Origin of the sequence: Kyrpidia sp. (assembly GCF_023512215.1) — a bacterium.
In the GTDB taxonomy this organism is placed as follows: domain Bacteria; phylum Bacillota; class Bacilli; order Kyrpidiales; family Kyrpidiaceae; genus Kyrpidia; species Kyrpidia spormannii.
In genome coordinates this window covers 1-44535 of the sequence record NZ_JAILZZ010000022.1, presented here as the reverse complement: position 1 = coordinate 44535, position 44535 = coordinate 1, and the positions used below count along the sequence as shown (strand labels likewise).

At 60.2% G+C, this 44535-nt stretch carries 44 protein-coding genes; 31 read left to right on the top strand and 13 right to left on the bottom strand.

Features of this window, described 5'->3' with window-relative positions; genetic code table 11:
- The 3 genes from K6T64_RS09495 to K6T64_RS09485 all read right to left on the bottom strand — a co-directional run.
- Positions 1-1088: DUF1156 domain-containing protein (locus tag K6T64_RS09495; protein WP_288009856.1), on the bottom strand; the 1088-nt coding region annotated here is incomplete at its 3' end.
- 21 nt (positions 1089-1109) lie between these two features.
- Positions 1110-1721 (bottom strand): DUF7680 family protein, encoded by a 612-nt coding sequence (locus K6T64_RS09490; protein ID WP_288009854.1) that lies wholly within the window; start codon positions 1719-1721, stop codon positions 1110-1112.
- Between the two features lie 14 nt (positions 1722-1735).
- A complete protein-coding gene (locus K6T64_RS09485; RefSeq protein WP_288009852.1) occupies positions 1736-4960 on the bottom strand; it encodes an ATP-binding protein in 3225 nt (1074 codons plus the stop codon).
- Positions 4961-5350: 390 nt separating this feature from the next.
- On the opposite strand from K6T64_RS09485, the gene K6T64_RS09480 reads away from it, so the two are divergent.
- Together K6T64_RS09480 and K6T64_RS09475 are read left to right on the top strand one after the other, a co-directional pair.
- On the top strand, positions 5351-5761 hold the full coding sequence (locus tag K6T64_RS09480; RefSeq protein ID WP_288009851.1) for a hypothetical protein: 411 nt from the start codon (positions 5351-5353) through the stop codon (positions 5759-5761).
- A gap of 157 nt (positions 5762-5918) precedes the next feature.
- Positions 5919-8234 carry a GGDEF domain-containing protein gene (locus tag K6T64_RS09475; RefSeq protein WP_288009849.1) on the top strand — a complete coding sequence of 772 codons (2316 nt, stop codon included), beginning with the start codon at positions 5919-5921 and terminating at the stop codon, positions 8232-8234.
- Positions 8235-8250: 16 nt separating this feature from the next.
- Here the strand turns inward: K6T64_RS09475 and pstB are convergent, their stop codons facing one another.
- The 4 genes from pstB to pstS all read right to left on the bottom strand — a co-directional run bounded on the left by pstB (position 8251) and on the right by pstS (position 12015).
- Positions 8251-9039: a phosphate ABC transporter ATP-binding protein PstB gene (pstB, locus tag K6T64_RS09470; protein ID WP_288009846.1), complete on the bottom strand. Its 789-nt coding sequence runs from the start codon at positions 9037-9039 to the stop codon at positions 8251-8253.
- Positions 9040-9046: 7 nt separating this feature from the next.
- Positions 9047-9949: a phosphate ABC transporter permease PstA gene (gene pstA, locus K6T64_RS09465; RefSeq protein ID WP_288009844.1), complete on the bottom strand. Its 903-nt coding sequence runs from the start codon at positions 9947-9949 to the stop codon at positions 9047-9049.
- Positions 9937-10824 (bottom strand): phosphate ABC transporter permease subunit PstC, encoded by an 888-nt coding sequence (gene pstC / locus K6T64_RS09460; RefSeq protein WP_288009859.1) that lies wholly within the window; start codon positions 10822-10824, stop codon positions 9937-9939. The genes pstA and pstC overlap by 13 nt, the downstream gene beginning before the upstream one ends.
- Before the next feature lie 84 nt (positions 10825-10908).
- Positions 10909-12015, bottom strand: a complete 1107-nt coding sequence (gene pstS / locus K6T64_RS09455) for a phosphate ABC transporter substrate-binding protein PstS (RefSeq protein ID WP_288009842.1) — start codon at positions 12013-12015, stop codon at positions 10909-10911.
- Positions 12016-12337: 322 nt separating this feature from the next.
- Here pstS and K6T64_RS09450 point away from each other — a divergent pair, with 322 nt between their 5' ends.
- The 24 genes from K6T64_RS09450 (at position 12338) to K6T64_RS09335 (ending at position 35838) form a co-directional block, all read left to right on the top strand.
- The gene (locus K6T64_RS09450; protein ID WP_288009840.1) at positions 12338-13519 is read left to right on the top strand and encodes a phosphoglycerate kinase; all 1182 of its coding nucleotides are present in this window, start codon (positions 12338-12340) and stop codon (positions 13517-13519) included.
- Between the two features lie 13 nt (positions 13520-13532).
- Positions 13533-14420: a LysR substrate-binding domain-containing protein gene (locus tag K6T64_RS09445; RefSeq protein WP_100668707.1), complete on the top strand. Its 888-nt coding sequence runs from the start codon at positions 13533-13535 to the stop codon at positions 14418-14420.
- A 293-nt stretch (positions 14421-14713) separates the two neighbouring features.
- A complete protein-coding gene (gene fba, locus K6T64_RS09440; protein ID WP_100668708.1) occupies positions 14714-15577 on the top strand; it encodes a class II fructose-1,6-bisphosphate aldolase in 864 nt (287 codons plus the stop codon).
- Between the two features lie 70 nt (positions 15578-15647).
- A complete protein-coding gene (locus K6T64_RS09435) occupies positions 15648-16577 on the top strand; it encodes a phosphoribulokinase (protein ID WP_100668709.1) in 930 nt (309 codons plus the stop codon).
- A 41-nt stretch (positions 16578-16618) separates the two neighbouring features.
- Positions 16619-17653: a type I glyceraldehyde-3-phosphate dehydrogenase gene (gene gap, locus K6T64_RS09430; RefSeq protein WP_288009836.1), complete on the top strand. Its 1035-nt coding sequence runs from the start codon at positions 16619-16621 to the stop codon at positions 17651-17653.
- Positions 17650-18723 (top strand): class II fructose-bisphosphatase, encoded by a 1074-nt coding sequence (gene glpX / locus K6T64_RS09425; RefSeq protein ID WP_288009834.1) that lies wholly within the window; start codon positions 17650-17652, stop codon positions 18721-18723. The genes gap and glpX overlap by 4 nt, the downstream gene beginning before the upstream one ends.
- Before the next feature lie 132 nt (positions 18724-18855).
- Entirely contained in the window at positions 18856-20307 is a 1452-nt protein-coding gene (locus K6T64_RS09420; protein ID WP_288009832.1) for a form I ribulose bisphosphate carboxylase large subunit, read from the top strand.
- A gap of 52 nt (positions 20308-20359) precedes the next feature.
- Positions 20360-20791: a ribulose bisphosphate carboxylase small subunit gene (locus K6T64_RS09415; protein ID WP_288009831.1), complete on the top strand. Its 432-nt coding sequence runs from the start codon at positions 20360-20362 to the stop codon at positions 20789-20791.
- 25 nt (positions 20792-20816) lie between these two features.
- A complete protein-coding gene (gene cbbX / locus K6T64_RS09410; RefSeq protein WP_288009830.1) occupies positions 20817-21713 on the top strand; it encodes a CbbX protein in 897 nt (298 codons plus the stop codon).
- A gap of 25 nt (positions 21714-21738) precedes the next feature.
- A complete protein-coding gene (locus K6T64_RS09405) occupies positions 21739-22776 on the top strand; it encodes an NAD(P)/FAD-dependent oxidoreductase (RefSeq protein WP_288009829.1) in 1038 nt (345 codons plus the stop codon).
- 101 nt (positions 22777-22877) lie between these two features.
- Positions 22878-24902: a transketolase gene (gene tkt, locus K6T64_RS09400; protein WP_288009828.1), complete on the top strand. Its 2025-nt coding sequence runs from the start codon at positions 22878-22880 to the stop codon at positions 24900-24902.
- Between the two features lie 5 nt (positions 24903-24907).
- Positions 24908-26422, top strand: a complete 1515-nt coding sequence (locus K6T64_RS09395; protein ID WP_288009826.1) for a complex I subunit 4 family protein — start codon at positions 24908-24910, stop codon at positions 26420-26422.
- Between the two features lie 76 nt (positions 26423-26498).
- Positions 26499-26963: a ribose 5-phosphate isomerase B gene (gene rpiB, locus K6T64_RS09390; RefSeq protein ID WP_100668716.1), complete on the top strand. Its 465-nt coding sequence runs from the start codon at positions 26499-26501 to the stop codon at positions 26961-26963.
- Positions 26964-27040: 77 nt separating this feature from the next.
- Positions 27041-27409 carry an NADH-quinone oxidoreductase subunit A gene (gene ndhC / locus K6T64_RS09385; protein WP_013076796.1) on the top strand — a complete coding sequence of 123 codons (369 nt, stop codon included), beginning with the start codon at positions 27041-27043 and terminating at the stop codon, positions 27407-27409.
- Positions 27400-27933 carry a NuoB/complex I 20 kDa subunit family protein gene (locus K6T64_RS09380; RefSeq protein ID WP_100668717.1) on the top strand — a complete coding sequence of 178 codons (534 nt, stop codon included), beginning with the start codon at positions 27400-27402 and terminating at the stop codon, positions 27931-27933. Before ndhC ends, K6T64_RS09380 begins: the two co-directional genes overlap by 10 nt.
- Positions 27923-28426 (top strand): NADH-quinone oxidoreductase subunit C, encoded by a 504-nt coding sequence (locus K6T64_RS09375; RefSeq protein WP_288009824.1) that lies wholly within the window; start codon positions 27923-27925, stop codon positions 28424-28426. The genes K6T64_RS09380 and K6T64_RS09375 overlap by 11 nt, the downstream gene beginning before the upstream one ends.
- Positions 28423-29526 carry an NADH-quinone oxidoreductase subunit D gene (locus K6T64_RS09370; RefSeq protein WP_288009822.1) on the top strand — a complete coding sequence of 368 codons (1104 nt, stop codon included), beginning with the start codon at positions 28423-28425 and terminating at the stop codon, positions 29524-29526. Before K6T64_RS09375 ends, K6T64_RS09370 begins: the two co-directional genes overlap by 4 nt.
- 2 nt (positions 29527-29528) lie before the next feature.
- Positions 29529-30533: an NADH-quinone oxidoreductase subunit NuoH gene (gene nuoH / locus K6T64_RS09365; RefSeq protein WP_100668720.1), complete on the top strand. Its 1005-nt coding sequence runs from the start codon at positions 29529-29531 to the stop codon at positions 30531-30533.
- Between the two features lie 69 nt (positions 30534-30602).
- A complete protein-coding gene (nuoI, locus tag K6T64_RS09360) occupies positions 30603-31040 on the top strand; it encodes an NADH-quinone oxidoreductase subunit NuoI (RefSeq protein ID WP_100668721.1) in 438 nt (145 codons plus the stop codon).
- The gene (locus K6T64_RS09355; RefSeq protein WP_288009819.1) at positions 31025-31543 is read left to right on the top strand and encodes an NADH-quinone oxidoreductase subunit J family protein; all 519 of its coding nucleotides are present in this window, start codon (positions 31025-31027) and stop codon (positions 31541-31543) included. Before nuoI ends, K6T64_RS09355 begins: the two co-directional genes overlap by 16 nt.
- Positions 31540-31884 carry an NADH-quinone oxidoreductase subunit NuoK gene (gene nuoK, locus K6T64_RS09350; RefSeq protein WP_100668722.1) on the top strand — a complete coding sequence of 115 codons (345 nt, stop codon included), beginning with the start codon at positions 31540-31542 and terminating at the stop codon, positions 31882-31884. Before K6T64_RS09355 ends, nuoK begins: the two co-directional genes overlap by 4 nt.
- A gap of 18 nt (positions 31885-31902) precedes the next feature.
- Positions 31903-33801, top strand: coding sequence for an NADH-quinone oxidoreductase subunit L (nuoL, locus tag K6T64_RS09345; RefSeq protein ID WP_288009817.1), 1899 nt, complete (start codon positions 31903-31905; stop codon positions 33799-33801).
- A gap of 62 nt (positions 33802-33863) precedes the next feature.
- On the top strand, positions 33864-35345 hold the full coding sequence (locus K6T64_RS09340; protein WP_288009815.1) for an NADH-quinone oxidoreductase subunit N: 1482 nt from the start codon (positions 33864-33866) through the stop codon (positions 35343-35345).
- 169 nt (positions 35346-35514) lie between these two features.
- Entirely contained in the window at positions 35515-35838 is a 324-nt protein-coding gene (locus K6T64_RS09335; RefSeq protein ID WP_288009813.1) for a hypothetical protein, read from the top strand.
- Between the two features lie 192 nt (positions 35839-36030).
- Here K6T64_RS09335 and K6T64_RS09330 read toward each other — a convergent pair whose 3' ends face one another.
- Positions 36031-36210 (bottom strand): hypothetical protein, encoded by a 180-nt coding sequence (locus K6T64_RS09330; protein WP_288009811.1) that lies wholly within the window; start codon positions 36208-36210, stop codon positions 36031-36033.
- Between the two features lie 910 nt (positions 36211-37120).
- Between K6T64_RS09330 and K6T64_RS09325 the strand changes: the two genes are divergently transcribed.
- The 5 genes from K6T64_RS09325 (at position 37121) to K6T64_RS09305 (ending at position 42461) form a co-directional block, all read left to right on the top strand.
- The gene (locus K6T64_RS09325; protein WP_288009809.1) at positions 37121-38575 is read left to right on the top strand and encodes a sigma-54 interaction domain-containing protein; all 1455 of its coding nucleotides are present in this window, start codon (positions 37121-37123) and stop codon (positions 38573-38575) included.
- Positions 38576-38765: 190 nt separating this feature from the next.
- Positions 38766-40055 carry a histidinol dehydrogenase gene (gene hisD / locus K6T64_RS09320; protein WP_288009807.1) on the top strand — a complete coding sequence of 430 codons (1290 nt, stop codon included), beginning with the start codon at positions 38766-38768 and terminating at the stop codon, positions 40053-40055.
- A 36-nt stretch (positions 40056-40091) separates the two neighbouring features.
- The gene (locus K6T64_RS09315; protein WP_288009805.1) at positions 40092-40931 is read left to right on the top strand and encodes a substrate-binding periplasmic protein; all 840 of its coding nucleotides are present in this window, start codon (positions 40092-40094) and stop codon (positions 40929-40931) included.
- Between the two features lie 98 nt (positions 40932-41029).
- Entirely contained in the window at positions 41030-41728 is a 699-nt protein-coding gene (locus K6T64_RS09310) for an amino acid ABC transporter permease (RefSeq protein WP_288009803.1), read from the top strand.
- 4 nt (positions 41729-41732) lie between these two features.
- Positions 41733-42461 carry an amino acid ABC transporter ATP-binding protein gene (locus K6T64_RS09305; protein WP_288009857.1) on the top strand — a complete coding sequence of 243 codons (729 nt, stop codon included), beginning with the start codon at positions 41733-41735 and terminating at the stop codon, positions 42459-42461.
- 260 nt (positions 42462-42721) lie between these two features.
- On the opposite strand, the gene K6T64_RS09300 is transcribed toward K6T64_RS09305, so the two are convergent.
- The 5 genes from K6T64_RS09300 to K6T64_RS09280 all read right to left on the bottom strand — a co-directional run.
- Positions 42722-42949 carry a hypothetical protein gene (locus K6T64_RS09300; RefSeq protein ID WP_288009802.1) on the bottom strand — a complete coding sequence of 76 codons (228 nt, stop codon included), beginning with the start codon at positions 42947-42949 and terminating at the stop codon, positions 42722-42724.
- Positions 42950-42976: 27 nt separating this feature from the next.
- Positions 42977-43375: a type II toxin-antitoxin system HicB family antitoxin gene (locus K6T64_RS09295; RefSeq protein WP_288009799.1), complete on the bottom strand. Its 399-nt coding sequence runs from the start codon at positions 43373-43375 to the stop codon at positions 42977-42979.
- 144 nt (positions 43376-43519) lie between these two features.
- Positions 43520-43915 (bottom strand): hypothetical protein, encoded by a 396-nt coding sequence (locus K6T64_RS09290; RefSeq protein WP_288009796.1) that lies wholly within the window; start codon positions 43913-43915, stop codon positions 43520-43522.
- Entirely contained in the window at positions 43912-44172 is a 261-nt protein-coding gene (locus K6T64_RS09285; protein ID WP_288009795.1) for an RsfS/YbeB/iojap family protein, read from the bottom strand. Before K6T64_RS09285 ends, K6T64_RS09290 begins: the two co-directional genes overlap by 4 nt.
- Positions 44169-44535, bottom strand: a 367-nt coding sequence (locus K6T64_RS09280) for a LytR C-terminal domain-containing protein (RefSeq protein ID WP_288009794.1), incomplete at its 5' end; no start/stop codon positions are given. The genes K6T64_RS09285 and K6T64_RS09280, both read right to left, overlap by 4 nt.

Sequence of the window (44535 nt, the reverse complement as noted above, 5' to 3'; positions counted from 1 at the left end):
TTCTCGCCCTCCTTCGACAGCCAGCAGGTGTTGAGCAGCGGTGCCTCCCCGCCGCAATGCGGGCAGGTTACTTGGCGGCAATACAAGTAATCGACAACCTCGTCTCTATCAAATTCCCACTGTTGCTCCACAGACCCTTTAAGGTGGTTCTGCAATAGCATCCGCTCGTACTCGGGTAAGGGCGAATGATCAGGAAAGACCCGCCCTAGTTTGTCGTCGAGTGTCCTGACCAGGAGATTTCCCCATTTTTCTACATCGGTTGCAAGGTCTGGGCCGTATCGGACAGGATAATCAAGAGTTGCGTTAAGAATAACACAAGCCACCGGATTTAGGTCATTTACAATTACCTTGGTCCCGAGCCTTAATGCTTCAAAAGGAATCGACCCTCCCCCAGCTGTCGGATCAAAGACTGTTAAACCTTCCTGCACAGGCACTGGATGAGAACCATAAGCCCGTTCATATCCATAGAGATCTTCTTTATCCCAGCTAAAATCTGGACCAAGGACTTTTCTGACTCGGTCTGACTTTCGAAACTCTATACGCTCGTTAACATGAGCAGGATCAGCCGCCACTCGCCTCACGGGCAGGCGCCCGCCCAGAAGCCAAGGTTTTGGCAGAGGCTGAGATTCTCTCTCCCAGCGAAGGACAACAGGGTGATTGGCAAGCTGTGGGTCAGCGGAGGAAAGTTTCTGGATTACTCGCCGATTCTTCTCCCGCCGCTTTTCCTCCGCCTCAAGAGCTTTCATGACTTTATCGTCTATGACCAACCATTCCTCCAAACCCTCGCGCTGTACCTGCTCCCGCAATGGTCCCGTGAGCGTCCACGGCTCCCCGTTGACCATCGCCTGCACCTTCTCGATCCCGAGCTGGCGCAAGAACCAGTCCGGATCGGTGCCCGCCGGCAACAAAGACGCCAGAATCGCCGCCCGGCTCGGAGTGAGGGGCCGCCTCGCCCACCAGACGTGGAGTCGGTGGGTGGGCGGTGCTTTCCCTGTATCGCGCTCCCTCTGGGTCTCCGCCCCCACCTGATGGCACGGAAAACCCGCTTCGATCAATCGCCGATCCGTACCCGTCACAACCTTCGCCACAACCGATAACCTCTCTTTGCCTCATCTTCGCAGTTGCTGCAACATGGACTGGATACCTTTATCCCCCGGCTGTCCCCCGAGCATGATGCGCATACCCGCCAAGGCCCACCTGTTCGGCCCTTCACCGAACTGGGTGGCCCGGGTGAGCCAGTACGCCGCCTCCTCACGGGTGAACCGCTCCACCCGCCAGGCGATCAACTCCACCCGGTCCATATCCGACACCCGCTCCTGCAGTTTAAAAATGAGAGCTAATTTTTCCCCGGCTTCGGAATCGAGGGGAAGATTTCCCCGAAACCAAATCCGCCCATTCCCGAGATACCGGTGCAATTCCAGGGGAATCCCCGAGGCGTCACACACCTTGACGAGGATCTCCCGAACAACCGGAAGGATGCGGCGAAGCGGCTGGCCGTAGATCAACCCCCGCTCTTTCAGCACATAGTGATAGGTGGCCGAAGCCCCATCTTGCCCACCGCTCCACACCCGCACCCTCTCTTTGACCACCAGGACGGGCACGGGCTTGTCCTTGTGCTCCGTCACCCGCAGCACCCAGGGTGACTGAGGCACGAGGGGGAGCACCCGGCCGGTATAATCCGCCTGCACCGCAGTCTTGTCGTCAGATTTTCGAGATGACATCGACTCGCCTCTCATCATGAACGCTTCAGCTCTTGCAAAAAGGGACACTCCTCGTCCGGCCGCCGCACCTTCAGGTACACCGCCGTGCCCGCACCGTCGTTCGCGACACCGGCCAACACCTCAAACAACTCGCCCAGTTCCCGCATGTCTTCGGGACCGGCGTTCGTCAACTCTAAACGCAGGCGGCCTCCGTGGGGCAACTCCAAACCTGTGATGTCAAGCTCATCCAAAGTGGTTTTGGCCCCTTTATTGAACAAACTGCCCAGCCGTCTCAACAATGGGAGAAACCGGTCCGCCCCTTCCCTCCCGTCCAGCGTAAACTCCTGGGGTGGGGTTTCAATCAGCCCCCGCCGTAACACTTCAGACCTGGAGACCAGCTCGTCGGATGGCTGGAGTTCATAATAGATCGCTCGTTCCGGGGGGATCACTTCCGCTTTTCCGCCCGGCACCGGGGAGACGTGAACAATGAACACCGCTCTCTCTCGGACAAGATCCGCGAGGACCTGGGGAAAATCACCGTGCGAAAGGATGTCCGTCTGATCTCCGTGGCGGTTTTGGAGGTCGGCCACCGTAACGGAACCCTGGTCTTCCACCAGTTTGCGAACTTCCCGGCGCAAATCCACAGGGTCGATCGGCCTCTCACCTTTCCAGCCCCGTTGTCTGGCCCCCTGCAACGTCACAAGCGCATAGCCCGGCTCCCGGAGGTCCAGCCCCAAGGGCATATCCACATCCTGATCATAGAACTCTTCCGGCCGCTCGGCCTCCTGCGCCCCCATCCGGTACAGACACCACTGGCCAGTCTGAACCCCCAGACGGACGATCTGATCCACCATCCCGGAGTTTTCAAGAATTGGCCACCCCCGCAAACACTGGAAGTTGCGCCGCAGATCAGAGACGGACACTGTGTCGCCATGCTCGAAAAATAAAGGGCGAAACTGAGGCAACAAGTCTGTCGAGTCCAACCTGTCCTCAGTGATGAGCTTCATTGCGTCCACCAGGATCTTCCGAATCTCTTCAAGGAAGGGGAAGCCCTTTTCTCCCCCCGCCGTCTTAATGTCGTGACAAATGATCTTCCCAGTAAGGGTATCGCTGTAATACAGGCGGGTATATGCGCCCGACACCGCCGCTTGTAGAGCTTGTTCCCGTTCTGCGCGACGCTTTTTAAAATCGGACTCATCGAGGCGCCTGGGATTGACGCCGTAACTCTGGGGCTTGTCCGCCAGAATCTGCATCGCCTTCAGTTGCCGGGCCAGGGTCTCAAGGTGTTGACGCGTCTCCGCACCCCGGGTGGGAAACAGATTCTGTTGCTCGCTTTCATGGAGCACAGCTACCGTTTCAGGTACCAACAAAAAGATGAGATTCTGTTGTTCCCGGGGCCGGTGCGCTCCTGCCGTGGTCACCATGGCAAGAAGGTCCACGCTCTCCGCCGTCAGGGACACCACCCCGAGCATCGGCCGGCCTTTGCCGTCCGGCAGGTCCTCTGGCAGGGACACATCGTGCTGAATTTGGAACAAGGGCGAATGACCGCCGATGATCTTTCGCACTGTGTCGTGGAGCAGATCCTCCACCTGTCTGGCCTGTACCGTCCGCCGAATCCGCGCCAGGACGCTGTTGATCGTCGGCTCCTCGCTGGCATAATACCGTCCCTGCTCAAAGCGGAGATAAAAGGCGCTTTCTTGGATCTCTTCCAGCGCCGTCCGCACCTGAGGAGGAGTCAGCCCCGGAAACGACACGTCAAACAGGGCCTCGGGCTCTGTGATTCCGAAGATCCTGGAATTCAGGCCCTCGTTTCGACCCACCAGGCTGTGCAGGAACACCGTTTTCCAAGTGTATTCGTACAGTGGATAGCCCTCCGGATGCGGGTTGCGCCGGTCGGCCAATTGGGCGTTGCTCATCCCGCCTTCTAACGACTGGGTGTCCACGCTGCCGACATCGGTATTAAGGATGTAGAGGAGGTCCGAACTGCCGGTACGCCCAAGAATTTCGTTGACCACCCGATCGGAGCGCATGTCCAAGTGACATGTGTGGATCATTGGTACCGCTTGGTGATTCATCCACAAACTGCGCACCACGAGAGACAATACCCGCAACACGCCCCGGGTTCCTTGGAAATGCTCGGCACTGGCGAGTTTCTTGTTCAAGAAGTCCACCAGGGTGGGGTGAAAAGGGTAATGGGCCACCATCCTGGCGCGAAACCCGTCGTGAATGGCCTCGTCCGGGAGGTAGCTCGAGTTTCGCCGATACATGTGCATATACTCGTCCGCCACCGACTCCGCCGCCTGGCGGTCGATGGACACAAAAAGCCGCTTGGCAAACACCGAGGAGATCTCCGCAGCCATCACCGGGGTGATCTGCACGGCATCCCGGGCCACGACGCTGGCGACTCCCCGAACCGCCTGCTCCCCCAGGCTCAGGGCATCGTCCTCACTGATCTCTTCGCCCCGAACTTGACCCACCAATTGCGCCAAGCGCGCCGTCTGCCTGGCGAAAGCATCCGCCGCGCTGGCCAGGGTAAGGACAATGGAGATCCCGGAGTGGTTCCGGGCATATCCGTGCAAAGACATCAGAAAGGCCGCCAGTTGACCCGAGGCGTCCGGCCGAGCCGCCTCCAGCCTGGCCGCATACTGGGCAAGCTCGTCCAACATGATGAGCGCTTTGCGCCCGCCAAATACTCTTTCAAAATATGTACGACCGGGTGCCGCGTAGGAACCGGCCTCTTCCTCCACTTCTTCGTAGAGGGCCGGACCCCCGATTTGATACGCGATCTCCCCCCACAATGTGTAGGGAACCAGATCATCGCCTTTGGGCCGGTGGACGGGAATCTCGTCCCCGGCCACCCCCACCACCGCCACCGTTCCCGGCTCGGGCAGGAGTCCTGGATCCAGAATGCCCTGCACTGCTTCTTTGAGCTCCGTGCCTCTGAAGGCAATGTGCGCACACGCAATGAGGGTATGGGTTTTGCCGCCGCCAAAGGCGGTTTCGAGCCGATGAATGGCCGGGGCCATGCGGTCGCCGGCGATGCGGCTAAAAATCTCTGTCAGGGCCTGGCGCAGCCCTTGGGTGGGATAGGTGGCCTCCCGGAAGAAAAGTTCCGCATGGGTGTACAGAGGATCGATCGTCTCCCGGCCTTCGTGATAATAGGCCATGATGGGACTGAGGGATGCGGTAAACACCTCGGGATTGAAAGAACCTGCAAGAAGTTCCGGCCGCGGCCGACAGGTGTCCAAGACCGATACCATGCATAAGCCCCCTTTTAAACGTACCGCCGTTCTTCCCGGTGCCCCGCAGACGGCGACAACAGACGACGCCCCGGAGAAACTGGGGGTTTTCCTTTAGTATAACGTGTAATTTTTCCCTAGGATATACCGTCATCTGAATTTCCGCGGCATGCCCCTGAGCCCAGTTTTACCTGCTCCGCTATCTTCCCCCAAGTCCACGCCCCCAAAAAATCTTCTGCGAATCTTTATTCGCTGACAAGCAGGGTTCAGCGTCCTCTTGATACACTGAATGATGGGGGACATCCAGGGCAGCCCGTTCACCTGCCATCGCCGGAGCGGCACTTTGTCTGTCCGGGGCCAGCTCCGCCGTTTGATGGGGCTAGCAGCTCGTGTGGAAAGGAGTCGATTCCCGTGTTCATTGTCCATCGTCATCACCTGAAGTCGGACACCTTCCGGCGGGTGGCTCGAATTTTGGACCGGGCCGGATCGGATGCCGAACTGGAGAAGGCCCTGCGGGATGTCATGTTCCAAGTATCCCGGGCCACCGCCCGCCGCCTGCCGGGGAAATTCGCCGTACGGCGCTTTCGGATCGGCCGACTCCGCGTGTCCTACGACGCCTCGGTGGATGCCTACTCAATTCAGTTCGATCCTGGCCGGGAACCGGTTCGGGTCTCCACGCGGTATCATTGTGTTCCTTTAAAACATTTTTGGCTGGCCAATGCGGTATACGACGAGAGCGGCCACCTCTTCGCCCTGGAGCTCATGGGCAACCCCGGCGCCGAAACCCCAGTCCCCCTCGCGCCGGGAAGCCGGCCCTCGTGAGCGGGTGGGGCCACCCGCCTGGGCCTCTGGCCGAGGCCATCGGCCGGGGCTCCGGCCCCCTCCTCTCCCATTGCCGAATTTTTAAACAGCCACCACTCAATCTTAACAAAACCTATGCTATGCTTATTTTATCATGAGAATATCGGGGGGAGTGGACATGAGCAATCTGGGTGCAAAATTGTCCCGATGGGCAAGGAAGCTCCATGTGCCCCTCAATTCGAAAGACGCGGCCACAGATCCCCGGATCCCGGAGTTGCTCCGTGAAGGCCGGTGGATCGGCATGATATACTTTGACCTCGTGGATTTTGAACTCACCGAACAGATCTATGGCACCCTCTACTGCCGACAGGTGCTCACCGCCCTCGACGAGTTGATCAACGAGCGGGTGGAGGAGCTTCTGGCTCCCCACCGGGTACTCGAAATCAGCCGGCGGGGGGACGATTTGGTCGTCTATTTTCACGCGACAAACTCACCGCCGCCCTCGGGACCGGAACTCTCCCGGACGGCGGAGCAACTCAGAGAAAGGCTGGGCACTGAACTGAGCGCCCGGTGCAAGCACCTCATTCCCACCGGCTTGAATTTTCATGTGGGCTTCAGTCTCATCGAACCAGACGACGACACCCGGGGGAACGCCGAGCGGGCCCTGTACAAGGCTTATAAAGAGGCAGTGCTCGTCGCCAAAAACCAGGTGGACGCCTTAGAAATGGAAAGGCGCCGGGATTTTACCGACCTGCTGCTGAACGAGGCGATCCACATGGTGTACCAGCCCATCCTTCGAATGGACTCGGGGCGAATCATCGGGTATGAGGCTCTCTGCCGGGGACCGGAGAACTCCTTTTTCACCTCCCCCCTCAACCTGTTCGGCTATGCGGAAAAGACGAATCACCTCTACGCCCTGGAGCGGATCGCCCGAAAGAAGGCCCTGGCCGGGCTGAACGAGCTTTCCGGCTCCATGTTGTTCCTCAATATCAACCCCAAAGTGGTCCATGACCCGACCTTCCGCGCCGACGAAATCCGTGACCACCTGCACGAACTCGGGGCCACTCCGGATCGCGTCGTATTCGAAATCACCGAACGAACGGGCATCGAGGATTTTCGGAGCTTTCGCAAATCTCTGGAATACTATCGCCAGCATGGGTTCAAGGTGGCGGTGGACGACGCCGGGGCGGGATATTCGAGCCTTCAGGCTGTGGCCGAACTGCAGCCGGATTTCATCAAAATCGACCAATCCCTGATCCGGGACATTGATCAGAACGCCACCAAGCGCATCCTGGTGGAGACCTTTCTCACCTTTGGCGAAAAAACCGGCGGCCGCATCATCGCCGAAGGGATCGAAACCGCCGCCGAATTGGCTACCCTACAGGGGCTGGGAGTGCCTTTTGGCCAGGGGTTCTTCCTCGCCCTCCCGGCTTATCCCCCGCCCCCCGTCGATGCGGCGGCCGCCCGACTGATGAAAGAAAACGATACACAATCCGTCCGGGACCGAAACTCCCGACTTGGCCGCATCGTTCCCGTCGGGGGCATCAGCCAAGGGGTGACCACTATGAACATACATACCGTCACCAAAGATGTTGTGGATTTTTTCACCGGACACCCCCAGGTGGAGGGGGTTGCCGTGTTGGGAGACGATCACCGGCCCGCGGGACTCATCATGCGGGACAAGCTGTTCAACCAACTGGGCACCCAGTTCGGTTTTGCCGTTTACACCGAGCGGCCCATCTACCTCGTCATGGATCCCCAGGCTCTCATCGTGGAAAACGACACCCCGGTGGAGGTGGTCAGCCAGCTAGCGATGGCCCGGCCGGACCACAAGGTCTACGATTCGATCATCGTGACGAAAAATGGGATTTACCACGGCCTGGTGTCGGTGCGTCAGCTTCTGGACGCCATCACCGGCATCCAGGTGGAGGCGGCCCGTTTCGCCAACCCCCTCACCGGCCTCCCGGGCAACCGCCTCATCGAAGAAGAGCTTCTAAGCCGGCTCGGCGGCGGACAGCCCTTTAGCGTCATTTACACCGACCTGGATCATTTTAAGGGGTTCAACGACCGCTACGGCTTTGAGCGGGGGGATCAGGCCATCAAAATGACAGCATCGATTCTCACCGAGCAGGTCAGCCGTTTGGGCCGGCCCGACGACCTGGTGGGGCACATCGGCGGCGATGATTTTATTGTGGTCACCCGCCCGGAGGTGTCTGAGGCGATCTGCCGGGGCGTCATCGAAGCCTTTGACGAGAGGGTGCCGGAACTGTACGACCCCGAAGACCGGAAGCGGGGCTACATCGACTCCCGGGACCGCCAGGACCGGCCCGTTCGCCTGCCCCTCATGACCGTCTCCTTGGCGCTCATCGATTGCCACCCCGGCCACTACCAGAGCCCGGAGGAGTTATCCCGGATCGCCGCGGGGTTGAAAAAATACGCCAAATCCATGGAGGGAAGTGTCTTCGTGAAAGAGCGCCGCCACCGGCCGAGTTAGGACGCCGCGCTTCGCCCTACGGCGCTCCGCCGTCCCCCCGCCCGGTGATGTAGTTCTCCGTCCGCCGATCTCGGGGCCGGATGAACACCTCGGGCGTCGATCCGTATTCGATCAACTCCCCTTGATACAAAAAGGCCGTATAATCCGAGACCCTCGCCGCCTGCTGCATATTGTGGGTGACGAGCACAATCGTGTACTTCTCCTTTAACTCCCGCATCAACCCCTCGATGCGGATCGTGGTGATGGGATCCAGGGCGGAACTCGGCTCGTCCATCAACAGGACCTCCGGCTCCACCGCCAGCGCCCGGGCGATGCACACCCGCTGCAACTGCCCGCTGGAAAGCCCCCCGGCCAGATCGTGCAGCCGATCTTTCACCTCATCCCATAGCCCCACCTGGCGCAGGCACGATTCCGCCTTCTCCTCCAGGAGCCTGCGATTTCGAACCCCGTTCAGGTATAGCCCGGCTACCACATTTTGAAAAATCGATAGGGTGGGAAAAATGTTCGGCGTCTGAAACACCATTCCCACCCGCCTGCGCACCTGGGCGGGACTCAGATTTTGATAAATATCCTCACCGTCGATGTACACATTTCCAGACACCCGGGCGCCGGGTACCACTTCATGCATGCGATTCAAACACCGAATGAACGTCGATTTCCCGCACCCCGAAGGCCCGATCACCGCCGTAATGGAATGAATCCTGACAGAAAGATAAATACCTTTTAACACCTGGTGGTCATCATACCACGCCTGGAGCCCCTCGACCCGCAGCTTCGAGGGAGCCGGTTGAAATGCCACGGCCATCGGCCCGTCACCTCCTGATTCTATACCCCGGGAGCAGGAGGCGCACCAGGAGCATCGGCAAGACGATGATCACGATGAGGACCAGCGCCCCGGTCCACGCCAGCCGGTGCCACGCCGCAAAAGGCGCCGCTGCATACCGGAAGATTTCCATGGGCAGGGAGGAGATCGGTTGCGTGAGGTCCAGGGAAAAATAGTTATTGTTCAGCGCCGTGAAAAAGAGAGGAACGGGGTCCCCGGCAATCCCCGCCACGGCCAGGGTAATCCCAATGCCCACCCCCCGCCCTGCCGAAGGGAGCACCACCCAAAGCACCGTGCGCCAATAGGGGATCCCCAAGGCCATGGTCGCCTCCCGCTGTCCCTCAGGCACCAGGCGCAGCATCTCTTCGGTGTTGCGCGCCACCACCGGAAGCATCACGATGGCCAACGCCAATCCCCCGGCCAGAGCGGAAAACGTCTCCATCTTCACGACCACCAGGGTGTAGATAAAAATCCCGGCGGTAATCGAAGGCATGCCGCTCAGCACGTCGGCGGTGAACCGAACGATTTGACCGAGTCTCCCCCGCCGGCCGAACTCCGAGAGAAAAATCCCCACCGCCACCCCCCAGGGCACGGCGATGGCGCAGGCCAGACCCACCAAGACCAGGCTGCCGGTAATGGCGTGGTACACCCCGCCCCCGGACATCCCCACGGGCGCCGGCAGTCGGGTGAAAAAATGCACGCTCAGCCCCGGGACGCCCTTCAGGAGAATGTAGCCCATCACGATCAGCAACACGGCGAGGAGAACTAAGGTGGCGGCCAGGCTGAGGCCGGTCATGAGCCGGCTGCACGCCTGGCGCCGGGCGTCCGCCGAGACCTGGATCCGGGGGGTCTCCCGCACCGCCGGGCCAGCCCATGGATCTACAGGCTCCATTGTTTGACCCTCCGGCTGATTTGATAGATGAGAAGACGCGCCAGCATGTTGATAAAGAGCGTCACCAGAAACAGGACGAGGGCGATGTGAATCAGCGCCGCCAGATGCAGCGGATCCACCGCCTCGGCAAACTCGTTAATGATCACGCTGGTCATGGTGTGGGCCGGGGCGAACAGCGACCATGCGATATCCGGTCGATTTCCGATCACCATGGTCACCGCCATCGTCTCCCCGATGGCTTTACCAAGACCCAGGGTAAAAGCTCCGACGATGCCCGTTCGGGCATAGGGAAGCACCGCCCGGCGAACCACCTCCCAGGGCGTCGCCCCGAGGGCGATCATCGCCTCCCGCTGCCCCGCCGGCACCACCTCCAGGACCTCCCGACACACCGCGGTAATCACCGGGGAAATCATGATCGCCAGGATCACCCCGGCGGCGAGCATCCCGATGCCCATCGTCGGCCCTTGAAAAAATGGCAGAAACCCCAAGCCCTGTTTGAGAGCAGGTTCCACGTAACTCCCCAGCCAGGGAGCCAAAATGAAGCTCCCCCACAGGCCGTAGATGACCCCGGGGACGGCCGCCAACAGGTCGACCAAAAACCCCAGGGCCGTCCTCAGCCTGCGGGGCGCGAACTCCGAGATGTAGATCGCTGCCCCCAGACTGGTCGGCCCGGCGATGAACAGGGCCAGGAGCGTAGAAACCAAGGTGCCGTAGATATAGGGCATGGCCCCGAATCGGTGGTGAACCGGATCCCACTCTCGGCCGATCAAAAAAGAGGCTCCAAAGGTCTGTACCGACGGCTCCGCCGAGCGCCAGATGAGCAGAGCCATTAGCACCACCAACACGATCAGCCCGAGGGCCGCCCCCGCCGTGATTCTCCAAAACCATCGATCGCACTGCTCGTGAATCGCGCCCTCCCCCTTTCACCAGCGCGGGGCCCAAGCTCCGCCCCGGCCCTCTTACGGCCCGGCGAGCAAGGGCTGCCCCTGCGCCGTCATGCTCTTCAACTTCTGCTCCACCTTGGACAGCACTTCCGGAGGCAAGGGGCCGTAGGCCAAGGGCGGCGCCATCCGCTCCCCGTCGTGGACCGCCCACCACAAAAACTTCGCCAAAGCCCGCCCCTTGTCCGGGTCCGCCTGCTCTTTGAAAACCAAGATGTACGTGAACCCCGCGATGGGGTACGCGTTCTCCCCCGGAGCGTTCACAATGGAGACCCGCAGATCGTCCGGCATGCTCGACGCCGCCCCGGCCGCCGCCGCCGTCGTGGTCTCAAGGCTTGGCGCCACGAACTTCCCGGCCCGATTCTGAATCAGGGCGTAGGGCAGATTGTTCAGCAAGGCGTAGGACAACTCCACATAACCGATCGCTCCGGTGGTGGACTGAAGCTGGCGAGACACCCCTTCACTGCCCTTCGCCCCCACCCCCACCGGCCAGTTCACCGACGTCCCCATCCCCACTTGTTCTTTCCAGGCCGGGCTGATTTTGCTCAAATAGTCCGTAAACATGTTCGTGGTACCGCTCCCGTCGCTCCGGTGCACCACGACGATGCTCTTAGACGGCAGCCTAAGACCGGGATTGAGCGCCACAATCCTAGGATCGTCCCATTTGGTGATCCGTCCCAGGAAAATATCAGCCAGCACGTCCGGAGAGAACTTGACCGGGTCCTTGATGCCGGGCAGATTGTAGGTGATGGACACAGCACCCAGCACCGTCGGGATATGTAAAATCTCCCCGGGCATCTTCTTGAGCATCTCGTCCGTCAAGGGCGCATCGCTGGCTCCAAAATCGATGACTCTCTTGCTAATCTGCTCGATTCCCCCGCCGCTGCCAATGGATTGATAGTTGATTCTGACATTCGGTGTCAGGCGACTGTACTCATCCATCCAACGAGAGTACAGCGGATACGGAAACGTGGCTCCGGCGCCGTTCAACAACACCGCTTTTCCGCCGGATCTGGGCAACGGCGCCCCTGCTGAACCGGACCCCGCCCCGGAACCCCCACAGCCCACGACCCACACCAGCCCCAGGAAAACTGACGCCATCAGCGCAACAAGTCTCCTTAACATCTCCCAGCCCTCCCCCATCTGACACTCAAGGGCAATCCGTCTCTCAGGGCATCTTGTCCGTTCGCAAGGGCCTCCGAACCACGTCCGAACCCTTCTGTTTTCTTGGATTGTACAACTTCTATGTTAAATAAAAATCATCCCTGGATTATAGATTCGCAAAGGGATAATGAGGGTTCGATGAACCTTTGACACCCGCCCGTTCACGAAATATTCAACAATCGGGCCAATCCCCCCGCTTGACTTTCGATTCACTTGTGAAAAGAATTAAATAATCGTGCATGTTCGCCATGCGACGATCATTTCGCGCAAAGGAGGTACGCCTGTGAAAGCCACGATTCGCGACGTGGATGTGACCCATCGCCGGGTGTTCGTTCGAGTCGACTACAATGTGCCGATGAAAGACGGGCAGATCACCGACGATACCCGGATCCGAGCCAGTCTGCCGACGCTTGAAGACCTGATTCAACGGGGGGCCAAACTGATCCTCGCGTCGCACCTCGGCCGACCCAAGGGTACGGCCGACCCCGCGTACAGCCTTGCGCCGGTCGCCGCCCACCTCTCTCGGCTTCTCCGCCGCCCGGTGGCCTTCCCGGGCCAAGTCGCCGGGCCAGAGGTCGCCGACTTCGCCCAGCGCATGCAGCCGGGGGAGGTCCTCCTGCTGGAGAACGTGCGGTTTCACCCGGGCGAAACCCGCAACGACCCGGAACTGGCCCGGTCCTGGGCCGATCTCGCCGAACTTTACGTGAGCGATGCCTTCGGAACGGCGCACCGCGCCCACGCTTCCACCGTGGGAGTGGCCGAACATCTGCCCGCCTACGCCGGGTACCTCATGGACAAAGAGATCACCGTGCTGTCCCGGGTGCTCGCGGCCCCCGAGCGCCCCTTTGTGGCCGTCATCGGCGGGGCCAAAATCAAGGACAAAATCGGCGTCATCGAAAGCTTGTTGCAGAAAGTGGACGTGCTTCTGCTCGGCGGCGGCCTTGCCAACACCTTTCTCGCGGCCAAGGGCTTTGACGTCGGGGCATCCCTCTACGAACCTGAACAAGTCGACGTGGCCCGCCGGCTGATCGAGCAGGCCGAATCCCGCGGAACCCACCTTCGTTTACCCGTGGATGTCGTCACCGCGCCGGCGCCAGAACCGGATGCACCCCGTGAGATCGTCGACATTTCCGCGATCCCGGGTAGTTCCCAGGCCCTGGACATCGGACCGAAAACGGTCGAACACTACCGGCGGGAGCTGATGAGTGCAAGGCTTATCCTCTGGAACGGGCCCATGGGCGTGTTCGAAGTCCCGCCCTTTGCCGAAGGTACCTACGCCGTGGCCCGGGCCGTGGCCGATTCGGAAGCGGAATCGGTGATCGGCGGCGGAGATTCCCTGGCCGCCATTGAGGGTGCAGGACTTGCCCGCCGGATTTCCCACCTGTCCACAGGCGGAGGCGCCACCCTCGAATTCCTGGAGGGAAAAATACTCCCGGGCGTCGCCGTTTTGCAGGACCGGGCGTGACCGGTGATGTCCGATGGAATACCTCAACCTTCGCAGACTGTACGTCTTTCAAACGGTCGCCAAACACCTGAGTTTCTCCCGGGCGGCCGACGAACTGTACCTGAGCCAACCCGCTGTCTCCCAACATATTCGACTATTAGAAGAATATTTTGACGTCGAGCTCTTTGAGCAGTCGGGGAAAAAAATCGTCCTGACCGAAGCCGGTCTGTACCTGAAGGACGCGGCCAACCAGCTGTTCAAGCAGCTCGAAGCCATCCATCAGACGGTGCGGGACATCCGCAGCCATCATATCGGCAGTCTGAAAATCGCCGCGGATACGACGGCCGGAGCCTTTGTCGTCCCCCCTTTTTTGCACCAGTTTCACGACCTGTATCCGCGGGTCAACATCAAACTCGATGTCGGCAATCGCAGTATGGTCTTGCAACGCCTGGTTCGCCGGGAGGTCGATCTCGCGGTGATGGGCTATCCCAGGGTACCCGCCAACCTGAACGCCGATCCGTTCAAAGACAACCCCCTGGTCGTCATCGCACCACCCGATCATCCCCTGACCCGGGAGGCGAACATTCCCCTGGATCGGCTCGTGGAGGAACCGTTTCTCATGCGGGAGCGCGGTTCGGGAACCCGAAGCACGGTGGAGATGTTCTTTGACAAACACGGCCTGGCGCCCCGTATCACTATGGAGCTCGGGAGTATCGCCGCCATCAAGGAGGCGGTGGCTTCGGGACTCGGGCTCTCCATCGTCTCCGAGGCGGCGGTGCGAACGGAACTGGAGGTGGGAAAACTCACAGTCCTCTCCGTCGACCATTTGCCGATCATGCGAAAATGGTATGTGGTGTATGCCGATGAACGCAGCCTCTCCCCATTCGCAAAAATTTTCCGTAATTTACTGCTTAATTCATAACCCTGGCCGCCGTATGGATAAAATTGGCCATTCCGACCTGTGTAACGAAGTTCTACCATCCGAGGAAGACATAAGCAACCACGTATCGTAGCATGCGAAAAGATCGATTGGCGTCTTAAAAAAGTGATTGCTATCATGGTAGCAATTCGGTTGTACCGCCACGTGGAACACCCGCCGGGAGTCGGCAGGGACCGGCCCCGCCGGGGTCGGGGCGACCCACCGGACCGGGCTCGGCGGGTGGGCCCCTGGGTACAGTCGATACCAACACAGACGGATGAAGGAGGCGAACACGTTTGCACGTCCATCCCAAAGCATCGTATCGGGAAGTGCTCGAAGACGCCAATGCCAAAGGATACGCGGTCGGCCAATTTAACCTCAACGGCCTGGAGTACCTCCAGGCCATCGTCGAAGTGGCCGAAGAAGAACGATCCCCGGTCATCCTCGGCGTGAGCGTCAGCTCGATGAAGTACATCGGCCTGCACTATTTGACCGCCCTGGCCGATGCGGCGAAACTCCGTGCCCGGGTTCCGGTCATCCTGCACCTCGATCACGGGCCGAATTTCGAAGTGGTCCAGCAGGCCATCCGGGGCGGGTTTGATTCGGTGATGTACGACGGCTCCGAGCACGAACTGGACCGGAATATCGCCGAAACGCGCCGGGTGGTGGACGCCGCCCACGCCGCGGGCGTGGACGTCGAAGGGGAGCTCGGGCAGATCGCCGGGACGGAGGACGAGGTGTCCGTGGACGAGCGGGAGGCGATGCTCGCCCGGGTCGACGATGCGATCCGCTTTGCGGAGGAGACGGGGATTGACGCCTTAGCCCCGGCCCTGGGGACGGCCCACGGCATGTATCGGACAGCACCGGAGATCGATTTTGGGCGCCTTGAGAACATTTTCGAAAAGACGAGAAAACCGATCGTCCTACACGGAGGATCCGGTGTCCCCGACGACGATGTCCGGCGGGCGATCTCTCTGGGAGTGGCGAAGATCAACGTCAACACGGAGGCCCAGATGGAATTTAACCGGATTGTTCGCGAAAAGCTCGATAATGATCCTAAATTGTACGACTCGCGCAAATATTTAGGTCCAGCAAGGGAAGCCGTGAAAGAGATCGTGCGGAAAAAGATTCGTCTGTTCGGCAGTCACAATCGATATTGATGACGCGCATTCCCGATCCGCGGCCAGGGCGCAGCGGCTGAACAATTTTTGATGTCAGGGGGGAGAGGCGATGCAGCGGAGACCCAAGGCCATTCTCATCGGGATCGCCGGCGATAGCGGAGCGGGAAAATCCACCTTTGTCGGAGAGTTGCGAGAGTTGATCGGTTCCGACCGCGTGATGACCATCTCCATCGACGACTACCATTCTTTGGATCGGCGGGAACGCAATCAAATCGGCGTCACCGCCCTCCACCCGTGGAAGGCGAACAACCTCGGCCTGCTCGTCGACCACGTTTGGCAGCTGAAGGCGGGCCGGACGATTCAAAAACCGATTTATGACCACAGCACGGGCACCATCGCCCCACCGGAGAATGTCACCCCCACAGACATCATCCTCTTGGAGGGGCTGCACATCCTCTACTTGGAAAAACTGCGGGAAGCTCTGGATCTAAAAATCTATTTTGACACCGACACCCGGTTGCGGGTGCGTTGGAAGGTGCGCCGGGACCGGGAAACCCGGGGTTACACCGAGGAGGAGGTCCTGGCGGAAATCGAGCGGCGCAGAACCGATGTTGTCCGGTATATCGAACCCCAGAAGGCCTGGGCCGACCTGGTCATTAAGTACGTACCGGATGACGACCGGGCTCCCACGGAAGATAACCCCGAGCCGATTAAAGTCCAGATCGCCGAACGCCTGCGCGGACCCAAACGGCGGTTGGTGAAATGGCTTTCCCTCGGTTCCAGGTTCGGATTGATCGAAGCGGTACACTATTACGAAAATATCGTCGGCGAGGAGATGGAGGTTGCCGATATCCAGGGCAAGACCGCACCGACCTCCATGAGCGCGCTGATGGAGATGATCAGCGACACGGCCCATCTCAAGGAAAAGATGAACGAGCGGGATTACGACCCCATTCGAGTCACCCAGTTTCTCGTTGCGAACATGATCATGGAGCTGGCTTACGGGCGGCAAGGCATCCAAGGAGCATGGGCGAATTGACCCACGAAAACTGACTCACAAAAGGACAGGAGGGTAAGCGAATGAGCATCCGAGTGGGGATCTCCGGGATGGGGAGGATCGGACGACTGGTGCTCCGGGCCTTGGACTCCCGGCCGGAGCTCGACGTCGTAGCGGTGAATGCGACGACCGACCCGGCGACCCTCGCCCATCTGATCAAATACGACAGTGTACACGGCCGGTTTCCCGGGGAAGTGGCGGCGGACGGCGACGGCATCCGCCTGAACGGCCGCTGGATTCGCGTCGTGTCCGACCGCGACCCGCTCCGTCTGCCCTGGGGCGAGCTCGGCGTCGAAATCGTGCTGGAGGCGACGGGCAAGTTCACCACCCGGGACGCGGCCGCGGCCCATCTGGAGGCCGGGGCACGGAAAGTGATCATCACCACCGCCGCCAAGTCTGACGATCTCATGGTGGTCTATGGCGTCAATCACGAACTGTATGATCCCGAAAAACACCACATCATCTCCAGCTCTTCCTGCACCACCAACTGCTTGGCCCCGATCATCGCCGTTCTCCAGGATGCCTTCGGGATTGTGGAAGGCGCCATGACGACGGTGCACAGCTTTACGGGCGACCAGCGCATCCTGGATAACCCGCACAAAGACCTTCGTCGGGCCCGGGCCGCCAGCCAGTCCATCGTGCCCACCACCACCGGGGCCGCCCGGGCGATCGGAAAGATTTTCCCAGAGCTGGCCGGCCGGTTAAATGGCGTGTCCATTCGGGTACCGACCCCGAACGTATCCCTGGTGGATTTGGTCGCGACCCTACAAGAGCCGGCTGACGAAGAAATGATCAACCATGTGTTCACCGAGGCCGCCCGGGGACGCCTTCAGGGCATTCTCCAGGTGTCCTTCGAGCCGCTGGTGTCATCGGACTATATCGGGGATGTCCACTCCTGCGTCGTCGATGCCCTTTCCACCATGCTCATCGGCGAGCGCACGGTCAAAATCCTCGGCTGGTATGACAACGAAATGGGCTTTGCCCATCGCATGGTCGACCTGATGGAGTATGTTGGACTGCGGAACAAAGTCGCTTATCCGGTGGGGGATCAGACATGACGAAACCCGAAGACGCCACCTTGTGGCAAAGTGGTCAGTTGCGGGCGCTCACCATGGAGATGGCCCGGGTGACCGAAGCGGCGGCCCTGGCCGCGGCGCGGTGGCTCGGCCGGGGGGATAAGTGGCATGCGGACGATGCGGCGACCAAAGCCATGCGGGAAGTGTTGCGGGAGATCGACATCGACGGCACGGTGGTCATCGGTGAAGGGGAACTCGATGAGGCCCCGATGCTCTATATCGGCGAACATGTCGGCAGCGGCGCGGGTCCCCGGGTGGACATCGCCGTAGACCCTTTGGAGGGAACGAACATCCTCGCCCGGGGGGAAGGCGGGGCGATCGCCGTGATCGCGGCCGCACCCCGAGGGGCACTGCTTCACGCCCCGGATATGTACATGGACAAAATCGCCGTTGGACCCCGGGCCCGGGGCCACGTCCACCTGGACGCCCCCGTCCGGGACAATATCCGGGCCGTGGCCAAAGCCCTCGACAAGCGGGTGGAAGATGTGGTGGTGGTTCTTCTCGATCGGCCGCGGAATGAGCACATCCTGGAGGAGATCCGCAACCTCGGCGCCCGGGCCCGCCTGATTCGGGACGGCGACGTCAGCCCGGCCCTCGCCACTTGTGACGAACGCTCCGGGGTCGACATGCTCCTCGGCCGGGGCGGGGCGCCGGAAGGCGTGATCAGCGCCGTGGCGCTTAAATGCCTGGGCGGGGATTTCCAGGGCCGCCTGGTGCCCCAACACGAGGAAGAGCTGGCCCGGATGGCATCCATGGGGATCCAGGACCCGGCGCGGGTGTTGATGCTGGAGGATCTGGTCAAGAGCGAAGATGCGCTCTTAGCGGCCACGGGCATCACCGATGGCGCCCTCCTGCAAGGCGTGCGCTTTCTGCCCGGGGAGACGGCTCTGACCCACACCATCGTCGCCCGGGCTTGGACCCGGACGGTGCGAGAGATTCACGGGCGCCATCACCTGCCGAGCAAGCCTACCCCCTATCGAGGCGAGCAGGACTCCCCGGCCGCGGGAATCCCCAAGGGCACGCCAACACCCGTGGAAGCTGGGGACGCATAAGCGGACGCTTATCAATATCCAGAAAGATCGGTATTAGTCAACGGAAAGGGTTCTCTTTATAATGAGGGCCAAAAGAACGATCCAGATCTTCCTCCTCCACTGGGAGCAAGTCCCGGGGACACCAATAAAGGGGTGAGAAAAACGACCGTGGAACAGGATGCGAAAAAACGCTGGGCCTCCGGGGTCATTCCGTATAAGGAAATGGGATATTGGCAGCCGGATTACGAGGTGAAAGATACGGACGTCATCGCGGCATTCCGGGTGGTTCCCCAAGAGGGGATCGATCCGGAAGAAGCGGCGGCGGCGGTGGCCGGAGAATCTTCGACCGCCACTTGGACCGTGGTGTGGACCGATCGACTGACGACGTACGAACATTACCAAGGGAAGGCGTTCCGTGTCGATCCCGTCCCCGGAACCGACCAGTACATCGCGTATATCGCCTACGACATCGATCTGTTCGAGGAAGGCTCCATTGCCAACCTGGCATCGTCGATCATCGGCAATGTTTTCGGATTCAAGGCCCTCAAGAGCCTCCGGCTGGAGGATATGCGCATCCCGCTGCACTACGTGAAGACCTTCCAGGGGCCAGCCCACGGGATCGTCATGGAGCGGGAGATGCTCAACAAGTACGGCCGCCCGCTCCTGGGAGCGACGACCAAGCCGAAGCTCGGGTTGTCGGCGCGCAACTACGGCCGCGTCGTCTACGAGGCGCTGCGGGGCGGGCTCGATTTTGTCAAAGACGACGAGAATATTAACTCCCAGCCGTTCATGCGCTGGCGGGACCGCTTCTTGTACGCCATGGAAGCTGTGCACCGGGCGATGGCGGAAACCGGCGAGATCAAGGGCCATTATTTAAACGTCACCGGGGCGACGATGGAGGACATCTACGAGCGGGCGGAATTCGCCAAGGAGCTGGGAAGCGTCATCGTGATGATCGACCTGACCGTCGGTTACTCGGCGATCCAATCCCTGGCCAAGTGGGCCAGGCGCAACAGCGTCCTTTTGCACCTGCACCGGGCGGGGCACAGCACCTTCACCCGGCAGAAAACCCACGGGGTGTCCTTCCGGGTGATCGCCAAATGGATGCGCCTCGCCGGGGTCGACCATCTCCACGCCGGGACCGTGGTTGGGAAATTGGAAGGAGATCCGAACATCACCAAGGGGTATTATCAAACCCTGCGCGGGATGAAATACGACGCCGATCCGCGGCTCGGGCTCTTTTTCGAGCAGGACTGGGGTTCGATGCCCGCGGTCATGCCCGTGGCTTCGGGTGGAATCCACGCCGGCCAGGTGCATCAATTGATCGACCTGTTCGGTGAAGATGTCATTTTCCAGTTCGGCGGCGGGACCATCGGACACCCCATGGGCATCGCAGCCGGCGCCACGGCCAACCGGGTGGCCATCGAAGCCATGATTCAGGCGCGGAACGAAGGACGGGATATCCTGCGGGAAGGACCCGAAATTCTGGAGAAAGCGGCCAAATGGTCTCCGGAGCTCCGGGCGGCATTGGACGTGTGGAAAGACGTGACTTTTAACTACGCCTCTACCGACACTCCGGACGTCGTCGCCACCCCGACGTTCTAAACCGGGGAGACCCGCGAAGTCACATGACCATTTGGAGAGGAGAGGCGGGGAAATGAGCCATTTCCGACTGACACAGGGGACATTTTCCTATTTACCCGACTTCAGCGATGAAGAAATCGCCAAACAGCTCGAATATTCTATACAAAATGGCTGGGCGATCAGTATTGAATTCACCGATGATCCGCACCCGCGGAATGTGTACTGGGATATGTGGGGACTGCCGATGTTCGACATCCAGGACGCCGCGGCGGTCCTGACGGAACTCCGGGCCTGCCGCACCGCGTATCCGAATTGCTACATCCGGCTGAACGCCTACGATCGCAGTTACGGCCGGCAGACGACAGCGCTTTCTTTCATCGTGCAACGTCCCAAAGAAGACCCTGGATTCCACGTCATTCGCCAAGAAAAAAGTGATCGCCAGATCCGTTACACGTTGACCAGTTATGCCACGGACCGGCCCAAAGACGCTCGGTTTGATTCCTGAAGGGCGCGGCGAAGGAGGAAGGACAATGGCGGAGGCCGAATCCCTGCAGGTCGATCTGCACGAAATCGCAAAAGAAACGGCCATCTATGAGGTGCTCGATCAGTTGGACCGCGAGTTGGTCGGACTGCGGCCCGTCAAGACGAAGATTCGCGAGATCGCCGCCCTCCTGCTGGTGGACCGCATGCGCAAACAGGTCGGACTGAAAACACCTCCTCCCTCCTTGCACATGTCCTTCACCGGGAACCCGGGGACGGGCAAGACCACCGTCGCCCTGCGGATGGCCGATATCCTGCACCGCCTCGGGTACGTGCGCAAAGGCCATATGGTGGCCGTCACCCGGGATGATCTGGTCGGCCAGTACATTGGACACACGGCGCCCAAAACCAAAGAGGTGCTCAAACGGGCCATGGGCGGTGTGCTATTTATCGACGAAGCTTATTACCTCTATCGGCAGGAGAATGAGCGAGATTATGGTCAAGAGGCGATCGAGATTCTGCTTCAGGTGATGGAGAATCAGCGAGATGATGTGGTGGTCATCCTGGCCGGGTACAAAGACCGCATGGAGCAGTTCTTTAAATCCAACCCGGGCATGAGCTCGCGCATCGCACACCACATTGAGTTTCCCGATTACACCCTGGATGAACTGATGGACATTGCGAAGCTGATGCTGGCCGACATGGGTTATCGCCTCAGCCCCGCGGCGGATCGGGCATTGCGGAGTTATATCGAACGGCGAAAACAGATGCCCCGTTTTGCCAATGCCCGCAGCGTGCGAAACGCCCTCGACCGGGCGCGGCTTCGCCAGGCCAACCGCCTCTTCGCGCGGCCCTGCACCTGTTCGGTCGAGGACCTGATGACCATCGAGGAAGAAGACATCACGGCGAGCCGGGTCCTGCAGCAGAGCCAGGCCGGCGCCACCTAAACTGACGAAGATCGGGAGGGTGAGAATGGGAATGGACATCCACCACGGCGCGGAACAAACCGACGTCGCTGTGATCGGCGGCGGCCCGAGCGGATTGTTTGCGGCATTCTACTGCGGGATGCGCGGACTTTCCTGCAGGCTCATCGAAAGTCTGCCTCAGTTGGGCGGCCAATTGACGACCTTATACCCCGAAAAGTTTATTTACGATGTGGCGGGGTTTTCGAAAATCCGGGCCGGGGATCTGATCGAGCGCCTGAAAGCGCAAATGATGCAATTTGAACCGGATATTCGCCTGTCTGAACAGGTTCTGAAACTCGAAAAACTGGATGAGCGCCTCTTCGCCCTCCATACGACCCAAGGGGTGCACACCGCCAAGGCGGTCATCATCTGCGGTGGGATCGGCATGTTCACGCCGCGCAAACTGCCGGCCGCCGAAGCCGCGGATTTTGAAGGGCGGGGGATCGACTATTTGATGAAGGAGACCGAAGCCTACCGCGACAAGCGAGTGCTGGTGGTCGGAGGCGGGGATTCGGCGGTGGATTATGCGCTCATGCTCGAACCCGTGGCCCGGCAGGTCACCCTCATCCATCGGAGGGATCAGTTCCGCGCCCATGAGCACAGCGTCAGGCGGCTCTATGACAGTTCGATCAACGTTCACGTGTTCACCGAGCTCCAGGCGATTCTCGGCGGAGACCGGGTGGAAGGAGCCACGCTCCTCAACAACCGGACAAAAGAAACCCGGGAGATCGCCGTGGACGTCATCCTCAGCGGCCTTGGCTTCAGTGCCTCCCTTGGCCCCATGAAAACCTGGGGACTCAATATCGAGGGGAATGAAATCGTCGTCAATAGCCGGATGGAGACCAACATCCCCGGGGTGTTCGCTGTGGGGGACATCAATACCTACCCGGGCAAGGTAAAATTGATCGTCACCGGTTTTGGCGAGGCGACGATCGCGGTCAACCACGCAAAAACGTATATCGATCCCAGCGCCCGCACAAACCCGGGTCACAGCTCCAGTCGCACCGATATGCCCGTGGACCGCGTGACGACGGGTTCGCGGTAATCCGTTTGGCAGGCGTGGGACTCGGGCAACTCGGCACCACAACCCGAGTCCCGCGCCGATTCGGTATCCAAAATCCCCGGTGATAAGGAGGGAGGGCGCGCATGAGCGCCATCGAGACGAAAACTCTCCAGCAAAAGGCGATATCCGCCCTGCGCGTCCTTTCGATCGATGCGATCGAAACTGCGCGTTCGGGACACCCCGGCCTGCCCATGGGGGCCGCACCGATGGCCTACGCGCTCTGGGTGCATCACCTGCGCCACGACCCCGGCGACCCGGAGTGGCCCGATCGCGACCGCTTCATCCTTTCCGCCGGGCACGGCTCCGCCCTGCTCTACAGTTTGCTGCACCTGACGGGCTATGATCTCTCTCTGGAGGAGCTCAAGCAATTCCGCCAATGGGGAAGCCAAACGCCCGGACACCCGGAGTACGGTCACACCCCGGGGGTCGAAGCCACCACCGGTCCCCTGGGGCAGGGAATCGCCATGGCGGTCGGGATGGCCATGGCTGAACGCCATCTGGCCGCGCGGTTAAACCGGCCGGGATTTCCCATCGTCGACCACCACACCTACGTGTTGGCGAGCGACGGGGACCTGATGGAGGGCGTGTCCCAAGAGGCCTCCTCCCTGGCGGGCCACCTCAAACTCGGGAAATTAATCGTGCTTTACGATTCGAACGGCATTTCCCTGGATGGAAGCACCTCTCTGGCCTTTACCGAAAACGTGCGTCTTCGCTACGAAGCTTACGGGTGGCACACCCTGCTCGTCGAAAACGGCAACGACGTCGACGCCATCCTGGGGGCGCTGGAGACGGCGAAAGCTGTGACGGATCGGCCGAGCTTGATCGAAGTGCGCACGGTGATCGGCTACGGAAGCCCGACCTTGCAGGGAACATCCCGGGTGCACGGCGCTCCCCTCGGACCGGAGGAACTACGGCGCACCAAGGAGTTCTACGGCTGGGATTCTCCCCCATTTCACATCCCTGAGGATGTCCGGGATCATTTTCTCGAAGTCCGGAACCGGGGCAGCCAGGCGTCCGCGGCCTGGCGGGAGATGTTTGCCGCCTATCGCCAGGCACACCCAGATCTTGCCAAACAATTCGAAGACGCCTGGCGGGAAGGGCTCCCCTCGGGTTGGGAGGAGGCCCTGCCCCGGTTTCCCGAAGGCGGACCGGCCATGGCCACCCGGGACGCCTCCCACCGGGCGATCCAAGGTATCGCCCGGGTGGTTCCCTGGTGGATCGGGGGGTCGGCGGATCTCGCCTCGTCCAATAAGACAGCCATTGCCGATGAGCCGGCGTTTGGACCGCCCGACTACAGCGGGCGAAACATCTGGTTCGGCGTGCGGGAACACGCCATGGGGGCCATCCTAAACGGCATGGCCCTCCACGGAGGACTTCGGGTGTTCGGAGCGACCTTCTTGGTCTTCTCCGATTACATGCGCCCGGCGATGCGACTCGCCGCCCTCATGGGTCTGCGGGTGGTTTACGTCCTCACCCACGACAGCCTGGCCGTGGGAGAAGACGGCCCCACCCACCAGCCCGTGGAACACCTGGCCGCTCTACGGGCGATCCCCGGAATGACTGTGTTCCGCCCCGCCGACGCCCGAGAGACAGCCGCAGCATACCGATACGCCCTCGACCGGGCCGGCGGGCCCACGGCCATCGTGTTGACCCGCCAGGCTCTGCCCCTTCTTCCCCGGGGGGACGATACCGAAAACGACATCTACGAAGGAGTGGCCCGGGGTGCTTACGTCGTGGCCGACTCTCCCGATCCTCAAGCGATCTTGATCGCCACCGGGTCCGAAGTCCACCTCGCCCTGGCGGCCCACCGAGCCCTCGCTGAGGCGGGCATTCCCACCCGGGTCGTCAGCATGCCGAGTTGGGAGCGTTTCGAAGCGCAAACCGAGGCGGAGAAAGACCGGATCCTGCCCCCTCACCTGGAGGCCCGGGTGGCCATCGAGTTGGGGCGGTCTTTGGGGTGGGAGCGATACGTGGGGAAAGGCGGGCGGATCCTGTCCGTCGATACCTTTGGCGCCTCGGCCCCGGGCGACATCGTCGTGGAGAACTATGGGTTTACCGTGGAAAATGTCGTCGAGGCGGTACGGGCCGTCATCGAAGAAAGGGGGTGAATGCGGTGACGCACGTCCTGTCCCTCCTCCTCGCCCTGCCCTTTTTCGGTATGTTGATCGTCGCCGGGATCCACCGGGAAAAAACCACGGCGATTCGCGCTGTCGGGATCGCGGTGTCTATCCTGGCGCTTCTACTGTCCCTTGTGATCTGGTTCCTGTTTGACCGCGGTTCGGGAACCCTGCAGTTTACCGAGCACGGACAATGGTTTACCTTTCCCCTGCCCGGTCTGGAGCCTTTCCAGTCCGGACCGTCGGTCACCCTGGTGAGAGTCGGCTACGACCTCGGGGTCGACGGATTGTCCTTACCCCTTTTGGCGATGTCTACCCTCGTGGCGGCGGCGGCAATGGTGGCCTCCTGGCGCACGGTGGAGCGGGTCAAAGCCTACACCCTGTGGTTCCTCTTGCTCGAAGCCGGGGTAAACGGCATTTGGACGGCCCAGAACCTTCTTTTATTCTTTATATTTTTCGAATTGGCGTTAATTGCCTTGTTTTTCCTCGTCGGGATTTGGGGAAGCGAGGGGAGGGTGCGGGCGGCCTACGAACTGCTTCTGTACAACGGTCTCGGTTCCCTGGTGATGCTCATCGTATTCGTCGCCCTTTTTCTCGCAACGGGAACCTCGGACATCCGGGAGATCCGGGCCGCTTTTGAGCGGCAGGCCTTACCTCCCGGGGAGCAAATGTGGCTCATCATCGGTCTTCTGGTGGCCTTCGGGATTAAGCTGCCGATCTTTCCTTTTCATACCTGGGTAAAAAATGTTCATCCCGTCGCATCGGCCCCGGTGTCGATGATGCTCTCCGGCGTCTTGCTCAAAGTGGGCGCCTACGGGCTCATCCGGTTTGCCCTCGGGTTTTTCCCGGAAACCTTTGCCCGTCTCGCCCCGCTCCTGGTGGCCCTGGGGCTGATCAATGTGTTTTACGGCGCCCTCCTGGCCTTTGTCGATCGCGATTTTAAAAGGATCATCGCTTACTCCAGTATCAGTCAAATGGGTATCGTCCTGCTCGGCCTGGCCGCCCTTAACCAGATCGGCTTGCTCGGCGCCCTTTTTCAACTCGTGTCCCACGGTTTGATCTCGGCGCTTCTCTTTTTCCTGGCCGGGGTGACCTACGCCGAAACCCACACTTCCTCCCTGGATCGGCTGAGTGGACTCGGGGCGCGCATGCCCAGGACGGCCGGTTTCCTGATGTTCGCCGCCTTGGCCTCCCTGGGCGTGCCGCTCCTGTCCGGGTTCGTGGGCGAGTGGCTGGCACTGTTGGGGTTGTTCACCACCCCCTTTCGGCCCTTTGCAATAATTGGAGCCTTATCCATCGTCACCAGTGCGCTCTATATTCTACGGGCGGTGATGCGGGCGATGCACGGGCCGCTGCCCGATGCCCTTGCTCACGTACAGGACGCCCGGTCTGCCGATATGGCGCCGATTGCCGCCCTGTCCCTGGGGATCGTCCTTCTGGGCGTGTTTCCGTTTCTCATGGGGGATCTGGCCCATGCTTCCCTGGCCGCCATCGAGGCCTTGCCCTCCTGAGCGCGCCGGGATATGGAGTTTCTGGACGGCGACCACCGGAACCTGCGCTGGACACTCATTGATGGAGGTGATGGAGATGCGGGTGGCCATCGGATCCGACCATGCGGGATTTGCCTTAAAGACGTCCATCCATTCGCTGCTCGTCGACGAACTTGGCGTGGAGGTCGTCGACACGGGCTGCACCGATTGTCAGAATGGAAAATCTGTCGATTACCCGGACTATGCCCTTCCCGTCGCCAGGATGGTGGCCCGGGGAGAAGTGGATCGGGGGATCCTCATCTGCGGCACGGGCATCGGGATGTCCATCGCCGCCAACAAAATCAAAGGCATCCGGGCCGCCCTGGTGCACGACCTGTTCACCGCCCGGGCCGCCCGGGAGCACAATGACGCCAACGTCCTCGCCTTGGGCGGCCGACTCATCGGCCCGGACATTGCCCGGGAAATCGTCCGCCTCTTTATCACGACGCCCTACAGCGGGGGGCGCCACGATCGGCGCTTGGGCAAAATCGCCCAAATCGAGCAGTCCCTCGCATCTCCATAGCCGAGGCCGATCCAGGCGGAGCCAGTCCCCGGGAATGGAGCCGGGAGGCGCATTTTCCAGCACAGGAGGATGAGGCGATGTCCCAGTCCTACGTCACCAGCGTGCTTCTCATCGCACTTTTCGTCGCCATCGGCGTCGGTCTGCCCATCGTCGCCTTTTCCCTGAGCCGTCTATTGCGACCGCACCACGCCTATCGCGAAAAGGGCGAGACCTACGAAAGCGGCAACCTCACCGTCGGCACCAGTTGGGTTCGCTTCCACGTGAAATATTATTTGTTCGCCCTCTTGTTCGTGGTGTTCGATGTCGAGACGCTTTTCCTGTATCCCTGGGCGGTCGCCTATGACGCCCTGGGCACCTTCGCCCTGGCGGAAGTGGGGATCTTTCTCTTTATCTTGGTGTTCGGTTTGTACTACGCATGGCGACAGGAGGTGCTGGAATGGAAGTGAAAGGGTTTCCCCTCGAAGGGGTCGGACAGCTGGAGGAGAAGGAGCTTGAGCGCAACGTCGTGTTGACGACTTTGGAGAAAGTCAAAGCTTGGGCGCGATCGAATTCCATGTGGCCCCTCACCTTCGGCCTGGCCTGTTGTGCCATCGAGATGATGGCCACCAGCGGGGCCCATTACGATGCGGACCGTTTCGGCGTCTTCTTTCGTTCTTCGCCCCGGCAGGCCGATCTGATGATCGTCTCCGGCACCGTCACCAAGAAGATGGCACCCCTGCTCCGCAGGCTGTACGACCAAATGGCCGAGCCGCGCTGGGTGATTGCCATGGGGAGTTGCGCCACGGCGGGCGGTCCTTACGTGCGCTCTTATAGCGTGGTCAACGGGGTGGACCAAATCGTTCCGGTGGACGTGTACATCCCAGGATGTCCACCCAGCCCCGTCGCTCTCATTTACGGAATTAACAAACTCCAGGAAAAAATTCGTTACGAAGCCCGCACGGGAAGGAGCGTGGTCGAGGATGGTCTATGATCCCCAAGCCCTCCAAGACCACTGGGGGGAAGCCTTGGCCCGGGAACTGGAAACCGTTTTTGGGCCCCACACCCTGGAGGACGCCCGGGTGGCCGATCACATGTTTGGCGCGGCGAAGCTCGATGTCGTCCCGGAACGATGGCTGGAGGTCGCCCAGTATCTGCGCAACACCCCGGCGTGGTCTTTCGATTATCTGAACGACCTGCACGCCGTCGACCTGGGGGAAGAGTTTCGGGTCAACTACTTTCTGCAATCCTTCAAGCATCGTCACATGCTCGCCGTCAGTGTAACCGTGCCCCGGGATAACCCCCGGGTGCCCTCGGTAACCAAGATTTGGCCGGCGGCTGATTGGCATGAACGAGAAGCCTACGACCTGTTCGGCGTCCTCTTCGTCGGACACCTGAATCTCAAGCGCATTCTTTTGCCCGAGGACTGGGTGGGCCATCCGCTGCGCAAGGACTACGTGCCGAAGGATAAGGAGGTGAAACAATGATCCGCACCGACGAGCTCCTGCTGAATGTGGGGCCCCAGCACCCCAGCACCCATGGCGTGTTTCGCCTCATCGTCAAAATCGACGGAGAGACGATCATCGAAGCCACGCCGGTGATCGGGTATCTCCACCGGGGCACCGAAAAACTGGCCGAGGACTTGATGTACACCCAGATCATTCCGTACACCGATCGCATGGACTACGTCTCCGCCATGCTCGGGAATTATGCCTACGTACACGCCGTCGAGACCCTCATGGAGATCGAGGTGCCCGAACGGGCCGAATACTTGCGGGTCATTGCCATGGAGCTCAACCGCATCGCCAGCCACCTCGTCTGGTTCGGCACGTACCTGCTGGACCTGGGGGCCATCACGCCCTTTCTCTACGCGTTTCGGGAGCGGGAGAAAATCCTGCAGTTGTTGGCGGAACTGTCGGGTTCCCGGATGACCTACAGTTATATGCGGATTGGAGGGGTGAAATGGGATGTGCCTGACGAAGGCTGGCTGGGACGGGTGGACGCCTTCCTCGACGCCTTCTCCGGAGCCCTGGAAGAGTTTCACGATTTGGTCACGGGCAATGAGATTATCCAAGCCCGTCTAAAAGGGGTAGGACAATACGACGCCGCCACAGCCATCGCCTACGGTCTGACCGGCGTGAATCTGCGGTCGACGGGGGTGAACTACGACGTGCGCCGGGCAAAACCCTATTCCATCTACAACCGTTTCGCCTTTCATGTTCCCACCCGGGAAGAGGGCGACCTCTGGGCGCGCTACTGCCTGCGCATGGAGGAGATGGAACAGTCCCGGCGCATCGTCAAACAGGCGGTCGCCCAATTTCCCACAAGCGGCGACATCATCGCGAAGCTGCCCAAGGTCCTGCGGGCCCCCGCCGGGGAGGTCTACACCTCGGTGGAATCCACCCGGGGGGAGCTCGGAGTCTATATTCGCAGTGAGGGCGGGCCCAAGCCGTATCGGGTTCATTTTCGCCGCCCCTCCTTCGTCAATCTGCAGATTCTGCCCCGCCTCCTGGTGGGAGAGCACATCGCCAACATGGTTGCGATCATCGGGGGAATTGACGTCATCATGGGGGAGGTCGATGCGTAACGATGCGCGAGTGGCTCCATGCGCCGCCGACGTGGGAAACGTGGCTCGGCTACATCGTCGCCAGCCTCCTGCTCCTCGGGTTCGGTCTTTTTTTCGTCACGTATTCGATCTACGTGCAGCGAAAACTTCTCGGCTGGATGCAGAGCCGGGTCGGGCCGAACCGGGTGGGGCCCTGGGGGTTGCTGCAGACCGTGGCCGATACGATCAAGCTGTTGGTCAAGGAAAATGTTCAACTGAACAAAGCGGATCGGGTGCTTTTTTTCATCGCGCCCATCATCGCCTTTGCGCCGGCCTTCGTGGTCCTGGCCGTCATCCCGTACACGTCCTCGCTGGTCTTTTCGGATTTTAACGTAGGGCTGTTGTTGTATTTCGGGATCGCCGGCCTATCGACCCTCGGGGTGATCACCGGAGGTTGGGCCTCGAATAACAAATGGTCATTGATTGGAGCCATGCGCGCGGCGGCGATGATGATCAGTTACGAGATTCCGCTGGTGCTCGCGGTCCTCGGGGTGGTGCTGCTGAGCGGCTCTCTCAATCTCTCGCACATCGTCGACGCCCAGGCCCAAAGCCACTGGTTCATTCTGCCACAGATCCTGGGGTTTGTGATTTTCTTTATCGCCTCCCTGGCCGAGCTCAACCGCACGCCCTTCGATTTCAGCGAGGCGGAATCGGAGCTCATCGCCGGGTACCAGGTGGAATACAGCGGTTTTCGATTCGCATTTTTCATGCTCGGGGAGTACTTGTATCTCTTTGCCATGGGCTCTTTGACGGCGGTGCTCTACTTTGGGGGATGGCTTCCGCCCCATCCCGCCCTGGCCTTCGTGCCGGGAATCGTGTGGTTCTTGCTCAAAGCCCTGTTTTTCGCCTTTGTGCCCTTTTGGCTCCAGGCAACCCTGCCCCGGATGCGCATTGATCTGTTGATGACCATGTCCTGGAAGGTGCTGTTACCCCTGTCCCTGGTGAACCTGGCCCTGACCGTCGGTTTAAAAACGATCTGGGTGGCCTGAGACGGGAGACACCCTGGGTGACCTGGGGCGAGAAAATCGGCGATCCCAACCCAAGCAGAGGTGAGTGCGATGTTTGGCGGCGGTGTGCTGAAAGGTTTGACCGTGACCCTGAAAGAGATGATCCGGCCGAAGGTCACGACTCGCTATCCCGATGAGACGTACACCTTCCCGAACCGTTTTCGCGGGATTCAAAAATTGTATCCGGAGAAATGTATTGTCTGCAATCAGTGTGCCATGGTTTGCCCCACCCAGTGCATCACGATCCGGGGCAAGCCCCATCCCGACCCGGCCAAAAAGGGGAAAGTGCTGGAAGCTTTCGAGATTCACTTCGACACCTGCATTCTGTGTGATCTGTGTACCGAGGTGTGTCCCACCGAGGCCATCGTGATGACCAACCGGTTTGAATTGGCGGAATACACCCGGGATGCCCTGCAGAAAGATATGACCTGGCTCACAGAAAATCCCGCCGAGGCCCGGGAGGTGAATCTGCCGTGGCGCAAAACGTAATTGCCTTTTTTCTCCTGGCGGGGATGGCCTTCGCCGGCGCCTTGTTGATGTTTCGTTCAAAGCGGATCGTGCACATGGTCCTCTCCATCGCCCTGTCTTTTTTGAGCCTGGCGGGGTTGTTCGCGGTGCTGGGCGCGGAATTTTTGTTCGTCGCTCAGCTTATCGTCTACACCGGGGCGATCACCATTTTGGCGGTGTTCAGCATTATGTTGACCCGCCATGAGCCGGCGGGGCCCGCCGTCGGCGCCACCGGTTTCAAGCGAGGGTTCCGGTTGGCGGTGCCCCTGGGGTTGTTCGCACTGCTCGCCTGGGTCATCCTGGACACGCCGGCCGCGGTCGGGCAAGCCACCGAGGTCATCGGGCCGATGAAGATGGCCGAAGCCCTGTTTTCGCCGCGTTACCTGCTGTCTTTTGAACTTCTCGGGGTTTTGCTCCTGGTCGCCCTGGTCGGGGCGATCGTGATGGCCAAGGAGGAGATGGGGAAAGTCGGTGATCGTCGATGATCGGACTCCAAGACTATTTGCTCCTGGCTGCCCTTTTATTCGCCCTGGGCCTGTACGGAGCGCTCACCAGGCGCAACACGGTCATCGTGCTGCTCTCGATTGAACTGATGCTGGGGGCCGCGAACCTCAATCTTGCGGCTTTGGGTTCGTTTTTGCACGGAGGGGGTTCGCCAGCGGCTGAAGCCCTTTCCGGGAACGCCGCCAGCCAATTGTTCGCTTTGTTTAACATCGCCATCGCCGCCGCCGAAGTCGCGGTCGGGGTGGCCATCCTGATTGCCCTCTATCGCCTGCGGGAGTCGGTGGAGGTCGACACGTTCGATTCATTAAAAGATGGGCCCTGACGGGGACCCGAGGTTCTGATGACGGGGGTGGAAGACGTGGTTCATCCGGAATGGTGGCCGTGGTGGGTAATCGCTTTCCCCGCTGCTTCTTACGGGCTCCTGGTCCTGTTCGGCCGTAAGCTGAACCGGGGAAGCGCATGGTTGGGCAGTGCCGCGACCCTGGCCGGGCTTTGCGTCTCCCTCGCCCTCGCCCAGCGGGTGTTCACCGGCGGCACCGTGGAGTCGGTCCCGATGAGATGGCTGTCGGTGGGGGATGCCACCCTGAGCCTGGCGTTTGAGGTGACCCCTCTCAGCGCTCTGATGATTCTCATCGTGACGTTGGTCGGTTTTCTCGTTCATGTCTACAGTTACGGCTATATGAAGGGCGAGCGGCGGTTTTCGTCCTTCTACCAGCATTTGAGCCTGTTTATGTTTTCGATGCTCGGGCTGGTGATGGCCAGGGACCTGCTGTCGGTGTTTATCTTTTGGGAACTCGTCGGCGTCACCTCCTTTCTGTTGATCGGATTTTACTACGCCCGGCCCGAAGCCCGGCGGGCGGCCCAGAAAGCGTTTTTCGTGACGCGGCTCGGGGATGTGGGCCTGTTTGTGGCCATGCTGTACGCCTTTCAGATCACGGGCAGCTTGGCGTGGTCGGATCTGTTTGCCCACCTCGAAAGCGGGGTTCTGGCCCCGGTGCAGGCGGCGACCCTCGCCAGTTTGATCTTTGTCGCCGCGGCGGGCAAGTCCGGGCAGTTCCCCCTTCACGTGTGGCTGCCCGACGCCATGGAGGGGCCGACCCCGGTTTCCGCCCTGATCCACGCGGCCACCATGGTGGCGGCGGGGGTATTTTTGGTTGCCCGGGCCTATCCGCTGTTCGCCGCCGCCCCCGGGGTTATGGAGGCGGTGGCCGTGGTGGGAGCCGGGACGGCATTTTTGGCGGCTGTCCTGGCCTTGGTTCAGGATGATCTCAAGCGGGTTCTCGCCTACTCGACGGTGAGCCAGTTGGGCTATATGATGCTCGCCTTGGGGGTGGGAGGCCACGGGGCGGCACTGTTTCATTTGACCACCCATGCGTTTTTTAAAGCGCTGTTGTTTTTGGCGGCCGGGAGTCTGTATCCCATTGTCGGCACCTACGATATGCGGGCGATGGGGGGGCTGTGGAGAAAGGCGCCCTTTGTCGGGTGGTCTTTCTTGATCGGCATGCTCGCACTGATCGGACTGCCGCCCCTCTCGGGATACTTTTCCAAGGAGGCCATCCTCGCCCATGTTTACGGCCACAATCTCGGATTGTTTGTGCTGGCGGTGGCGACCGTAGCCCTGACGGCCCTGTACATGGGAAGGGCCTTTATGCTCGTCTTTGTCGCCCGGCGGCCGGTTCGGCAGCCGGGGCGGTGGGCTCCGGTGGTGCGGCTTCCCGTGTCGATGGCCGTACCCGTGGCGTTGCTGGCTCTTTTGGCGCTGACGGCCGGCGCTTTGGAGACGCCGCAAGCGCCGGTGATCAGCCGCTGGGTGTCCGGCGATTTCCCGGACCCGGTTCGGCCGAGTCCGGGGTGGATCAGCCCGGTGGTTGTCGCAGTGGGTCTGTTGGCCCTTCTGCTGGTCTATTTTTGGTTCAGGCCGAGCCGAATGGGCCGGTGGCAGGCCCGGCGGGAGGTGGCCGCAGCCAGCGCATGGGCGACGCCCCTGAACCACCGGCTGTTTATCGATGCCCTGTACGAGCGGCTCCTGCTCGGGCTATACCGGCTTTTGGGGCAGGCGGCCGCACAGGTGGAGCGATACCTTTTGGAGGGCCTCGTGCACCTCGCCGCCGGGATCGCCCGGGGACTGGGCTGGGCGCTGTCCCGCCTGGAAAATGGGCAGGTTCAGGGGTACAACGCCGGCGCCCTTTTCGTGCTGGGCGCGCTGATCCTGGCCTATGTGTGGCTTCGCCTGGCCTAGGCCGGAGGCGTGCGGGAGCGGCCACAACAGGTTCATCCTGAATCACGAGAGGAGGTGCAGTGATGCCGACAGCCAATCTTTGGTCTCTGCCCTGGTCCATGCTATGGCCGGAGACGGTCGTTTTGCTCGGCGCAATGGCAGCTTTGGTCCTGCGCCAGGTCGCTTTTGAATCGGCACTGCTCACAGTCTTGCTCAGCTTGTGGTTACGCTTCGGCACCACTTCGCACCCCGGGACCTTTGCCGGAGCCTATCGGGTCGACGGTTTTACCTTGCTGTTTCAGGCGCTGGTTTTGGTGGGGACTTTGATGCTGCTGGTCCTGGCCCGCCGCTCTCCGGGCGTGCCCCCAGAACGGCGCCCGGAGTACGCCTCGCTCTTCTTGTTTGCTGCCCTAGGCGGAATGATTCTGGCCGGGGCCACGGACCTCGTGCTCCTTTTTGTGGGCTTGGAGACGCTGTCGATCGCTTCCTATATATTAGTGGGGATGAGAAAGGGGAACCGCGCCTCTGCCGAGGGGGCGATGAAATATATTTTGAGCGGCGCCACGGCGACGGCGGTCTTCCTCTTCGGCGCCTCATACCTTGTGGGATGGACGGGCGCCACCGATCTCGGCGAGATCGGGCGCCGCCTGGCCGCCCCGGCGCCGGGGGAGTTCGCCGGACCCTTGCTCATTGTGGGGTTCATGTTCGTGCTGGCCGCCCTGTCGTTCAAAATTGTAAGCCTTCCTTTTTATATGTGGGCACCGGACGTCTACCAAGGGGCGCCGATCGCAGTGACGACTTTTCTCGCGGCGGTCTCCAAAACGGCGGGATTTGCGGCCCTGGCGCGGATCTTGGAAGGGGTCCTCGCGGCGCCGGGCGGTCCCGGTTCTCCCTTTTGGCGAGAGATGAGCACCATGCTGGCCATCTTGGCCGCCGCCTCAATGGTCGCGGGGAACGTGATCGCCCTGCGGCAGAAAAATACGAAACGGCTGCTGGCCTATTCGAGCATCGCCCACGCGGGATATCTGCTGATTCCCCTCGCCGCGTTCAACGCCATGACTTTTCAGCAACTGGCCTTTTATCTGTGGGCCTATCTGTTTATGAATGTCGGCGTTTTCGCGGTGCTCGACCAGGTGGCCCGGGCCCAGGGGAGTACCGATATGGCGGCCCTGAACGGCCTGTCCCGGCGCTCACCCCTGTTGGCCGCCGCCCTGACGATCCTCGTGCTCTCCCTGGCCGGAATGCCGCTCACCGCCGGTTTTTTTGCCAAATGGTACGTGCTCACCGGGGCATTGGCCGGAGGCAAGGGGTGGCTCGGGTTTGTGTTGATCGCCACCACCGTCGTCTCCTACGCCTATTACTTCCACCTCCTACGCCACGCCTGGACCCGGGCTGAGGAGGAGTTGCCCCCGCTTCGGGTTTCCTGGCCCGTGGGCGCCCTGGTGGTGATCGCCGCAGGATTGACCTTGTTGATCGGGGTGTTTCCCGGCCAGTGGCTGGGCGGTTTGCAGCAAATGATGGACGCGGTGCAGGGCGCCGCCGCCTTCGGGTTTAAGACGAGGTAGACGAGGGGCTTCGCGGGCGGCCTTTGGCAACCGCGGCGACGGCCGTCGGGGTTGCGGAACCATGGACTGGCAAGCCGGCTGTCCAGCCGGCAGAGGCCGCCGGGCCGCCCGCAAGCTCTTGTCAAAAGACCCAGGACCCCGAAAGATACGGGACGGCGGTGGATAACCTGTGGGATTTGCTGAATCTCCCCAAAACTTGAAGGCCGTGCTTGAAGGCAGTGGCTTTACGCCCAATTTTGGTCAACACCTCACCCCGAGTTCCCGCGTGCGCGGTGCCCGGGCAAACCCGGGCCCGGCTGCGGCACTCCTTCTATCTCAACACATGGTCACCAGCACACTTAGAAACGTCATCTCCGATCCGGCGCCCTTTCCCGAGCATGCGATCATCGATTTCTCCGAGTATACTGCCTCGGCTACTGAGAAAAAGGCGAAAAAGCTTGCGCATCTGGCAAACGCCAGAGGGTGGTGCTATCGTCCCGATCCGGCACCGTGAGCATAGGTGGACTTAAACTGATAAGCGTGCCTGTCAGCCGAGCTGCACACTGATCGGCACGTGATGTTTTTCCGCCCCGTGTGGTCAGAAGAGATCGGACGCCACTCCGGGGCCGCCCCTGCTGAATGGTGACATTCGAGGCATACGTTACCCTCCCGCCCCCATATCAACATCAGACATTTCGTGCATCCCTCACCCACCCCAACTCTCAGCCACATCCACCATCTCCCGAATACTCTTCGCCAACTGCTCCTCCATGTGGTCGAGGGATTGCCCCGGACGCATTTGAATCAATTTGATGCGATAGTCTTTCAACTCCTCGACCAAATTCGCGTCGCCGTCGCCGGGATATATCGCCCACGTTTCCCCCACGGGTCGCATTTGGGCTCTTTGCTGCGGCGTCAAAGTCTGTCCGTAAAGATAGGAGGAATTACATTGAAACCTGTACGACGAAAGTTGTTCTCGGGCCTTCGAATCTGAATCAAAAATTCTTCGAGATCGACGATATTTAAAATCGACAATGAGACTTCCAATATAAACGTCACCTTTAAAAAGGTCGATCCTGCCGTCCGGTCGATTGTGTTTACTTGCGGTGTAGAGCGGCTGCCGTCGGCCTCGGCGCGCTCCTCGCCGGATGCGCCGGGGGAGGGGACAGCGCCGGCACCGGGGCGCCGGCCGCCGGTCCGACCCAGCAGCCGGCCGCCACGGTCCAAACCGCCGTCCGGGAGCACACCATCCTACGGGCTGGACCCCGGCATCCGGCTGTACCTCAAAGAAAAATTCCCCGCCGGCGCGGAACATTTGGCGGCAGGCGGATACGACACTTGGGCCCTGAATTTTCGCAGATTTGCCGGTCCACCCGCCCCGCGTCGATGGAAGCGCCCCCGACCCAGACACTGGCTAGCCTTCTGTGAAACATAGGTGTCCAAATCAGGCTCGGGGGCAGATTCCCCCCCGCACGCCGACGGAGCCGTCCGACGCCCAACACCCGAAAAAGCGGCGTGTCAATCCCTTCAATGTGCATCCCCGGGGGCTACACGAATCCCATAGCGGTACCGCGGAGAGCGGGGATCAACAGCAAAAATGGATTTGTTTTCATCAACAATCCACCGCTCTGTCCCTTTTGCTTGTCAAGAACGCTTTCCAACGCCCCCCCTCCATCCGGAGGATAAACGCCGAAATATGGGATATTCGGTCCGTCTGCCCTGGTTTTCGATGACAAGTACATGCTATATTTAATAAGTGGCTGTCCATGTTGTGTACGGGAGGTCCGGGTAAAAACATGAAAGAGGAACAATCTTATGTAAGGATTCTGGAGGACCGGATCCAGGAATTAGAAATGGTCTTCCAGTCTTCCCATGACGAAATTTTCGTCACGGATGAGCGCGGCGTCTGCATCCGCGTCAACCCGGCGTGCGAGCGCCATTACGGATTGGCCGGCATTGAGCTGGTGGGACGAAATGTTTTTGACATGGAGCGGGAAAAAATCTTTTACCCTTCGGCCACCCGGTTGGTCCTCGAACAAGGAAATCCCGTGACCCTGATTCAGTCGACCGGCACCGGAAAGCGTCTGCACGTGACTGCCAACCCTGTGTTCGACAAGGACGGGAAGTTGATCCGTGTGGTTTCCAATTCCCTGGACATCACCGAGATCCTCACCCTAAAACAACAAGTCGAAGAGATGGAAAAAATGATCGAATCTTACAACGCGCAACTCCGGCAATATCAAAGACACGCCGGGTTCACCGGCGACGGACTGGTGGCCAAAAGCAAACCGTTCCAAAACGCCCTCCAGATCCTTCGCAGAGTGGCCTACGTAGATACGACCGTGCTCTTGCTCGGCGAATCGGGAGTGGGCAAATCCGAGGTCGCCCGTTGGCTGCACGAACAGAGCGACCGTCGCGCTCACCCCTTTATCGAATTGAACTGCGCCGCCATTCCCCCCGCGCTCTTTGAATCGGAATTGTTCGGTTATGAGCCCGGCGCATTTTCGGGCGCATTGAAATCCGGACAGCTCGGCCTGTTGGAACTGGCCGACAAAGGCACGCTCTTTTTGGACGAGGTGTCCGAACTCCCGTTGGAGCAGCAAACAAAACTTCTCCAGGTCATCCAGAACAGGACCTTCCGGCGGGTGGGCGGAAGGGAAATCAGACGGGTCGACGTCCGGTTCATCGCAGCAACAAACGAGGACCTGCCATACCTCGTAGAAAAGGGCCGGTTCCGGAAAGATCTGTTCTATCGCCTGAGCACCATCCCGGTCCACATTCCCCCTCTGCGCGAACGCCCGGAAGATTTGATCGAGATGATCTTTCTGTTTATGGACAGGATCAACAGGAAGTACAATTTTAAAAAAGTTCTATCTCCGGATGTGATCAAACAGTTGCTCGAGTACGACTGGCCCGGCAACGTGCGGGAACTGCAAAATGTCTTGGAGCGTCTTGCCGTCACGTCCGATTCGGACTACATTCGGACGGTCCCCCTCCACGCCACCTTGCACAAAGGTGTGGACAAAAACCCGCCGGGAAAAGACAAGGCGCACGGGTTCCGGGAAATCGACCGCTTGAAGTCGCTCGTCGAGGATTCCCACCTCCAACTGGAAAAACTTGTGGCTGAATTTGAGTCGGCGGTCATCGCCCACCTGATGAAAGAATTGCGATCTACCCGAAAAGTGGCTCTCCGGCTCGGCGTCAGTCAGAGCACCATCAGTCGAAAATGCAGAAAATATGGACTGCAGTGATGCGTCCCCGACTCACCCCTGCACGGGTGCAACGGCCCGGAAGGCCAAACGAGTCATTTTTGCACACCTCCGGATTCAACCTTGTTCGCCCGGCCTTGATGGAAGCACGATGTCAGGATAGATCCCTCCGCTGGCATGTACCTTGCAAGACAAACGGGGCGCACGCCACTTAGAACCGGAGGTATACACCATGATCGAATTCATCAAACGAGAATCCTCAACCTCGGGCCAGGAACGATCTTCCGTAACCGAAACTGTCGCAGAGATCTTGAGCCACGTGCGTGACCGTGGAGACGAAGCCCTCAGGTACTATGCCAAAAAGTTCGACGGAGTCGAAGTCAGCGATCTAAAAGTTTCCATCCACGAAATCGAACGGGCCGTTCACCAATTGCCGCTCACTCTCTTCGAAGACATCCAATATTCCATCGGGCGCATCCGCTCCTTTGCGGAAGCTCAAATGGAAAGCCTGGCGGAATTCGAAAAGGAAATGATCCCCGGCGTTCATCTCGGGCAACGGGTCATCCCGGTGGAAACGGTCGGCGCCTACGTGCCCGGCGGCCGCTATCCCCTCCTGTCGGCGGCCCAGATGTCCATTATCCCCGCCAAGGTGGCGGGCGTCAAAGAAGTCCGGGTGTGCACGCCTCCCACAAAAGATGGCGGCATCCATCCGGCAGTCCTGTGTGCAGCATACCTGTCGGGCGCCGACGAAATTTTTCGCGTCGGCGGAGCCCAGGCGATCGGCGCATTAGCTTACGGCACGGAGACGATCCGGCCCGTGTGTAAAATCGCCGGTCCCGGCAACCGGTACGTCACCGAAGCCAAACGGCAGGTGTACGGCGTGGTGGGCATTGATCTCTTGGCCGGCCCGAGCGAGGTTTTGGTGCTCGCCGACGAGACCGCCCGACCCGAATACGTCGCAACCGACCTTCTGGCTCAAGCCGAGCACGACATGGATGCCAGAGCCATTCTTGTGACGACCAGCCGGCGCCTGGCTTCCGCCGTATTGGAAGAAATCGACCGGCAACTTCGTACTTTGGGTACCGCCGAGATCGCCGGGGCGTCGTGGTCGAGAAAAGGCCAGGTCATTGTGGCGGACACCCTGGATGAAGCAATTCAGATCACCAATGATCTTGCCCCGGAACACCTTCACGTGCAAATCGAGAATTCGAGAGATTACCTGGATCGCTTCACCAATTACGGCTCCCTGTTTCTCGGCGAAAAGTCTTCGGTGGTCTTCGCGGACAAGCTCAGCGGCACCAACCATATCCTGCCCACGTTGGGAGCCGCCAAATATACCGGCGGGGTTTGGGTCGGGACGTTTTTGAAAGTCGTCACCTACCAATGGATTGAAGACGAGGGCGTTGCCGCACTGGCCCCCCCGTGCGTGCGTCAATCTCATCGGGAAGGATTGCTGGCTCACATGCGTTCGGCCAATATCCGCCTGACCGGTGAGTTGGATTCGTATCAACCGGTGAGCTGACGATTGGGATCCATGATCACAAGGAGGGTGTTGACCATGAAAAAATTTTTCAAGACGGCTTTGTTCGCGGCATTGGCGGCCGGGATTCTGGCGGGATGCGGCAGCGGCGCAGCCACCACCGGAAGCCAGGCGGAGGGCAACAAGGCGTCAACTCTGGAAGCCATCAAACAGAGGGGGACGTTGATCGTCGGATCGTCCAACGACGTTCCTTTCGCCTACATCGACAAAGACACCAAAGAGCTCAAAGGCATTGATGCGGAGATCATCCAAGAGATCGCCAAGCGCCTGGGCATCCCAAAAGTCGAAATGAAAGAGATCAAGTTCGAGAATTTGTTGGTGGAACTGAACAACAAGAACATCGACATGGTGACCGACGGCATGTATATCAAACCTGAACGGGAGAAAATCGCCCAGTTCACCCATCCCTGGTACAAGGAAGGCGAGGGGCTGGTCGTCCGCAAGGATTCCACCATATCCGGCCTTGACGACCTCAAGGACAAGGTGGTCGGGGGCCAAAAAGGGACGGCTTTCCTGGAATACATCCAAAACATGCAGCAACAGGGCAAAGTGAAAGAAGTCAAGGTTTTCGGGTCCCAGGCTGAACTGCTGCTGGCCATCAACACCCACAAGATCGACGCGGGCATCACCGACAGCGCCACGGCGGCCTACACCATCCAACACGATCCGACTTTGAACGTCAAACTGGTGTCCCCGTATACCCCGGTCTTTCAGGGAACAGTGGCGGCGGCGGTGAGAAAAGAGGATACCGATCTGCTGGAAGCGGTCAACAAAGAATTGGACAACCTGAAGCGAGAGGGATTTGTACTGAAAGTTTTGCAGAAATACGGCCTCGGTCAGGACAACATGGTCGAGTAGTCTTTGAGATTCTACATTTGTAGTCTGTCATGCATGCCGTCAGGGAAGGCCGGGGGCCGGCTCTTCCCTGACGACCCTTCCTTCGAGGTGACCGCTGAGTGAAGAGTCTGGATTTCTACACGGCATTTGTCCAGTTGACTCCGTCCCTGCTCGAGGCCTTGTGGCTCATCATTGTCCTGTCCGTTTGCGCTTTTGCCCTCGCTTTTGGGGTCGGCATGTTGATCGCCCTGGGAAGGATTTTCGGAACGCGACCCATCCAGACGGTCTTGACCGCGTTTCTCGAACTCATTCGCGGCACGCCCCTGCTGGTCCAACTGCTGTATGTGTATTATGTGATCCCGGAGATTTTTACCCGGGTGATCGAGCTCTGGATCCCGGATTACCACATGAACCTGAGTGCATTCGCCGCCAGTGTGATCGGGCTGGGCATCAATTACGGGTGCTATCTGTCGGAAGTGTTCCGGTCTTCTCTCTTGGCCATCGACAAGGGACAGATCGAGGCTTGTCTCGCCTTGGGCTACACCCACCGCCAAGCCATGTTCCACATCGTAATTCCCCAGTCCTTTCTCATTTCCCTGCCCCCCTTGGGGAACTATTTCAATGCCATGCTCAAGGACACGTCCCTGTGCGCCTTCATCACCCTGGGAGAAATCATTTTGAAAACCCAAGCTTACGCTTCACAAACCTTCTTAACCATCGAATCGTACACGATCGCCGCCGGCATTTACCTGATCGTGAGCATTCCCCTCGGGCAAGCCGTGCGGCTTTTGGAAAGGAGGCTCCGGAAGCATGTCTGACATCATGATCCAGGTTCGGGATCTGCACAAATCTTTCGGACAAACCCCCGTCCTTAACGGAGTCAGTTTCGACGTGCACCAAGGCGAGAAAGTGGTCATCATCGGACCGTCCGGATCAGGCAAATCCACGTTGCTCCGTTGCATCAATTTTTTGGAAGTTCCTGATTCCGGAACGGTCACCATTGAAGGGACGACCTTGAGCCACCATTTCACCCAACGCCAAGTGGCCATCATTCGGGCTGAAGTCGGAATGGTTTTCCAGCGATTTCATCTTTTCCCCCACAAAACGGCGCTGCACAATGTGATGGCTCCGCTGATGACGGTGCAGAAAAAACCAAAAACAGAAGCCCAACAGATCGCCGAACATTATCTCGCGAAGGTCGGACTCGCAGACCGGCTTCATCATTATCCGAGTCAACTTTCGGGCGGGCAACAACAACGGGTCGCCATCGCCCGGGCGTTGGCCATGCAGCCCAAGGCCATGCTGTTCGATGAGCCCACGTCGGCGCTCGACCCGGAACTGGTGGGAGAAGTCCTGAATGTCATCCGGGATCTCGCCCAGGAAGGCATGACGATGATGATCGTGACCCACGAGATGAAATTCGCCCAAGAAGTGGCGGACCGGGTGATTTTTATGGACGGCGGAATGATCGTGGAAGAAGGGCCGCCCGAGCAGATTTTCTCCCGTCCCGCCCATCAACGGACAAAATCGTTTCTCGCCCGGGTGCACTGACCCGTTGAACGGTCCGGCGGGGCCCGGCCCCGGCACACCCCGGTCCAGCCCCCTCCGCCGGCCTCGGAGGTACTTTTCGCGGGCATGAAGCACCGCCGGGGCGATTTCGCCGGTTTTGACCGCCGGCCGCGTCCCTTGCCGCTTGCCCAGAAAGCGGGTAATGGGGAAAGTTGCGCCCGTTTCGTGTGCGCCGACGGCCAAGTCCATCTTCAGACCGCGAACGACCCTTCGTCGGCGTCTCCACCCACCTTCTCCCCCCGTCAGCCGCCGTCTCTGAGGCGAACGGGTTTCACGCCCCCTTGGTTTTGGCTATCCTCCACCGCCTCACGAAGAGCCGCCAGAAACGATCGCGGGCTGACGCGCTGGTTGGCATCCGAAAGGTGGTTGGGGATCCAGGTGTACGGGTAACCGCGCCAGTGATCTCGTCCCATCCAGGGACCTGTAATCGCATGAAAGACCTCCCGCTGCAGGGTCTCCTCGTGGATCACCTCGGCGCCCGGACTTCTATAAAAGGATCATAACCCTCTCATTCTTCTCGGTTTGTCACCGGGTAAATACGAAAAGTCCGCTCCCTTGGCCAAATAGTAAATGATCAACTGATTCAAGCTGACATGTTCTTCCCTGGCCCTTTCAACCAACACACGGTGGAGCGATTTGGGCATACGGACCCTCAATTGCCCAGAGTAATCGTCCACAACAGGCTCCGGAATATTCCGCCTCAATGCCAAGGCCGTTTCAATCCAAGCCCTTTTGGCATCTTCCAGATTTGCGACGGCCGCCTCAGGAGTCTCTCCGTCCGCCATACAACCGGGGAGAAGTGGGATCTCGGCCAACCATCCGCCTCCCTCCCCATCTTCCAAGGGACGGAGGCGGACCTCGTACCGAAGTTGAAGGTAATATTCAAGATCTTTCATCGCTTTTCTCCTCTGCTTTTCCTCAATAAAACTCCTAAAGAATACACACAATATATACGCATGATTATGGTACCACATACGGAACCATGCGTCAATCCTGATCCGGTTTTCGCATCCCGCTGATTGGACTGATTTTGTACGGAGTCAAAAGTGCACGCAATATCTCCGCATTTTCCTCCGGAGCACAGACTGGGCACGAGCTGGCAGCCAAACGTCCATGCCGCCGATAGAGTGTTTTAGAATTCCACTTTGCTCGCCTTGTTTCTCCAGATCGGCTCTGGAGAGTAACAAAATCGCCTGGCTCGGATCGTAGGCGTGCGCTCCGAGGACCTCATGCAGTTCTTGCGCACACCGTCGCAGAGCTTCATTAACGCGGTCCGACAGTTCCGTTTCTTCCTCCTCAGCCAAGGCCAGACGGACTCGCCCCAGGAGGTCACGGATCACCCACAGTTGCTTAATCCCCACAGCCGCCAATTCTGATTGGGCCAGGATGTTCCGAACACTTGGCCATATGTTATCAAAAAAAACCTTCTTCGTCATCGCAGGAGTACACCGTCCTTCTCCGCCTCTTTGACAACGGCCCGTACCAGATCCGCGCCTTGCCGATGGCGCTCCGTCGCGGCGGTGCAGATCACGAACGCATCGGTGATCACGATCAGGTTCGACACGTCGAGGACGACGACGTCGGTCGCGTGCTTGTCGGCAGCGGCTCGTGCCGCCGCGACGGCCACCTCGCGGGGCGCCGGCAGCCCGTCGCCGCCGGGTGCCCCCGCCGCGCCCGCCGCGCCGGTCGTCAAGCCTCCAGATCCCTCCCGACCACGATCGTGATGTCCGCGAGCCCCGATGGTACCCGGGATACCGACACCGCGCCGACCCCCAGCGCCCGCCGCACCCGTTCGGCCTCCTCGGCGAACGCCGGGTCGGTGGCGAGGATCTCGGTGCGCTCGTGGTCGAAGGACTCCGCGTTCCGAGACAGGACCACGCGCACGCCGAGCGGCAGGAGCCGCCGCGCGACCTCCTCCCCGACGTTCGGGCGGCCGCTGCCGTTCAGCACCTCGAGGCGGAGGGGCGGACGCGTCCCCAGCAGTCGCCCGACGAGCTCGTCGGCGGCCGGCTGCTCGAGCACGTGAACGCGGGCGCCCACCGTCTCGGTGGGCAGC

Bases quoted from the DNA above. Each gene is read 5' to 3' on its own strand.
- K6T64_RS09435 (WP_100668709.1), top strand. From the start codon at position 15,648: ATGCAGCGGAGACCCAAGGCCATTCTCATCGGGATCGCCGGCGATAGC.
- K6T64_RS09415 (WP_288009831.1), top strand. From the start codon at position 20,360: ATGAGCCATTTCCGACTGACACAGGGGACATTTTCCTATTTACCCGAC.
- hisD (WP_288009807.1), top strand. From the start codon at position 38,766: ATGATCGAATTCATCAAACGAGAATCCTCAACCTCGGGCCAGGAACGA.
- K6T64_RS09295 (WP_288009799.1), bottom strand. From the start codon at position 43,375: ATGAAAGATCTTGAATATTACCTTCAACTTCGGTACGAGGTCCGCCTC.
- glpX (WP_288009834.1), top strand. From the start codon at position 17,650: ATGACGAAACCCGAAGACGCCACCTTGTGGCAAAGTGGTCAGTTGCGG.
- K6T64_RS09485 (WP_288009852.1), bottom strand. From the start codon at position 4,960: ATGGTATCGGTCTTGGACACCTGTCGGCCGCGGCCGGAACTTCTTGCA.
- nuoK (WP_100668722.1), top strand. From the start codon at position 31,540: ATGATCGGACTCCAAGACTATTTGCTCCTGGCTGCCCTTTTATTCGCC.
- K6T64_RS09490 (WP_288009854.1), bottom strand. From the start codon at position 1,721: ATGTCATCTCGAAAATCTGACGACAAGACTGCGGTGCAGGCGGATTAT.
- pstS (WP_288009842.1), bottom strand. From the start codon at position 12,015: ATGTTAAGGAGACTTGTTGCGCTGATGGCGTCAGTTTTCCTGGGGCTG.
- nuoI (WP_100668721.1), top strand. From the start codon at position 30,603: ATGTTTGGCGGCGGTGTGCTGAAAGGTTTGACCGTGACCCTGAAAGAG.
- K6T64_RS09325 (WP_288009809.1), top strand. From the start codon at position 37,121: ATGAAAGAGGAACAATCTTATGTAAGGATTCTGGAGGACCGGATCCAG.
- pstB (WP_288009846.1), bottom strand. From the start codon at position 9,039: ATGGCCGTGGCATTTCAACCGGCTCCCTCGAAGCTGCGGGTCGAGGGG.
- tkt (WP_288009828.1), top strand. From the start codon at position 22,878: ATGAGCGCCATCGAGACGAAAACTCTCCAGCAAAAGGCGATATCCGCC.
- K6T64_RS09445 (WP_100668707.1), top strand. From the start codon at position 13,533: ATGGAATACCTCAACCTTCGCAGACTGTACGTCTTTCAAACGGTCGCC.
- K6T64_RS09340 (WP_288009815.1), top strand. From the start codon at position 33,864: ATGCCGACAGCCAATCTTTGGTCTCTGCCCTGGTCCATGCTATGGCCG.
- pstA (WP_288009844.1), bottom strand. From the start codon at position 9,949: ATGGAGCCTGTAGATCCATGGGCTGGCCCGGCGGTGCGGGAGACCCCC.
- K6T64_RS09305 (WP_288009857.1), top strand. From the start codon at position 41,733: ATGATCCAGGTTCGGGATCTGCACAAATCTTTCGGACAAACCCCCGTC.
- nuoL (WP_288009817.1), top strand. From the start codon at position 31,903: ATGACGGGGGTGGAAGACGTGGTTCATCCGGAATGGTGGCCGTGGTGG.
- cbbX (WP_288009830.1), top strand. From the start codon at position 20,817: ATGGCGGAGGCCGAATCCCTGCAGGTCGATCTGCACGAAATCGCAAAA.
- nuoH (WP_100668720.1), top strand. From the start codon at position 29,529: ATGCGCGAGTGGCTCCATGCGCCGCCGACGTGGGAAACGTGGCTCGGC.
- rpiB (WP_100668716.1), top strand. From the start codon at position 26,499: ATGCGGGTGGCCATCGGATCCGACCATGCGGGATTTGCCTTAAAGACG.
- K6T64_RS09405 (WP_288009829.1), top strand. From the start codon at position 21,739: ATGGGAATGGACATCCACCACGGCGCGGAACAAACCGACGTCGCTGTG.
- ndhC (WP_013076796.1), top strand. From the start codon at position 27,041: ATGTCCCAGTCCTACGTCACCAGCGTGCTTCTCATCGCACTTTTCGTC.
- K6T64_RS09380 (WP_100668717.1), top strand. From the start codon at position 27,400: ATGGAAGTGAAAGGGTTTCCCCTCGAAGGGGTCGGACAGCTGGAGGAG.
- K6T64_RS09475 (WP_288009849.1), top strand. From the start codon at position 5,919: ATGAGCAATCTGGGTGCAAAATTGTCCCGATGGGCAAGGAAGCTCCAT.
- K6T64_RS09370 (WP_288009822.1), top strand. From the start codon at position 28,423: ATGATCCGCACCGACGAGCTCCTGCTGAATGTGGGGCCCCAGCACCCC.
- gap (WP_288009836.1), top strand. From the start codon at position 16,619: ATGAGCATCCGAGTGGGGATCTCCGGGATGGGGAGGATCGGACGACTG.
- K6T64_RS09375 (WP_288009824.1), top strand. From the start codon at position 27,923: ATGGTCTATGATCCCCAAGCCCTCCAAGACCACTGGGGGGAAGCCTTG.
- K6T64_RS09315 (WP_288009805.1), top strand. From the start codon at position 40,092: ATGAAAAAATTTTTCAAGACGGCTTTGTTCGCGGCATTGGCGGCCGGG.
- K6T64_RS09290 (WP_288009796.1), bottom strand. From the start codon at position 43,915: ATGACGAAGAAGGTTTTTTTTGATAACATATGGCCAAGTGTTCGGAAC.